44 protein-coding genes (1 of these 44 cut by a window edge) are annotated in these 57,671 nt (G+C 69.4%); 21 read left to right on the forward strand and 23 right to left on the reverse strand.

Features of this window, described 5'->3' with window-relative positions:
- Positions 1–122: 122 nt before the first annotated feature.
- The 5 genes from ACX12L_RS04730 (at position 123) to bamE (ending at position 15,477) form a co-directional block, all read left to right on the forward strand.
- Positions 123–10,052, forward strand: coding sequence for an Ig-like domain-containing protein (locus ACX12L_RS04730; RefSeq protein WP_459261534.1), 9,930 nt, complete (start codon positions 123–125; stop codon positions 10,050–10,052).
- A gap of 82 nt (positions 10,053–10,134) precedes the next feature.
- Positions 10,135–11,502 (forward strand): TolC family protein, encoded by a 1,368-nt coding sequence (locus ACX12L_RS04735; RefSeq protein WP_459261535.1) that lies wholly within the window; start codon positions 10,135–10,137, stop codon positions 11,500–11,502.
- A 77-nt stretch (positions 11,503–11,579) separates the two neighbouring features.
- A complete protein-coding gene (locus ACX12L_RS04740) occupies positions 11,580–13,781 on the forward strand; it encodes a type I secretion system permease/ATPase (protein WP_459261703.1) in 2,202 nt (733 codons plus the stop codon).
- Between the two features lie 8 nt (positions 13,782–13,789).
- Entirely contained in the window at positions 13,790–14,989 is a 1,200-nt protein-coding gene (locus tag ACX12L_RS04745; RefSeq protein ID WP_459261536.1) for an HlyD family efflux transporter periplasmic adaptor subunit, read from the forward strand.
- Positions 14,990–15,033: 44 nt separating this feature from the next.
- Positions 15,034–15,477 carry an outer membrane protein assembly factor BamE domain-containing protein gene (gene bamE / locus ACX12L_RS04750; protein ID WP_459261537.1) on the forward strand — a complete coding sequence of 148 codons (444 nt, stop codon included), beginning with the start codon at positions 15,034–15,036 and terminating at the stop codon, positions 15,475–15,477.
- Positions 15,478–15,480: 3 nt separating this feature from the next.
- Here the strand turns inward: bamE and mltA are convergent, their stop codons facing one another.
- Positions 15,481–16,629: a murein transglycosylase A gene (gene mltA / locus ACX12L_RS04755; protein ID WP_459261538.1), complete on the reverse strand. Its 1,149-nt coding sequence runs from the start codon at positions 16,627–16,629 to the stop codon at positions 15,481–15,483.
- Between mltA and ACX12L_RS04760 the strand changes: the two genes are divergently transcribed.
- Positions 16,628–16,750, forward strand: a complete 123-nt coding sequence (locus tag ACX12L_RS04760) for a hypothetical protein (RefSeq protein ID WP_013520980.1) — start codon at positions 16,628–16,630, stop codon at positions 16,748–16,750. The two genes, mltA and ACX12L_RS04760, sit on opposite strands and share 2 nt — an antisense overlap.
- A 127-nt stretch (positions 16,751–16,877) precedes the next feature.
- On the forward strand, positions 16,878–17,522 hold the full coding sequence (locus ACX12L_RS04765) for an OmpA family protein (RefSeq protein WP_459261539.1): 645 nt from the start codon (positions 16,878–16,880) through the stop codon (positions 17,520–17,522).
- Positions 17,523–17,535: 13 nt separating this feature from the next.
- Here the strand turns inward: ACX12L_RS04765 and ACX12L_RS04770 are convergent, their stop codons facing one another.
- From ACX12L_RS04770 to ACX12L_RS04785, 4 genes are read right to left on the reverse strand one after another with little or no spacing between them, the layout of a single operon-like run.
- A complete protein-coding gene (locus ACX12L_RS04770) occupies positions 17,536–18,171 on the reverse strand; it encodes a response regulator transcription factor (RefSeq protein ID WP_459261541.1) in 636 nt (211 codons plus the stop codon).
- On the reverse strand, positions 18,171–20,264 hold the full coding sequence (locus tag ACX12L_RS04775; protein ID WP_459261542.1) for a two-component system sensor histidine kinase NtrB: 2,094 nt from the start codon (positions 20,262–20,264) through the stop codon (positions 18,171–18,173). Before ACX12L_RS04775 ends, ACX12L_RS04770 begins: the two co-directional genes overlap by 1 nt.
- Positions 20,265–20,287: 23 nt before the next feature.
- Complete coding sequence (locus tag ACX12L_RS04780; protein WP_459261543.1) at positions 20,288–21,103, reverse strand: carbon-nitrogen hydrolase family protein; 816 nt, start codon at positions 21,101–21,103, stop codon at positions 20,288–20,290.
- Entirely contained in the window at positions 21,100–25,182 is a 4,083-nt protein-coding gene (locus tag ACX12L_RS04785) for a YhdP family protein (RefSeq protein WP_459261544.1), read from the reverse strand. The genes ACX12L_RS04780 and ACX12L_RS04785 overlap by 4 nt, the downstream gene beginning before the upstream one ends.
- 93 nt (positions 25,183–25,275) lie before the next feature.
- Between ACX12L_RS04785 and glnE the strand changes: the two genes are divergently transcribed.
- The 3 genes from glnE (at position 25,276) to ACX12L_RS04800 (ending at position 32,477) form a co-directional block, all read left to right on the forward strand.
- Entirely contained in the window at positions 25,276–28,029 is a 2,754-nt protein-coding gene (glnE, locus tag ACX12L_RS04790; protein ID WP_459261545.1) for a bifunctional [glutamate--ammonia ligase]-adenylyl-L-tyrosine phosphorylase/[glutamate--ammonia-ligase] adenylyltransferase, read from the forward strand.
- Positions 28,030–28,259: 230 nt separating this feature from the next.
- Positions 28,260–29,402, forward strand: a complete 1,143-nt coding sequence (locus ACX12L_RS04795; RefSeq protein ID WP_459261546.1) for an efflux RND transporter periplasmic adaptor subunit — start codon at positions 28,260–28,262, stop codon at positions 29,400–29,402.
- 12 nt (positions 29,403–29,414) lie between these two features.
- Positions 29,415–32,477: an efflux RND transporter permease subunit gene (locus ACX12L_RS04800; RefSeq protein ID WP_459261547.1), complete on the forward strand. Its 3,063-nt coding sequence runs from the start codon at positions 29,415–29,417 to the stop codon at positions 32,475–32,477.
- Between the two features lie 394 nt (positions 32,478–32,871).
- On the opposite strand, the gene ACX12L_RS04805 is transcribed toward ACX12L_RS04800, so the two are convergent.
- Positions 32,872–33,486 (reverse strand): glutathione S-transferase N-terminal domain-containing protein, encoded by a 615-nt coding sequence (locus tag ACX12L_RS04805; RefSeq protein ID WP_013520989.1) that lies wholly within the window; start codon positions 33,484–33,486, stop codon positions 32,872–32,874.
- 111 nt (positions 33,487–33,597) lie between these two features.
- On the opposite strand from ACX12L_RS04805, the gene purB reads away from it, so the two are divergent.
- Positions 33,598–34,977, forward strand: a complete 1,380-nt coding sequence (purB, locus tag ACX12L_RS04810; protein WP_459261548.1) for an adenylosuccinate lyase — start codon at positions 33,598–33,600, stop codon at positions 34,975–34,977.
- Between the two features lie 68 nt (positions 34,978–35,045).
- Positions 35,046–35,606, forward strand: coding sequence for a YaeQ family protein (locus ACX12L_RS04815; RefSeq protein WP_459261549.1), 561 nt, complete (start codon positions 35,046–35,048; stop codon positions 35,604–35,606).
- A gap of 5 nt (positions 35,607–35,611) precedes the next feature.
- Here the strand turns inward: ACX12L_RS04815 and ACX12L_RS04820 are convergent, their stop codons facing one another.
- Positions 35,612–35,917: a putative signal transducing protein gene (locus ACX12L_RS04820; protein WP_459261550.1), complete on the reverse strand. Its 306-nt coding sequence runs from the start codon at positions 35,915–35,917 to the stop codon at positions 35,612–35,614.
- 51 nt (positions 35,918–35,968) lie between these two features.
- On the reverse strand, positions 35,969–36,373 hold the full coding sequence (locus ACX12L_RS04825) for a DUF3717 domain-containing protein (protein ID WP_459261551.1): 405 nt from the start codon (positions 36,371–36,373) through the stop codon (positions 35,969–35,971).
- A gap of 407 nt (positions 36,374–36,780) precedes the next feature.
- Here ACX12L_RS04825 and ACX12L_RS04830 point away from each other — a divergent pair, with 407 nt between their 5' ends.
- Positions 36,781–37,518 (forward strand): TerC family protein, encoded by a 738-nt coding sequence (locus ACX12L_RS04830; RefSeq protein ID WP_459261552.1) that lies wholly within the window; start codon positions 36,781–36,783, stop codon positions 37,516–37,518.
- 34 nt (positions 37,519–37,552) lie between these two features.
- Positions 37,553–38,023, forward strand: coding sequence for a hypothetical protein (locus ACX12L_RS04835; RefSeq protein ID WP_459261553.1), 471 nt, complete (start codon positions 37,553–37,555; stop codon positions 38,021–38,023).
- A 1-nt stretch (position 38,024) separates the two neighbouring features.
- Here ACX12L_RS04835 and ACX12L_RS04840 read toward each other — a convergent pair whose 3' ends face one another.
- Genes ACX12L_RS04840 through ACX12L_RS04855 form a run of 4 tightly spaced genes read right to left on the reverse strand, consistent with a single transcriptional unit; the run spans position 38,025 to position 41,660 of the window.
- Positions 38,025–38,945: a LysR family transcriptional regulator gene (locus ACX12L_RS04840; protein WP_459261554.1), complete on the reverse strand. Its 921-nt coding sequence runs from the start codon at positions 38,943–38,945 to the stop codon at positions 38,025–38,027.
- 39 nt (positions 38,946–38,984) lie between these two features.
- Positions 38,985–39,953: a Bug family tripartite tricarboxylate transporter substrate binding protein gene (locus ACX12L_RS04845; protein WP_459261704.1), complete on the reverse strand. Its 969-nt coding sequence runs from the start codon at positions 39,951–39,953 to the stop codon at positions 38,985–38,987.
- 37 nt (positions 39,954–39,990) lie between these two features.
- Positions 39,991–40,452, reverse strand: coding sequence for a MaoC family dehydratase (locus ACX12L_RS04850; protein ID WP_459261555.1), 462 nt, complete (start codon positions 40,450–40,452; stop codon positions 39,991–39,993).
- Between the two features lie 29 nt (positions 40,453–40,481).
- Positions 40,482–41,660 (reverse strand): CaiB/BaiF CoA transferase family protein, encoded by a 1,179-nt coding sequence (locus tag ACX12L_RS04855; RefSeq protein ID WP_459261705.1) that lies wholly within the window; start codon positions 41,658–41,660, stop codon positions 40,482–40,484.
- A 158-nt stretch (positions 41,661–41,818) separates the two neighbouring features.
- Between ACX12L_RS04855 and ACX12L_RS04860 the strand changes: the two genes are divergently transcribed.
- Positions 41,819–42,175 (forward strand): phage holin family protein, encoded by a 357-nt coding sequence (locus ACX12L_RS04860; protein ID WP_459261556.1) that lies wholly within the window; start codon positions 41,819–41,821, stop codon positions 42,173–42,175.
- On the opposite strand, the gene ACX12L_RS04865 is transcribed toward ACX12L_RS04860, so the two are convergent.
- Entirely contained in the window at positions 42,143–43,669 is a 1,527-nt protein-coding gene (locus ACX12L_RS04865) for a M48 family metalloprotease (RefSeq protein ID WP_459261557.1), read from the reverse strand. The two genes, ACX12L_RS04860 and ACX12L_RS04865, sit on opposite strands and share 33 nt — an antisense overlap.
- A gap of 149 nt (positions 43,670–43,818) precedes the next feature.
- Here ACX12L_RS04865 and moaC point away from each other — a divergent pair, with 149 nt between their 5' ends.
- Entirely contained in the window at positions 43,819–44,304 is a 486-nt protein-coding gene (gene moaC, locus ACX12L_RS04870; protein WP_459261558.1) for a cyclic pyranopterin monophosphate synthase MoaC, read from the forward strand.
- A gap of 147 nt (positions 44,305–44,451) precedes the next feature.
- Here the strand turns inward: moaC and ACX12L_RS04875 are convergent, their stop codons facing one another.
- From ACX12L_RS04875 to sucC, 8 genes are all read right to left on the reverse strand, one after another.
- The gene (locus ACX12L_RS04875; protein WP_459261559.1) at positions 44,452–45,246 is read right to left on the reverse strand and encodes a pilus assembly protein; all 795 of its coding nucleotides are present in this window, start codon (positions 45,244–45,246) and stop codon (positions 44,452–44,454) included.
- Between the two features lie 81 nt (positions 45,247–45,327).
- A complete protein-coding gene (locus ACX12L_RS04880; protein ID WP_459261560.1) occupies positions 45,328–45,864 on the reverse strand; it encodes a pilin in 537 nt (178 codons plus the stop codon).
- A gap of 300 nt (positions 45,865–46,164) precedes the next feature.
- Positions 46,165–46,953 carry an MBL fold metallo-hydrolase gene (locus ACX12L_RS04885; RefSeq protein WP_459261561.1) on the reverse strand — a complete coding sequence of 263 codons (789 nt, stop codon included), beginning with the start codon at positions 46,951–46,953 and terminating at the stop codon, positions 46,165–46,167.
- Between the two features lie 67 nt (positions 46,954–47,020).
- Positions 47,021–47,647, reverse strand: a complete 627-nt coding sequence (locus ACX12L_RS04890; protein ID WP_459261562.1) for an FHA domain-containing protein — start codon at positions 47,645–47,647, stop codon at positions 47,021–47,023.
- A 65-nt stretch (positions 47,648–47,712) separates the two neighbouring features.
- A complete protein-coding gene (locus tag ACX12L_RS04895; RefSeq protein ID WP_459261563.1) occupies positions 47,713–48,519 on the reverse strand; it encodes a Stp1/IreP family PP2C-type Ser/Thr phosphatase in 807 nt (268 codons plus the stop codon).
- A 229-nt stretch (positions 48,520–48,748) separates the two neighbouring features.
- Complete coding sequence (locus tag ACX12L_RS04900; protein WP_459261564.1) at positions 48,749–49,432, reverse strand: TerC family protein; 684 nt, start codon at positions 49,430–49,432, stop codon at positions 48,749–48,751.
- Positions 49,433–49,573: 141 nt separating this feature from the next.
- A complete protein-coding gene (sucD, locus tag ACX12L_RS04905) occupies positions 49,574–50,467 on the reverse strand; it encodes a succinate--CoA ligase subunit alpha (protein ID WP_459261565.1) in 894 nt (297 codons plus the stop codon).
- 19 nt (positions 50,468–50,486) lie between these two features.
- Positions 50,487–51,647 carry an ADP-forming succinate--CoA ligase subunit beta gene (sucC, locus tag ACX12L_RS04910; RefSeq protein WP_459261566.1) on the reverse strand — a complete coding sequence of 387 codons (1,161 nt, stop codon included), beginning with the start codon at positions 51,645–51,647 and terminating at the stop codon, positions 50,487–50,489.
- A 174-nt stretch (positions 51,648–51,821) separates the two neighbouring features.
- Here sucC and argC point away from each other — a divergent pair, with 174 nt between their 5' ends.
- A complete protein-coding gene (argC, locus tag ACX12L_RS04915) occupies positions 51,822–52,754 on the forward strand; it encodes an N-acetyl-gamma-glutamyl-phosphate reductase (RefSeq protein ID WP_459261567.1) in 933 nt (310 codons plus the stop codon).
- 106 nt (positions 52,755–52,860) lie between these two features.
- Here argC and dprA read toward each other — a convergent pair whose 3' ends face one another.
- Entirely contained in the window at positions 52,861–54,000 is a 1,140-nt protein-coding gene (gene dprA / locus ACX12L_RS04920) for a DNA-processing protein DprA (RefSeq protein WP_459261568.1), read from the reverse strand.
- Positions 54,001–54,024: 24 nt separating this feature from the next.
- Entirely contained in the window at positions 54,025–55,245 is a 1,221-nt protein-coding gene (locus tag ACX12L_RS04925; protein ID WP_459261569.1) for a LysM peptidoglycan-binding domain-containing protein, read from the reverse strand.
- 200 nt (positions 55,246–55,445) lie between these two features.
- Here ACX12L_RS04925 and def point away from each other — a divergent pair, with 200 nt between their 5' ends.
- The 4 genes from def to ACX12L_RS04945 form a co-directional block, all read left to right on the forward strand.
- The gene (gene def, locus ACX12L_RS04930; protein ID WP_459261570.1) at positions 55,446–55,961 is read left to right on the forward strand and encodes a peptide deformylase; all 516 of its coding nucleotides are present in this window, start codon (positions 55,446–55,448) and stop codon (positions 55,959–55,961) included.
- Complete coding sequence (locus tag ACX12L_RS04935; protein ID WP_459261571.1) at positions 55,958–56,443, forward strand: hypothetical protein; 486 nt, start codon at positions 55,958–55,960, stop codon at positions 56,441–56,443. Before def ends, ACX12L_RS04935 begins: the two co-directional genes overlap by 4 nt.
- 11 nt (positions 56,444–56,454) lie before the next feature.
- Positions 56,455–57,417: a methionyl-tRNA formyltransferase gene (fmt, locus tag ACX12L_RS04940; protein ID WP_459261572.1), complete on the forward strand. Its 963-nt coding sequence runs from the start codon at positions 56,455–56,457 to the stop codon at positions 57,415–57,417.
- 171 nt (positions 57,418–57,588) lie between these two features.
- A protein-coding gene (locus tag ACX12L_RS04945) for an AzlC family ABC transporter permease (RefSeq protein WP_459261573.1) crosses the window boundary here: on the forward strand, positions 57,589–57,671 show its 5' end (the start). It continues 667 nt past the right edge of the window; the window shows 83 of its 750 coding nt (coding positions 1–83); it begins with the start codon at positions 57,589–57,591; its stop codon lies beyond the right edge, outside the window.

Consider the following 57,671-nt stretch of genomic DNA (forward strand, 5'->3'; position numbering starts at 1 on the left):
CGCCGCAGGCAAATGCCGCGCGCTGTTGTGGCGTGCGCACATCGTGTCCAGGTCGCACTGGCTATATCTCTCTTTCCACCTACTTCCCGGAAACTTGAACCATGGATCAAAGGCAACAGCGCATGGAAGCAGTCTACAAGTCAGGCGGCATCGCACGCAGCGCCGATGGCAACGAAACCCTCGCCCTCGACCGCCCGTCCATCATTTCCCTGAAGATCGCGCCCGAGAAAATAGCCAGGTTCGAGCGCCGCGGGGACGACCTGGTCCTCGTGCTGCACGACGGACAGGAGATGGTCGTGCGCCACTTCTTCACCTCCTACCCCGATGACGGCCGCAACGACCTGGTGCTCGAGGACGACGCAGGGGTTCTCTGGTGGGGACAGTACCATGGTCCGTGGACCGAGTTTCACTTCACTGAGGTCGAATGGAACGACGAGATGCCGATGCCGTTCTGGCTGCTGGCTGGATTGAGTGCCCTGGGACTGGGGGCTGCCGCAGGCGGTGGTGGCGATGGCGGCAGCGGCAGCGGTGGTGGCAACAGCGGTGGTGGCAACAGCGGTGGTGGCAACAGCGGTGGTGGCAACAGCGGTGGTGGTGGCGATGATGGCGGCGGCGGTGGCAACGGTGGTGGTAGCAGTGGCAACCAGCCGCCAGAAGCACCGTCCTACAGGCACACCGTCGACGAAGACCACTCCGTCAATGGCCGGGTCGTCGGTAGCGACCCCGATGGCGATGCCCTGACCTACACCGCCGGCTCTCCGCCCAGCCATGGCTCGGTGGTGGTCAACCCCGACGGCACCTACACCTATACCCCGAACCCCGACTACCACGGCGACGACAGCTTCACCGTCATCGTGGACGATGGCCATGGCGGTACCACCACGAGCACCGTGACCATCACGGTCACGCCGGCCAACGATCCGGTGGTGGCCGGAGACGACAGCTACACGGTGCCGGAAGACACGCCCCTGGCGCTGAACCTGCTCGGCAACGACAGCGCCCCCGATGGCGGCCTGCACGTCACCCACATCAACGGCACGCCGCTCACGCCCGGCACGGCGCAAAGCATCGACATCACCGACGACGGCACGCCCACGGGCACCGTCATCGGCAAGGTCGAGATCGACGCCGGCGGCAAGATCACCTTCGTGCCCGCGCCCAACTACAACGGCCCCGTCAGCTTCGACTACGAAGTCGAGGACGGCGACGGCGATACCGACAAGGCGACGGTCAACATCACGGTCATGCCCGACGCCCCGCCCGTCATCGCCCCGGCCGACGGCAACGGCGGCGGCGCCACACTCATCGAGCAGGGCCACGCCACGGTCTACGAATCGGGCCTGGCCGGCGGCAGCGGCAGTGGCGGCGGCTCGCCCACGGCCACCGGCACCATCACCATCGCGGCCGGCGACGGCGTGAAGTCCATCACCATCGGGGGCACGACCATCCCGCTGGCCGACCTGCAAAACGCGGGCACCACGCCCGTGGTCATCACGACCCCGCACGGCGAACTCACCATCACCGGCTACACGCCGAACGGCACCGACTTCAACGGCGTGTCCACGGGCGGCACGGTCCACTACGAATACAAGCTGACCACGCCCCCGGCCAACACGCCAGGCAACCCGGACAACTTCATCGATGAGGTCCCGGTCTCCATCGAGGACGAGGGCGGCGGAACCACTACCGGCGGCCTGCTGCAGATCAACATCATCGACGACGCGCCCCTCGCGGTGGACGATGCCGTCACCGCCACGACAGGCGGTTCGGCCGCCGGCAACGTCATCGCCGGCAGCATCGCCACGGGCACTGGCACGGGCGGCGCCGACACCGCCGGCGCCGATGGCGGCGCCACGGTCACGGGCATCAGCAGCGTCAACGTGCCGGGCAACGCGCCCAGCGGCACCGGCACGCTGACCATCCAGGGCCAGTACGGCACGCTGGAGATCCATGACGATGGCGGCTACACCTACACCCGCGCGCCCGGCTCGCCGGGCGGCGTGAGCGACGTCTTCGAATACACCCTCACCGATGCCGACGGCGACAAGTCCACGGCCAGGCTGACCGTCGGCATCCCGGACGGCACCCCGGGCATCACGGTGACGCCGGCCGATCCAGCCGATCACCCCGGCGTCGATCTCAGCCCCGATCCCGCGCTCGGCAGCGTCGGCGCCGTCGTGTACGAGAAGGCGCTGGGCGACGCCACCAACCCCGTCGGCAGCGATGCGGCCTCGGCGGCCGAAAGCACCACGGGCCGCTTCACCTTCAGTTCGCCCGACGGCGTGCAGAGCCTGCTCGTGGGCGGCACCGACATCGTGGGCGCCACGCTGCCGGTGACCGTCACCACGCCGCTGGGCAACACGCTGACCATTACCAGCTACACCTACGACCCGGCCACGGGCCAGGGCACGGTCGACTACAGCTACTCCCTGCTGGCGGACGAAACGCACACACAGGCCGGCGCCGATGGCCTGGACGACGCCATAGCGATCCTCCTGACCGACATGGACGGCGACCCGTCCAGCGGCAACATCGTCGTGCGCATCGTCGACGACACCCCCGCCGCCGGGAACGACGGCGGCAGCGTGACCGAGGGCGGCACCCTGAGCGTTACCGATATGGCCAACGGTGTATTGGGCAACGACAAGGCAGGCGCCGATGGCTGGGCCAGCGGCGGCGGCGTGGTCGGCGCGGTCAAGGGCAGCGGCGGCGGCGCGACCGAGAACGTGAGCAGTGGCTCTGTCGTCATCGTGGGTGACTACGGCACGCTGACATTGCACGCCAACGGCACCTATGAATATGTGGCACGGCCTGACAGCACAAGCGCCAATGCGCAGGACGTCTTCACCTATACCGTCAAGGACGGCGACGGCGACCTGATCACCGCCACGCTGGCCATCGACGTGGCCGACGTGACCGGCCCCACGGGCCTGACGGCCACCGGCACGGTGGACGAAAAAGGCCTGACCAACGGCAACGACCCCGGAAACGGCAACGAAGTCACCGGAAACCTGAACCTGCCTGCGGGCTGGACTCCCAGCGGCACGCTCTCGGGCACCACGCCCAATGGCAGCTGGACGATCTTCGACGACGGCGGCACGTGGAAATACACCTTCACGCTGACCTCACCCACCACCGACGGGCCAGGCGCCGAAACCAACAGCTTCACCTTCACCACCGAGGACGGCAACGGCAACACGACGGCCGGCAACACCGTCACCGTCACCATCTTCGATGACACACCCCAGGTGACGGTCGCCGTTGATCCTTCGGTCGCCCGCAACCTCATGGTGTACGACCACCAGACCATCGGCACCGGCACCAGCACGGCCACGGCCGACTTCTCGGGCGCGTTCACTCAGACGAACAAACCCGGCGCCGATGGCCTTGCGGCGGCGAACGGCTTGGTCTGGGGGTACGAACTGCTCGTCAGCAACGCCAACTCCGGCCTCACGAGCGGTGGCCAGCCTGTCACACTGACCCTGGCCGGCGGCCAGGTGGTCGGCACGGCCGGCGGCGAGACGGTCTTCGCGCTGAGCGTGAACACGGACGGCGTGTTGACGCTGGTGCAGAGCAAGCCCATCGACCACCCGAGTACGGCCAGCGCCAGCGAAACCCTGGACCTGCTGGCGGACCGGATCACCTTGCGCGGCACGGCCACCGTCACCGACGGCGATGGCGACAGCGCCTCCCAATCCAAGGACCTGGACCTGGGCGGCAGAATCGTCTTCACCGACGACGGCCCCAGCATCGACTTGCCGGACGGCGTGCAGTTGCGGGAGTCGAATCTGTCCAACGGCAGCGCCCCGGATGCCGGCGCACTGGCCCAGACCGGCTCGCTGGCCATCCACCTCAACGGCGATGCCGGCGGCGCGGGCACGGATTCCGACGTCCGCTTCGACGCCGCGCAGACGGCGCTGGACGCCCTGGGCCTGAAGTCCTTCGGTACGCCGCTGAGCTACGCCATCAGCCCTGACGGCAAGACGCTGACGGCCACGGCCGGCGGCGCCATGGTCTTCACCGCCACCATCAACGCCGCCGGCACAGACTACACCTTCACACTGGGCAGGGCACTCGACCATGGCACCGCGGACAAGCTGGACCTGCCCATCGGCTTCACCGTCACCGACGGCGACGGCGACACGGCCGGCAAGACCCTCACCGCGACCGTATGGGACGACGCCCTGCCGACCGGCAACCAGCCCCTGACGGTAGCCGAGGACAGCACGGCGGCCCACGCCAGCAACAGCTTCAACACCACGGCGGACGCCAACGTCACCATAGGCACGCTCGCGCAGCACGGCACCGCTTCGGTGGATGCGGACGGCCGGGTCACCTACATTCCCGACCCCGACTACAGCGGCTCCGACAGCTTCACTTACTCCATCACGAACGACGACGGCACGATCACGACCCGCACGGTCGACGTCACCGTGACGCCGGTGGCGGATGCACCGGACCTGGGCGGCAACCGGACCGTGGGCACGGACGAAGACACGCCCGTGCCGCTGGGCCTGACCAAGCCCGTCATCACAGACGGCAACGACCAGAACGGCAGCACCACCCCTGGCGACCACGGCGAGCGCCTGGGCGTGATCACGCTCACGGTGGAGGGCGCCAGTGGCGGCAACCCGCCGGGCACCGTCGAGTTGAGCACGGGCAGCACGGCGCTGGTGCCCACGGCGACGGGCGGCAACACCTATCAGATCGTCATCGTGACGGGCGGCACCACGCCCGACACCGGTCTGCATGCGAGCAACATCGGCAGCCTCGCGACCGGCCAGATCAACTACCTGACGCAGGCGCAGTACGAGGCCATCATGGCCACGCCGGGCACGAACCGCCACGAGAACTTCCGCGTGGGCGTGCAGGCCGACAGCCACGAGGTGGACGACAGCGGCAACACCCTGTCGGCTCCGGTCAGCGCGTCCACCACCAGCTACGTCGGCGTATCCGTCCGGGCCGTGACGGACGACGCCGAGCTGAAGTTCGACACCTCGGTGACAAGCGGTGTGGCCTACCTCGATGGCGTGCTCTACGCCGGCGACACGGCGGCCACGCTCACGCTCGAGGAAGACACGGCCGTCAACATCAAGGGCCTGCTGCAGGCGGCCTACGCGGACATGGACGGCTCCGAGCGGCACTGGATCACCATCACCAACAACTCGGGCGAGGCGATCCAGGTCAACGGCGTCACGGTGGCTGCCGGCGCGACCAGCGCGGCCATCAATTTCCCCAACGGTGGCTACGGGAACGCCTTGCCGGATGTCCAGATCGGCGGCGCCAGGGATTTCAGCGGCGACCTGAACGGCATCATCGTCACGATCCACGCACAGGACCGTGATGGCGATGGGTGGACCAGCGCCTCGACCGGAACCCCGACCGGCGGCAACAACGCGAGCGGCGTGGCCGAGGCCGACACGACGAACAACGCGGTCACGCTGAGCCTGCGCGTCACCCCCGTCGCAGGCGACGTGGCGGCCAACCCCGTCATCGCGGACGAGGACACGGAAGTGCACTTCCTGGCGGGTGTGCGGGTGACCGATACGGGCACAGGCTCGGAAGTCATCGACTCCGTATCGTTCACGGTGCCGGCTGGCTGGGTCTTCACCGCGCCGGCGGCGAGCGCAGGCTGGAGCATCGCGGGCGACGGCGCCAGCGGCACCTACACCATCAGCTTCGACAGCACGCTGAACGAGGCGGCGCGCGAAGCCGTGCTCGATGGCTTCACCATCCGGCCGCCCGCGCACAGCAGTCAGGATGCGTCCATCCCCCTGACGGTCGTGACCACCGACACCGACACGGCAGGCGTGGTGTCTTCCCACACCAGCACGCCGACCCTGCAGATCACCGTCAGGCCAGTAGCCGAGCGCACGGACAGCGACACGGACGGGGCTTCCGGCAACGACGTGACCATGAACGACGGCCATGTCTACACCGGCCAGCTGGGCAAGGAAGACCAATGGTTCGCTCTGGGCACCGACTTCACGGATGCCACGAACACTGGCGGCGGCTTTGCGGAACTGAACTCGCACTGGAGCAACGAGGACGCCGACGAGTTCACCTACGCGGCGCTGACGCCAGCATTGGACGGCGCAAGCCCGGGCGACTCGGTCATCGGCACCGTGTTCCGCTACAACGACGGCAGCGGCTGGAAGGAAGTTGTCTTCCATGGCGATCCGGTCTTGGTGCCACCACAGTACCTCGGCACACTGCAGATCAAGGCGCCGCCGGACGTCGCGGGCACCCTCACCGTGACGGTGCAGGCCGCCACGGTGGACTATGACGACGATGCGGAAACGGGTAGCCTGGCGAACCCGCCGGGCGCCAGCGTTGCGGGCGTGGTCGACGTTCAGTTCTCCGGCAACGCCCTGCTGACCATCATCCAGATCGACCCGGTCGTCGATGACGTGACCCTGGCGCTCAACGGCCATCCCAGCGGCCTGGAAGATACGCAGATCCCGCTGGCCATCAAGGCCACCAGCTCCGATCCGTCGGAGAGGATCGACCTCACCATTACGGGCATTCCTGCTGGCGCGGTGCTCACCTACGACGGCGCACCCGTGACCGTCACGGGCGGCGTGGCAACGATCATGGGCTTCGACAACACCAAGCCGCTGACGATCACACCCCCGCCGGACAGCAACACCGACTTCACGCTGCATGTCTCCGCCGTCTCGGTGGATGGCAGCGATGTGTCGACGTCCACCCCGACACGCGATATCGAAGTGAGCGTGAAGGGCGTTGCGGACACGCCGGTGGTGACGCTCGCGGCGGCGCAAACCTACTCCGAGGCGTCGCTGGATAGCACCACGACAGCCGTCAAGCTCTCGGACCTCGTGGCCAGCGTCACTTCGCCCGACAACAGCGATGGCTCCGAAACCGTGAGCGTGCGCATCACTGGGCTGGCCGAGGGCTTCACGCTCACCGGCGCCACGCTGGTAGCCAGCGGCGCGGGCACGGAACGCGTCTGGACCGTGCCGGTGAGCCAGATGGCCAACGTGGAGGTCAAGGTGCCCGCGAACTACAGCGGCACGGCGGTTTTCCAGGCGGCGGGCGTCACGACGGAGAACGACGGCGACTCCCACACGGGCACCATGACGCCGGTGGGCTTCACGGTGACGCCTTCGGCCGAGGGCCAGGCCAACACGTCCGCCGCGCTGGTGGAAGACATCCGCGCCCCGCTGGGCCTGGGCGTGGTGCATGCGAACGGCGACACCGACGAGCGCCTGGGCAAGGTCTGGATCCAGGCCGACCAGGTGAGCACCGCGGACTACACGCTCTACCTGAACGCGACCGCGCTGAGCAGCCTGCCGACGACGACCATCGGTGGCGTCGCATATGTCGAAATCGCCGCGGCAGACGTGCCCAGCCTGCAGGTCCAGGGCAGTGCAAACCTGGACGGCGACCTTGGCAGCTTCAACTTCCGCTACGAGGTCATCGACGACCACCGTGGCAGCACGCCGACGGGACCAGCCGACGTGGTGATCGGGAGCGGTACCTTCGATATCGCGGCCACGGCAGTGACCGATCCGGTCGATCTGCACATCACCGCCATCAGCGGCACGAATTCGACTGTGACCGGCAACGGGCACACGGGCGATGACGCCGACCCCGACACGGCGACCGTGACAGTGCCGGGCGCGGTGGTCACCGTGAACCTGCACGTCGATTCGGCCGACACCGACGGCAGCGAACATGTCATCCGCGTGCTGATCGATGGCGTGCCAGCAGGCGTGACGGTGGTGAACGGCGCGCAGACAGACGCCAACACCTGGGTGCTGGTGTACGACGGGGCCGGTGCGAAGGCTATTGGAGCGGCCGGCCTCGATCTGCCGGTCGAATTCATCGTCGGATCGAACGCGGGGACGGGCAGCCTGGTCGACCATCCGATCACGATGACGGTCCAGGCACAGGACAACGGCAACCAGGCCGACCCGGGCACCGCCGTCGAGACGGATTCGGTCACCTGGCACCTGACGATCGACCTGGCGCAGGGCCCCGGCTTCAACCCGCCCACCATCGACGAATGGGTCTACAACAATGCGAAGGGGACCGAGGACACGCCTTTCCATCTGTCGGACGTGCTCGATGGCAGGGTCACGATCCAGGAGCCCGGCCAGCCCAACACCCTGACGGTCACGCTGACCGACCTGCCCCCGGGCACGGGCGTCAGCGGCATGGTGCTGACCTCGGTCAATGGCGTGCCCACCTGGACTGCCAGCGTGACGGTGATGGACGGAAACGGGCAAGCCGCACTGGACAGTCTTCTGTCCGGCATCACGATCACGCCACCGGCAGACTACAACGACAACACGGGAGGCTTCAACTTCAACGCCAGCCTGCACACCTCGGCCGCTGGCGGACGAAGCGAGGCGGCAACGACGGCCATGCCCGTGCCGGTGACGCCTGTCACCGATGAGGCCGTGATCACCGTGAGCGCTACCGACGTGGGCGAAGGTACCGCGAGCATTCCGGTAACCATCACGGTCAGCGACCCCAAGGACGGGACGCATGGCCAGATCGTGGACGGCAAGCTGTACGTGCAGGTGGATGCTCCAGGCAACGCGGGCGGCACCTTGTCACAGGGCGGCACAGCACTGGCGCTGACGGCAGTCACAGGCGTGACGGGTGTTCCAGACGGCGACTACTACGTTGTCAACGTGGGGCCGAGCGGCGGCAGCGTCAACCTGGTCTACACCCCCCCGGCGGGCAGCCTCCAACCCGGCGACGCCTCCTTCACGGCCTACGCGCAAACCCGGGAAGCCAACGCGGCCAACACAGTGACCGGCCACAGCAGCGATGAGGCGACGGTCTCGATCATCAACAACGGCGCGACCGTGGACGGCAATGCGGCCTGGACCGGCAGCGAAGTGGACAAGCCCGATCCGGCGCTGGCCATCCCCCTGACCGGCCTGAGCGTGGCGCTGAACGACAACGATGGCTCTGAAACGGTCAACGCCATCCTGCTCTCGGGCGTGCCCGTGGGCTTCCTGGTCTATGTGGACGGTGCGCTGGCCGGCAACGCGGGGGGCGACGCCAGCAGCAACACCTGGGTGCTGTCCTCCAACGGCACGCTACCCACGGTGTCCATCCTACCGCCGGCCCACTGGAGCGGCACGCTGACGGGGCTGCAGCTCGTGGTGGAGTCGGGCGAAACCTCGCTGGCGAACAAGCTGCTCGAGGCCACCCCGCTGGCACCCGTGGTCGTGGCCCCGGTGGTCGATGGCCTGGGCATCGCGCCCACCAACTCCTTCGGCAAGGAGGGCACCGTCATCGACCTGAACCTGAACGCCAAGATGGAGGACCCGGTCGCTGCCGTGTCCGCCGTGGCGGACGGGAGCCTGGAGACGACGACGCTGCAATTCAAGGGGCTGGGCGAGTACGCGGCGTTCTACGTAGGCAACAGCCTGCTGGAGATCGGCGCAGGCTCGGGCCACACCCTGAGCTACGACAAGGCTGCCGACGTCCATACCCTGACTGGCCTGACCCAGGCCGAGCTGGACAAGCTGGGCTTCGTGCAGGCCGAGTCGGCGCTTGTCGACCAGGATGCGGCGAAGCCCGGCGTTCAGATCGACGTGACCGCGTGGACCGTGGAGAGCAGCAGCGGCGCACAGTCGCCGCACGTGACCGACACCCTGGACCTGCAGGTCTCGAAGGTTGCGGGCACGAGTGGGGCCGACCAGATCATCTGGGGCGGCGCCGGCAAGCCGGTGATCGATGGCCGGGGCGGCGAGGACACGGTGGCGCTGCGCCTGGGCGAGAGCGCGAGCGGGGAGGACCTGGGCCTCGGCCTGAAGAACATCGAGAAGCTCGACCTGTCGATCGCGGGCGGCAACAGTGTCACGAACCTGACGTGGCAGGACGTATTCAACATGACGAGCGCCGACCGCACGCTGACCATTCTGGGCGATGACCAGGACAGCGTGTCCCTGGGCAGCGGTTGGGCGGTGGGCTCATCCAGCGGCGGCTACACGGAATACACCAGCGGCACGGGAGCCAGCTTGGTGAAGGTACTGATCGATGAACACATCGCCGTTTCCCACTACTAGTCCACACCCGGTCGGCCAGGGCTCCTTCCGGCTTCGCGGCATGCGCGGCCGAAAAGGCGCCTCTCTCTCTTGCCTCGACCCTTTGACCGCCGACCCCCATCGCCACATGGGCCGGCCGCGCCGCCACCAGGCTGCGGTAGCCATCTGTCTCGGCCTGATGCTGTGGGCGGGCACGGCGCAGGCGCAGCCGGCCGCCACCGGCCCCTTGGGCCTGGACGAAGCCGTGCGCGCGGCCGCCCGCTGGCACCCCAGCGTACGCAATACCGCGCAGCAGCTTCTGCAGGCGAATGAGGGCATCGCCGTGGCGCGCTCGGGCTATCTGCCGCAGGTGCGGACCGGCATCGGCGCTCAGTTCGGCAACAACAACATCGCTTCCTACGACTCCAGGCGCGTGCAGACGGGTACGCTGGGCGTTTCGCAGGTGCTGTACGACTTCGGCAAGGTGGCCAGCCTGGTGGACGAGGCCGAGGCGGCCACGCGCGCCACGCGGGCGCAGGCCCAGCAGTCGATCGACGACATTGCGCGCGACACCGCGCAGAGCTGGGTGGAGGTGCACCGCCAGGAAGCGCTGAGCCGGATCGCGCGCGACCAGCTCGACGGCGTGCAGGCGCTGACAGAGCTGGTGATGGAGCGCGAGCGCAAGGGCGCCGGCACGCGCTCCGACGTGGCGCAGGCGCAGGCCCGGGTGGAGGCCGCGCGGGTGCAGGTGCTGGGAGCCGATGCGCTGGCCTCGCGCGCGCGCCTCAACCTGAAGAACCTGGTCGGCAGCCCGGGCGCCGACGGCATCGCGGGCGACCCGCCGGCCTGGCTGGCCCAGGCCTGCAGCCCCGGCGCCGCCGCGCCCGCCACGCCAGCCGTGCGGCTGGCCGATGCCCGGCGCGAAGAAGCCGACGCCCAGGTGCGCGGAGCACGCGCACGGCGGCTGCCCACACTGTCGCTCGACGGGACGGCCAGCCGTGCGCTGTCCGGCCGCTCTCATCTGGCGAACGGCAGCGGCACCAATACGGTCGTGGCGCTGAATTTCTCGATGCCGCTGTACGAGGGCGGCGGGGGCGACGCGCGCGAACGCGCGGCCGGCTATGCGCTAGGCGCCGCCGACGCTGCGCTGGAGCAGGCCCGGCAGGCCGCGCGCCAGAGCCTGGACGATGCGCAGTCCCTGGCGCACAGCTATACGCGGCGCGACCCGGCGCTGGCCGCGCGGGTGGAGAGCATCCACACCACGCGGGACCTGTACCTGCAGCAGTATCTGCAACTGGGTACGCGCTCGCTGCTCGATCTGCTCAACTCCGAGCAGGAATACCACGCGGCCCGGTTCGAGCAGGCCGAGAGCCTGCACGAGCAATACCGGCTGGGCACTCTTTGTCTCTACAACACCGACCGGCTGCGCAGCGCCTTCGGGCTGGAGGAGGCACAGGACGCCTCCGCCACCACCGGCTGGAGCGCACGATGACGCAGGCACCTTCCGGATCCACCGGATTCACCGCGGCCAAGGCCGCGCCCGCGCGCACCGCCAGGGCCGACGAAGCCATGCGCACCCTACTGGCCGGCTGGCGCGAAGCCGTGCTGGCCGTGGCGGCCCACTACCACCTGGATGCATCGCCCGAGCACATCCGCGTGGCCGCCCAATGGAACGAGCGCATGCCCATCGAGGATCAGGCACGCCTGATGGCCCGGCAGGCAGGCCTCACGCTGCACATGGTGCGGCCGCGGCTCGATGGGCTGAGCCCCTGGCGCCTTCCGGTCGCGGTGCAGCTCGAAGGCGGCCAGGTGGCGGTCATCACGGCCCTGACTACGGACGGGCTGCGCCTGCTCCTGTGCGGCGACGGCGGCGCCGAGACCCCGTGCAGCGCCGATGCGCTGCAGCCCCGGGTGCAGGCCATGGCGGTGCTCCGCCCCATCCAGTCGGCGCCCGACTCGCGGGTGGACGATTACATCCGCCCGGTGGAAAAGCACTGGCTGCGCCGCCTGGTGCTGGCCGATCCGCGGCCCTACTGGCACATCCTGGCAGCGTCCTTCGTCACCAACCTGATGGCGCTCGCGGGCGTGCTGTTCTCCATGCAGGTGTACGACCGCGTGGTGCCCGCGCAATCCATGCCCACGCTGTACGTGCTGTTCGGCGGCGTGCTGCTGTCCGTCGCGTTCGCCTGGGTGATGCGCGACGCGCGCATGCGCATCACCGACCTGCTGGGAAAGCGGGCGGACCTGCGCGTCTCCGACCGCGTGTTCGGCCACGCGCTGCGGGTGCGCAACAGCGCGCGGCCGCGCTCGACCGGCAGCTTCATCTCGCAGGTGCGCGAGCTCGAGCCGGTGCGCGAGATGCTCACCTCCACCACCATCACGGCGGCGGCGGACGTGCCCTTCTTCCTGCTGTTTTGCGTGGTGTTCTGGCTCATCGCCGGCCCGCTGGTGTGGGTGCCGCTGACGGCCTTCGCGCTGCTGCTGCTGCCCAGCCTGGCGGCGCAGCCCCGGCTGCGCGCGCTGGCCCAGGAGAACATGCGCGAGGCCTCGCTGCGCAACGCCATGCTCGTGGAGGCCGTGCAGGGCGTCGAGGACATCAAGCTGCTGCAAGCCGAGCCGCGCTTTCAGAACCAATGGAACCACTACAACGCCGTGAGCGCCGAGTCGGGGCTGAAGATGCGTGCCCTTCTCAACAACCTGAACAACTGGACGCAGACCGTGCAAGGCGCGGCGTTCGCGGTCGTCATCTTCGCCGGCGTGCCGCAAGTGATCACGGGCGAGATGAGCACCGGCGTGCTGGTGGCCGCCAGCATCCTCATCAGCCGCATGCTGGCGCCGCTTGCGGGCGTGACGCAGGTACTCAACCGCTGGCAACAGGCCAAAGTGGCCGGCCAGGCGCTGGACCAGCTCATGCACCTGCCGGTGGACCACGCACCGGATGACGTACGCGTGCATCGCCCGGCGCTGCAGGGCGAGTACGAGCTGCGCGATACGATGTTCAGCCATGACGGCCAGACCGCGGCGCTGAAGGTGCCGGCGCTGAAAATCAGTACCGGCGAGCGCATCGCCGTGCTAGGACGCAACGGCGCGGGCAAGTCCACGCTGCTGCAGGCACTCTCCGGCCTGATGGAGCCGCGCGCGGGCACGGTGCTGCTCGATGGCGTGTCGCTCGCGCACATAGATCCGGCCGACGTGCGCCGCGACGTGGGCCTGCTGACGCAGAACGCGCGCCTCTTCCATGGCTCGCTGCGCGAAAACCTGATGCTGGGCGCCCCGCACGCCAGCGACGAGCAGCTGCTGGCTGCGCTGCATGCTGCCGGCGCCTGGGCTTACGTGCGCCGCCTGCCCTTGGGACTGGATCATCCAGTACTCGAAGGCGGGCTTGGCCTGTCCGGCGGACAGCGCCAGAGCCTGCTGCTGGCGCGCCTGTTGCTGCGCGAACCGCGCGTGCTGTTGCTGGACGAACCCACGGCCGCGTTGGACGAGGTGGCCGAGCGCGAGGTGATCGACCGCCTGCGGCAGCTGGCCATGGGCCGCACCCTGGTGGTGGCGACGCACCGGCCGGCAGTGCTGGACGCCGTGGAGCGCGTCATCGTGGTCGATGGCAGCAGCATCGTGATGGACGGCCCGCGCGACGAAGTGCTGGCCCGGCTGCGCTCAGGACCGGGCAGTCCCGCGGCGGCGCAGCCCGTGCCCGGCCTGCAGCGGGTGCAGGTGCACCACCCGCGCAAGGACGCGCCCGAACTGCAGGGCGCGGGAGAACAGCCATGAGCGGCAGCATGGCATTTCCCCAAGCGACGGCCGGCGCATCCCTGCAGAACCTGGACGACATCGACGAAGTGCACGCCACCCGTTCCGGCCGCGTCGTATGGTGGATCACCGCTTTCCTGCTGGCCTTCCTGGCCTGGGCCTGGTTCTTCGAGATCGACGAAGTGTCCAGTGGCACGGGCAAGGTGATCCCCAGCTCGCGCGAGCAGCACATCCAGTCGCTCGAAGGCGGCATCCTGGCCGAACTGCGCGTGCGCGAAGGCCAGATCGTCGAGAAGGGCCAGGTGCTGGCCCAGCTCGACCCGACGCGCAGCCAGTCCAACGTGGAGGAAACCGCTGCGCGCTACCGCGCTGCCCTGGCCAGCAGCGCGCGCCTGCGCGCCGAAGTCGATGGGCAAAGCGCCATCGCCTTTCCCAGCGAGCTCGACGGCTGGTCTCAGCTCAGGCAGTCGGAGCAGGCGCTGTTCCGCTCCAGGCGCGCGAGTCTGAACGAGACCCTGAGCGGCCTGAACCAGGCGCTGGGGCTCGTGCGGCGCGAGCTGGAGATCACCCGCTCGCTGGTGGCCAGCGGCGCAGCCAGTAACGTGGAGCTGATTCGTTTGCAGCGCCAGGGAGCAGACCTCGAACTCAAGATCGGCGAGGCGCGTGCCAGCTACATGGTGCGCAGCCGCGAAGAGTTGGCCAAGGCCGATGCGGAGGTCAAGTCCCTGTCGTCCGTGGTGCGCGGCCGCACGGACAGCCTGGAGCGCCTGACGCTGCAGTCGCCCGTGCGCGGCATCGTCAAAAAGGTGGACGTCACAACCCTCGGCGGCGTGGTGCCGCCCAACGGCTCGGTGATGACGCTGGTGCCGCTGGACGACCAGCTCGTCGTGGAAACGCGCATCTCGCCGCGCGACATTGCCTTCATCCATCCAGGCCAGAAGGCGCTGGTGAAGGTGACCGCCTATGACTACGCCATCTACGGCGGGCTGGAGGGCGAAGTGCTGACCATCGCGCCGGACACCCTGCGCGACGAAGTCAAGCCCGAGATCGTCTACTACCCCGTATTCGTACGCACGACCGCCGACGCCCTGGTGAACAAGGCGGGCACGCGCTTTCCCATCGTACCGGGCATGATCACCACGGCCGACATCCGCACCGGCCGCAAGAGCGTGTGGGATTACCTGACCAAGCCGCTCAACCGCGCTCGCGAAGCCCTGCGCGAACGCTGAAACACACACACACGCTTTCACATCCCTCCACGAGGACAAATGCCATGAAAACGATCCGTCCCCTTCCCTTCCCTGCCCTGGTCGCGGCAGCCCTTCTGCTGGCCGGCTGCGTCAATACCGGACACCACAACCCTGTCGACCAGGCCAGCAATCCGAACGGACTGGACTTCAACGACGTCTCGGCACGCCGCCCCGATTTCAAGGAACCGTTCCTGCGCGACGGCGTGGTGACCCAGCCCGCGGGTTTTCGCCAGGTCACCGCCGGCCTGACGCCCAAGCAGGTGCGGGAGGCACTGGGCCAGCCGCTGCAGGAGCAGGCCGGCCCGCGCGGCAAGGAGTGGGATTACAACTTCAAGTTCCTGATGCCGCAGTCGACCAACTACCTGGTGTGCCAGTACAAGGTGGTGTTCGACACCGCAGGCACGGCCGTGCGCGACACGGTCTGGCGCCGCAGACAATGCCAGGACCTGGTGGCATCGGCCCGCTGAAGCTCAGGGGGTTGTCCCATATTTCGGCCACAGCGCCCACAGGCGCAGGCTTTGCTTCAGGCGCCCGGCCATGTCGCCCGCCTCCTGGCCCCAGCCCGTGAAATAGTCGGCGCGCACCGCGCCCAGGATGGCGCTGCCCGTGTCCTGCGCCAGCACCAGGCGCGACAGCTGGGCCGTGGGGCCGCTGGAGGACAGCCACACGGGCGTGCCGTAGGGAATGCTCTGGCGGTCCACGGCGATCGAGCGCCCCGGCGTGAGCGGAACGCCCTGCGCGCCCTTGGGGCCGAAGGCGGCGTCCAGGGCGTCGAGCGGCTCCTCGCGGAAGAACACGTAGCGCGGGTTGGACCACAGCATCTCGTTGACGCGCTGGGGGTTCTGCGTCACCCAGGCGCTGATGCCGGGCCAGGTGGCGTCGCGCACCAGGCCCTGGTCCAGCAGCCACTTGCCCACGCTCCTGTAGGGCTGGTCGTTGGTGCCGGCGAACGCCAGGCGCACCAGGCGCTGGCTGCCGTCGGCCTCCTGCAGGCGCAGCCGGCCCGAGCCCTGGATGTGCAGCACCATGGCCTGCACGGGGTCGCGCACCCAGGCAATGGCGCGGCCGGCCAGGGCGGCCTGCGCCTGCGGCAGGGTCTCGATCTGCTGGCGCGTGTACCAGGGCCTGCGCGCCGCCAGATCCGCCGGAGGCGCGTACAGGGGCACGACGAACCCGTTGCCCGGCTGGCGCGCGGCGTCCAGGTAGGGCTCGAAATAGCCCGTGAGCAGGCCGTCGGCACCGCCGTCGAGCGACTCGATGCGGTAGGGCTGCAAGCGCTGCATCATCCATTCGCGCTGCTCCTCGGGCGAGGCGATGGTCAGGCGGCGCACGTCGCCGCACAGCGGCGCAAAGGCCGGCGCAGGGCGCTCGCAGCTGCGCAGCCAGGCGTTCCAGGCCTCGTGCAGCGCGTCGCCCTCGAAGCCCGGCAGTTCGTTCCAGGCCACTGGCACCCAGCGGCTCTTGGACTGGCTGAGCGTGCCGGGCACGGCCACCGGCCCGGTGGGCCCGGGCCGCGCCGTGGGCGCCGTGGACGGCGCCATGGGCACCGGCGTGGAGCAGGCCGCCAGCATTCCTACAATCAGCGCCATCCAGACCAGGCGCGGGAGACGAACATTCATGGTGCTGATTTTGCTTGAGGCGCTGGTGGCGCTGCTGATCTTTGTGGGAATTCTCTGGTGGACCATGTTCTCGGGCCGCAAGCGCGGCGAGCTGCCGCCGCCCGCCGACAAGGACGAATGAGCGCCTGGCGCCTATCGACAGTTGTTCACGATGCCCGCTTCCGGCTGGGACCGCGTCCTACAGACCACGCCCGCGGCGCTGGCTACGCTGTGCGGAGTACCCATCCACTGAACACAAGGAGCGACCCATGCGCAAACCCCTTCTCATCGGCACCGTCGCGGTCGCCATGCTGGCCACCGGCTGCGCCGACATGAGCGACACCCAGCGCCGTACGGCCATTGGCGCGGGCGCGGGCGCCCTGGGCGGCGCCGCCATCGGCGCCATGACCGGAGGCCGCGCGGGCACGGGCGCCGTGATCGGCGCGGGCGTGGGCGCCCTGGGTACCTACATCTGGTCGCAGCACATGGAAAAGCAGAAGCAGGAGATGCAGGCCGCCACGCAGGGCACGGGCGTCACGGTGACGCAGACGGCGGACAACCAGCTCAAGCTCGACATCCCCAGCGACATCTCGTTCGCCACCAACCGCTCGGACATCCAGCCCAGCTTCCGCCCCATCCTGGATCGCTTTGCCGAAGGCCTGCGCAACAACCCCAATGCCGACGTGCGCATCATCGGCCACACGGACTCCACGGGCAGCGACGCCATCAACGACCCGCTGTCGCTCGATCGCGCCACGAGCACGCGCAACTACCTCACGGCGCGTGGCGTGAGCGGCGCGCGCATCCACGTGGAAGGCCGCGGATCGCGCGAACCCATCGCCGGCAACGACACGGCCGAGGGCCGTGCGCGCAACCGCCGCGTGGAGATCTTCATGGGCGAGCGCCAGGGCTGAAGCAAGGCCCCCTCTACGAGCGCAGCAGGTTGGCCAGTTCCACCGCCGACTTGACCTGCATCTTGTCGAACACGCGCGCGCGGTGCACCTCCACCGTGCGCACGCTGATGTCGAGTTGGTCTGCGATCAGCTTGTTGGGCAGGCCCTCGACCACCAGGCGCATCACGTCGCGTTCGCGCTCGGTGAGCTCGGCCAGCCTGTCCTGCAGCTCGTGGCGCGCGCGGCAGGCCTGCAGGTGCCGCGCCGACGAGGCCAGCGCCTCCTGCACGCGGTCCACGAGCTGGTTGTCCGAGAAGGGTTTTTCGCAGAAGTCGAACGCGCCGCGCTTGACCGTGGCCACGGCCGTGGGCACGTCGGCGTGGCCGGTGAGGAAGATCACCGGGATGGCGGCGGTGTCGCCGCGCTCGACCATCTTGTCGAACAGGGCCAGGCCGCTCATGCCGGGCATGCGCACGTCCAGCAGCAGGCAGCAGGGCTGGCGCTGGGACAGGCCGCTGGCGGCGCGCTCGGCCAGCATGAGTTCGAAGGCCTCGGCGCTGGCGAAGGCCTCGCTGAACACACGGCGCGAGCGCAGCAGCCAGGCCAGTGCCTCGCGCACCTCGGCGTCGTCGTCCACGATGTACACGGTGGCGTTGGAGGTGGGTTCCATCAGAGCTCGGTTTCCTGAAGTGCGGGCAGGGTGAAGGTGAATACCGTACCACGGGGCGTGCGCGCCGCATGGCCGAGGAAGCCGCCGTGCTGCTCCACCACCGTGCGGCACAGGCTCAGGCCCAGCCCCATGCCCTCGGCGCGCGTGGTGTAGAACGGCGTGAACAGGCGCTCGGCCACCTCCGGCGCGATGCCCACCCCCATGTCGGCGACGGAGAATTCGAGCCAGCCCTTGGCGGCGTTGCACGCGGCGCGGCGCACCCGCAGCTCCAGGATCCGCGGGTGGATGTCCGGACTGTCCATGGCCTGCATGGCGTTGCGCGCCAGGTTGAGCAGCACCTGCTCGACCATGGTGGTATCGCACAGCACCCGGGGCAGGCCCGGCCTGATGTCCAGCAGCACGCGCACCCCCACCTTGTTCGCCTGCAGCCGTATCAGCGGCAGCACGGCATCGAACAGATCCTGCGCCGTGACCGGCTCGCGCGACTGGTCGCGCCGGCGCACGAAGTCGTGCACGCTCTTGATCACGCGGCCCGCGCGCTCGGCCTGGGCCGCGATGCGCTGCACGGCCACGCGCACGTCGGCAAGGTCCTGCGGCGCCGGCTGTGCGCAGCCGGCCGGGCATTCCAGCAGGTTCAGCGAGCCCGTGGCGTAGCTGGAGATGGCGGCCAGCGGCTGGTTCAACTCGTGGCTCAGGAGCGAGGCCATCTCGCCCACGGTGGCCAGGCGCGCCGTGGCCTGCAGGCGCTCGTGCGAGGCGCGCGAGAGCTCCTCCACGCGGCGCTGCTCGCTCACGTCCAGGAACGAGCCCATCCAGCCCGTGTGCAGGCCATGGGCGTTGATCAGCGGCGCCTCGTAGATCATCACGGGAAAGCGCGTTCCGTCCTTGCGCATGAAGATGGTTTCGTAGCCCTCGCGCGGCGGGTCGAACCGGCCCGCCATCCGCACGGACTGGCGCTCGGCGTATTCGTGCGCATGCTCGGGCGGCCAGTACGGCGGCAATGCCTGGCCCACGAGCTCCGCGGCCGTATAGCCCACCATGTCGCAGAAGGCCGGGTTCACGTAGGTGATGCGGCCGCTCAGGTCGCGCGCGCGCAGGCCCGTGAGCAGCGAGTCCTCCATGGTCTTGCGAAACGCCAGCGCGTCGCCCAGGTCGCGCTCGGCGCGCAGGCGCCGCCGGTTGTCGCGCACCAGCACCACCAGCACCGTCACCAGGGCGATCGACATGGCCGTGACCAGCGCCGTGAGCACGTTGGGGAACACGCTGGGCGCGGCATGCCAGCCGTCCATGCGCAGCACCAGCGTGTTGCCCGGCAGGTCGAACAGCTGCTGCGCCGTGAACATGCGCGAGCCGCGGCGCATGGCGCCGATGAGCGCCAGGCGCGTACCGTCGGCCTCGGTGAACGACACCTCCTGGGTGCGCTGCAGGCCAGGCGCGACGAGGTCCTGCAGCACGGTCTGCAGCGCATAGGTGGCCACGACGAAGCCGCGCACGCGCCTGTCCTGGATCTGCGGCAGGCAGACCTCCATCATCTCCGCGCCCGCGCCATCGGGCAGGGGCTGGAAGTAGCTGCTGGAGTACGACGGACCGTTGATGCGCTGCGCGTTGGTGCAGGCCAGCGTGGCCTCCGAATGCAGGCTGCTGCGCTTGTTCGGGTCCCAGTGCTGCGGGCGGTAGGGCGATTCGGCGTGCGCGCGCAGCTGCAGCTGCGCATCGCGCCATTCGATGCGCACCAGCTCGCGCCGCGTGGCGAGCAGCTCGGCCGCGCGCGCCTCCCACGAGGCCAGGTCGGGATCGCCCGCCTGCAGCGCCTGCAGGTTCTGCAGGTTGTGCGCGAAGGCGTTGCGTATGTCGACCACGGCGTCCGCCGTGTCGCGCTCCAGGCGGGCCTGCACCTGACTGGCCTCGTAGCGGCCGGCCAGCCACACCAGCGTGACCAGCATGCTGGCCACCAGCAGCACCAGCAGCGCCCACAGCGACCAGCGGCGCCACGCCCCCACCCAGCGGCGCAAGCGCCGCTGCACCACGCCCTGCGGCGGCGGCTCAGGCGCATCGGCCGGCGCGGCCTCCTCCACGCCCTCCCCCCGCTCCATGCCCTGCTCCACGGCAACCATCCTCACAGCACGCGGTGCGCGAGCGCCGGCAGCTGGCCGCGCACCTGGCTCAGATGGCCCGCATCGAGCTCGCCCAACACCACGCCGGCCCCTTCGTCCTGCTGCGCCAGCACCTGGCCCCAGGGGTCCACCAGCATGCTGTGGCCCCAGGTGCGCCGGCCGTTCTCGTGCGTGCCGCCCTGGGCCGGCGCCAGCACGTAGGCCAGGTTTTCCACCGCGCGGGCGCGCAGCAGCAGCTCCCAGTGCGCGCGCCCCGTGGTGTAGGTGAAGGCGCTGGGCACCAGCAGCAGGTCGGCGCCGGCGCGGGCATGTGTGCGGTACAGCTCGGGAAAGCGCAGGTCGTAGCACACCGACAGGCCCACGCGCCAGAGCCTGCCATCGCGCGCCGGCAGGTCGAAGTGGACGCAGCGCGTTCCGGCCTCGATCACGCGCGCCTCGTCGAAATGCTCGCGGCCGTTGTCGAAGCGGAACAGGTGGACCTTGTCGTAGCGCGCCACGCACGCGCCCTCGGGCGAGAACACCAGCGAGCTGTTGTGCACGCGCTCCCGGCTGCCCGTGGCCAGCGGCAGCGTGCCGCCCACGATCCACAGGCCGAGCGCGCGCGCGGCGTCGGCCAGGAAGCGCTGCACGGGGCCGTCGCCCGGGGTCTCGCCGAGCGCGAGCTTGTCCTCGTCGCGCAGGCCCATGGCGCTGAAATACTCGGGCAGCACGGCCAGCTCGGCGCCGGCCCGGGCGGCCTGCTCCAGCAGCCGGCGCGCCTGGTCCAGATTGGCCTGCAGGGCCACGCCCGAGACCATTTGCAGAGCAGCGACTTTCATGGTTTTCCTCCTGGTTCAGGGACTGCGGCGGCGCCGGCCGGCGCGCTCTTGCGGCCCCGGATGCGCTCCACGTGCGGCTCGGCCCAGGTGCCGTCGATGCGGAATTCCTGCGTGGCCGCCTGGATCAGCGGCCCGCGCAGGAAGACCTGTGCCAGGAAGCTGCCCAGGCCCACGACCGGGTTGATGGCCGTGGCCACGAGCGAGGCCGTCATGGCGTTGATCTCGGGCACCACGACCACGTGCAGGTCCTGCGTCTCGTGCGCGATGTCGGCGCTGCCCTCCATGAGCACGGCCGCGTTCACGCCCTTCATCTGCAGGTTGTTGGTGGTGGCCACGCCCTTGGCGATGTGCACGTCGCCACGCACGAAGTCGAAGGCGAAGCCCTCGCTGAACACGTCGCGGAAATCCAGGGCGAAGCGCCGCGGCAGCGACTGCAGGCTGAGCACGGAGAGCAGCTTGGCCAGGCCCGGTTCGGCCTTGAGGAACTGCCCCGCCTGCATGTCCACGCGCATCTGCCCCGTCATGCTGCGGTAGTCGGGCGACAGGGGAGAACCCAGCCAGCTCACCTGGCCCGCCATGCGCCCCTGGCCCCGGCGCAGCACGCCCGGCATGCCAAAGCGCGCCAGCAGCTCGCCCGAGTCGCGGATGTCGAGCTCGAAGTCCATCGCCGTGCGCCGCTGCGCCTCGCCGCCCGCGCCGCCGATCAGGGCCCAGCTGCCGCTGGAGGTGAGCGTGGCCTCGGGCGCCGCCAGGTTGAAGCGGGACAGCCGCCATTCGCGCTGGCCGTCGGCGGCGGCGCGGTTGCGGGCCTCGATGTCCAGGCGGCCCAGGCGCCTGCCGCGCAGCTCGAAGTCCTGCACCACGATGTCCAGCGCCGGCAGCCTGCCCGGCTGCTGCGCGTCGAGCAGTTCGTTCACCTGCGTGTCCGCGGCCTGGGGAATGGCCAGGCGCGCCAGGCGCGCATGCAGCCGGTCCTGCGGCGCCTGCCCGTCCGCGGCCGGCACGCCGCCGGGCAGGTATTCCAGATAGCCTTCGAGCTCGCGGGCGCTCACGTTGGCGCGCCAGGCCGTGCCGGCGCGCGTGGCGCCGGCCACCACGTCGTGCAGCGTGCGCCCCTGCGCGGTGAGCGTGGCCGCGCGCAGGGCCAGGCGGGTGGGAAGGTAGTCCGGCGCCGGGCCCTCGCCGGCCGGCTGCGCGGCCGGGGCCGCGCCCGGCGCCGGCACGGGCTCGTCGAGCAGCGCGCGCCAGGCATCGGCGTCGAGGTCGGCCAGCACCGCATGGGCGACAACGCCCTGCTCCGGCAGCGGCAGCCCCTCCTTCGCGGCCTCGCCCACGGCAATGGCGCCGCGCAGCACGCGCGGCTGCCCGCCATCGAGCGCGCGCACATAGGCGAGCCGCGCCACGCCGCCCAGCTCCAGCGTCAGCTGGTCCTGCAGCGGCGCGTCGTCCGAGGCCGCGGCCTCGCGCGTGAGCTGGTTGTCGAAGCGCACGGCCAGCGGCGCCTGCGCCGCCTTGCCCAGCGGGGCCGGCGCCGCGAGGGCCATGCCCACCAGGTCGGTGCTCACCTGTATCTCGGGCTCGCCGCGGCGCACGCCCAGGTTCAGGGTATAGGCGGCGCTGCCGCTGGCGTGGCGCGCCAGCCGCGACAGCAGGCCCAGCTGCGGCGCCGCGCGCAGCCCCTCGGCCGTGGCCGTGCCGCGCGCGCGCACGCGCACCGCGGAATCCTGCGCGCCCATGCCGCCCTCCAGGCGCACCTCACCGCCCAGCGCCTGGCCCTGCACGCCGGCCAGGGTGAAGCCGCGGTCGCTGAACTGCACCGCGCCGCGCGCACCGCTCACGGTGGGCGCCTCGGGCACGAAGCGCACCTCGTTGCCCGTCAACAGAACGCTGCCACGCACGCTGGAGCGCTCCATGGCGTCGATGGGCAGATTCAGGCCCAGCTGCAGCTCGGCCGCCCCGCTGGCCGTGGCGCGGTCCAGCGCGCCGTGCGTGAGCTGCGCGATCTGCGAGCCGCCGACCAGCGCCAGCATGTCCTGCAGCGGGCCGCGCACCTGGGCATCGACCTCGACGACGCTGTGCTCCAGGTCGGCGATCCTGGCGCCGACCTTCTGCACGCGCACGGCGGGCCGGCCCGCGAAGCTGGCCGTGGCGTTGCGCACGGCCATGCCCGCGCGGTCGAAGACCAGTTCGCCGCCCAGGCCCGCCAGGGCGGGCCAGGGGCGGTCGCCCGGCTCCAGCAGCGCCGGCGGCACGTAGTCGTAGCGCACGTCCTTGACCTGGGCGGCCACGCGGAATTCGCCCCTGTGCGGCACCTGGCCGTAGGGAAAGTCGTGCAGGTCGCCCTTGACGCGGAATTGCACCTGGCTGGCACTGCCCGCCCGGATGGCGTCGCGCACGTAGTGGCGCGCCTGCGCGGGCACGGCCAGTGGCAGGTAGCGGTGCACGCGCGTGGCATCGGCCCGCGGCAAGGTGCCCGCGAGGTCCAGCACGCCCGGCAGGCGCGCGCGCGCGGGCGACGTGGCCGGGTCCGCCGTCTGCCAGGCCAGGCGCGCCTCGCCCTGGGCGTCGGCATTGGCAAAGCGCAGGTCGCTGGCCTGCACGGCGATGCGCTCGCCCTCGATCTGCCAGCGCACGGTGGCGGAGAGCTGCTGCACGGGCACCACGGGGTCCTCGAAGACGCCGGGCAGCAGCAGCCTGCCGCCGGCCATGGCCAGCGCCGCGCGGCCGCCCGCCTGCGTGAGCTCGAACTCCACGTCCGCGCCCGCCAGGCCGGCCACGGCGGGCACGCCGTCCTGCGCGGCGAGGGACAGCCCCGTCACCTTGCCGCGCAGCTGGTACTGCCGCGGCTCTTGCAGCGGCCCGCGCCAGCCGGCCTGCAGCTGCTCCACCACGCCCTGCGGGGCATAGGTCTGCAGCGCGCCGTGCACGGCCTCATCCAGGGGCAGGCGGCCGGCGATCTGCGAGACCGCGGCCAGGTCCAGCCGGTCGGCGCGCAGCTCGCCCTGCTCCCAGCCCGCCCGGCCCTGGCCGGTGTGGCGCAGGAAGAGGTTGCCGCCGGTCCAGCGCAGGCCGTCGTCGGCCAGGAACTGCAGGTCCCGGGTGGTCAGCTCGAAGCCATCGTCCAGCCAGCGGCCGCCGACCCGCCCCGTCACGGTGCGCAGCAGCAGGGGGCGCAGGTCCGGGCGCAGCGTGGCATCGACCGCGCCCAGCGCCATGTCGGCCGCGCCGCCCACGACCCGGCCCTGCTGCACGTCCACCCAGGCGCGCAGCGCGCCCCGGCCCTGGCGCACCTGCAGGGTTCCCAGGTCCGCGTGGCGGTTGAGCCGCGAGGCGTCCACCTGTACGAAATAGGCGTACAGCTGACCGCTCCAGCGCTGCCAGTTGCCGCCGTGCGTGGTGAGCAGCGGCTGGCGGAACTGCCCGCGCAGCGTGAAACGCCCGCCCCAATCGAGCGGCGGCGTCGCATCCAGGCGCATGCCGTGGCGCAGGGCACCGTTGCGCAGCACCAGGTCCACCTGGGTCAGCGCCAGCGGCTCGGCCCCGCGCAGCGCGTCGCTCCAGCGCAGGGTGCCGCCGCGGATCGCCACCTCGGGCTGCGCGAACAGCCAGTCGGCGGCGGCGCTGTCGGCCTCGCCGGTGTCGCGAAAACTCAGGCCGGCGATGAAGATGCGGCCGTCCTGCTCGCGGCGTATGTCCAGCTCGGGCCCCTCTATATAGATCTGCTCGAACCCCAGGCGCAGCAGCGAGCGCGGCGACAGCGCCACGACCACGCGCGGCAGGCGCAGCGCCTCGCGGCCCTGCGGGTCGAGCAGGGCCACGCCGGACAGCTCCACGGTGGGAAAGAACCCCTCGCTGCGCGCCGAGACGGCGGCAATGCGCACAGGCACCCCCAGCGCCCGCTGGGCCTGGGCTTCCAGCTGAGGGCGGAAATCGCCGATACGCGGCACAATCCAGCCGTGCAGCGCCCCCCAGGCAGCCGCCAGCAGCAGCCACAAGGCCAGCAGCAGCCACAGCCCCCATCGCGCACAGCCCGCCACGAACCGGAGAAGGCGGGAAGGATGGGACGAAGGCTCTGTCATGGCGGGTGGAAACGGCGTCAGGAATTATGACCCGCCCACCCCCCGTAGGTTCTGCCCCGGCGCCGCGGCGATGCACGCCACCCAGCCCTTGCCATGCCCATGCCTTGCACCGAATCCGTAGCCGACAGCGGCCCGCTCTCGCACCATTCGCGCTTTCACCAGCGCCTCGGGCGCCGCTATGGCGCCGAGCTGGCGCTGCTGGCGCCCGGCGTGCCCGACCGCGCCGCCATGGACCAGGCCTGCGAGGCCCTGCTGGCGCGCGGCCACGACCTGGGCGCAGCCCTGCGCATCCTGCGCCAGCTGGTGATGCACCGGCTCATCACCCTGGACTGCGACCAGGGCGCGGGGCTTTCCGACATCACCCGGCCCGTGACCGCGCTGGCCGAACTGGCGCTGGACCGCGCCTGCCGCGCGGCCCGCGCCGAGCTGGACGCGCGCCACGGCGCGCCGCTCGGGCCCCAGGACCAGCCGGTGCAGCTGTGGGTCATCGGCATGGGCAAGCTGGGCGCGCGCGAGCTCAACGTATCGAGCGACGTCGACCTGATCTACGTCTACGAGCACGACGGCGAGACCGCCGGCTTGGAGGGCGGGCGCGGCAGGCTCTCCAACCACGAATACTTCGCGCGCGCCGTCAAGGCCATCTACGCCCTGGTGGGCGAGACCACCGAGCACGGCTTCGTGTTCCGCGTGGACTTGGCGCTGCGGCCCCACGGCAACTCGGGGCCAGCCGCGCTGTCGCTCTCGGCGCTGGAGGACTACCTGCAGGTGCATGGCCGCGAGTGGGAGCGCTTCGCCTGGCTCAAGAGCCGGGTGGTGGCGCCGCTGGACTGCATCGCCACGCCCAATGTCCAGGCGCTGCGCGGCGTGGTGCTGCCCTTCGTGTTCCGCCGCTACCTGGACTACGCCGTGTTCGACGCGCTGCGCGCGCTGCACCACCAGATCCGCGACCACGCCGTGCAGCGCAGCGCCGGCCGCCCCGAGCGCGCCAACGACGTGAAGCTCTCGCGCGGCGGCATCCGCGAGATCGAGTTCACCGTGCAGCTGCTGCAGGTGGTGCGCGGCGGCCAGTTCCCCGAGCTGCGCTGCCGCCCCACGCTGGAGGCGCTCGAACGCCTGGAGCGCGCCGGCCTCATGTCGCAGGAGACGGCCGCGCAGCTGGCCGCCGCCTACACCTTCCTGCGCCGCGTGGAGCACCGCATCCAGTACCTGGACGACCAGCAGACCCACGTGCTGCCCACGCGCGACGAAGACCTGGCCTGGATCGCCCGCACCATGGGCCTTTCGTGCTGCGATTTCCTGCGCGAGCTCGATGCCCACCGCGAGCTCGTGGCGCAGGAGTTCGACACCCTGCTCGGCGGCGCGCAGCACAAGCGCTGCGGCAACGGCGGCTGCGGCAAGCCGCGCACCGCCGAGGCGCCCGCTCCCGAGCTGGAGGCGCTGCTGGAGCAGCTGCCGCCCGCCCTGCGCGAGCGCGTGGCCGAATGGCGCACGCACCCGCGCGTGCAGGGCCTGCGCGACGAGGCGCGCGCGCGGCTGCTGCGCATCGTGCAGCGCACGGCCCGCTGGCTGGCCGAGGGCCGGGTCAACGAGGTCGCCGCCGTGCGCCTGGTGGGCTGGCTCGAACCCCTGCTGCGCCGCGAAAGCTACCTGGCGCTGCTGCTGGAGCGCCCGCTGGTGCACGAGCGCCTGCTGCACCTGCTGGGCGCGGCCAAGTGGCCGGCGCGCTACATGCTGCAGCACCCGGGCGTGATCGACGAGCTCGCGAGCGAGGCCCTGCTGTCCGAACGCTTCGTGGCGGCGGACTTCGAGCATGAGCTCGGCCTGCGCCTGGCCGCGCTGCAGTCCACGGGCGAGGACGACGACGAGAACCTGCTCGACCTGCTGCGCCGCGCCCACCACGCCGAGATCTTCCGCACGCTGGCGCGCGACGTGGAGGGGCGCATCACCGTGGAGCAGGTGGCGGACGACCTCTCGGCGCTGGCCGACAGCGTGCTGCGCGTCACGGCCCAGTGGTGCTGGGGCCGGCTCAGGAACCGCCACCGCACGGATGATGGTCAGCCGCAGTTCGCCATCATTGGCTACGGCAAGCTCGGCGGCAAGGAGCTGGGCTACGGCAGCGACCTGGACATCGTCTTTGTCTTCGACGACGACGACGAACGCGCCCCCGAGGTCTACGCCGCCTTCGTGCGCAAGCTCATCAACTGGCTCACCGTGAAGACCGGCGAGGGCGACCTGTTCGAGATCGACACCGCCCTGCGCCCCAACGGCAACTCGGGCCTGCTGGTCACGAGCTTCAAGGCCTATGCCGACTACCAGCAGCAGCGCGGCAGCAACACCGCCTGGACCTGGGAGCACCAGGCCATGACGCGCGCACGCTTCGTGCTCGGCAGCGAGCATCTGCGCGCGCGCTTCGACGCCGTGCGCGAGGCCGTCATCACCGCCCCGCGCGACCGGGCCGCGCTGCGCCAGGAGATCATCTCCATGCGCGAGCGCATGCGCGCCGCCCACCCGGCGCCGGCCGGCCTGTTCGACGTCAAGCACAGCGCGGGCGGCATGGTCGATGCCGAATTCGCCGTGCAGTACCTAGTGCTGTCGCAGTCCGCGGACCACCCCGCCCTGCAGGGCAACCTGGGCAACATCGCCCTGCTGCTGCACGCCGAGGGCGCCGGCCTGCTGCCCGCCGGCGTGGGCCGCGCCGCCGCCGACGCTTACCGCACGCTGCGCCAGGTGCAGCACCGCGCGCGCCTGAACGAGGAGCCCACGCGCGTGCCGCCCGAGACCCTGGCCGCCGAGCACGACGCCATCCTGGCGCTGTGGCGCGCGGTGTTCGGCCAGGAACACTCCTGAAGGAATAGCTCGTAGCGCTTGCCGCACAAGCGCTACAGCCACTTTCCATCCAAACGGATCGACCACTGGGTCGGGCATGGTGTAATCCGCCACCATGAGCCAGCCAGCCCCGGTCTTCCACCCCCGGGGCCTGCCCGCCAATGGGTGCGCCCGCCCATCCGCGGGATGCCGGAGCCCTCAGAACGCCGCCGCATCCGCTCCTTGAAATCTCCCATTGCAATGGATTCCCCATGCAGTCCCTGAAACCGTTCACCCCCCTGATCGCCGCGGCCGTGCTGGCCACCGGCGGCACGCTGCTGGCCAGGGCCGCCCAGGAGGCGCCCGCCCCGGCCCCGCGCCCGGCGCTGACCGTGGCGGCGGCGCAGCCCGAGCGCACCGCCATGCACAAGCGCCTGGCGGCCAACGGCAACGTGGCCGCGTGGCAGGAGGCGAGCATCGGCGCCGAGGTCTCGGGCCTGCGCCTGGCCGAGGTGCGCGTGAACGTGGGCGACGTGGTGCGCGCGGGGCAGGTGCTGGCCGTGTTCGCCGACGACACGGTGCGCGCCGACGCGGCCCAGGCCCGCGCGGGCCTGCTGGAGGCGCAGGCCGCCGCCGCCGAGGCGCAGGCCAACGCCGGCCGCGCGGCGGCCCTCTCCGCCACGGGCGCCATGAGCCAGCAGCAGATCCAGCAGTACGCCACGGCCGCGCAGACGGCGCAGGCGCGCGTGGCGGCGGCGCAGGCGGCGCTCGACGCGCAGGCGCTGCGCCTGAAGCACACGCGCGTGCTCGCGCCCGACGCCGGTGTGATCTCCGCGCGCACGGCCACCGTGGGCGCGGTGATGGGCGCGGGCACGGAGCTGTTCCGCATGGTGCGCCGCGCCCGGCTGGAGTGGCGCGCCGAGGTCACCTCCGGCGACCTGCCGCGCCTGCGCGCGGGCGGCAAGGCGCTGGTCACGGCCGCCAGCGGCGCGCAGGTGGAGGGCCGGGTGCGCATGCTCGCGCCCACCGTCGACCCGCAGACGCGCAACGCGCTGGTCTACGTGGATCTGCCCGCGCACCCCGACCTCCGCGCCGGCATGTTCGCGCGCGGCGAGTTCCTGCTGGGCGCGCACGAAGCGCTCTCGGTGCCGCTGTCGGCCGTGGTGGTGCGCGACGGGTTCAGCTACGTGTTCGAGGTAGGCGCCCAGGGCCGCGTGGCCATGCGCCGCGTGCAGACCGGCCAGCGCAGCGAGGGCCGCGTGGAGATCACCGAGGGCCTGTCGCTTGAGGCGCGCATCGTGCAGCAGGGCGGCGCCTTCCTGAACGACGGCGACCTGGTGCGCACGGCGGCCGATGGCCCTGAGCAAAAACAGGCTCCAGCGCAATCCAGTCAAGCGCTACCAGCTACCAAATAAGGAGCGGCAGCCATGAACCTCTCCGCCTGGTCGATCAGGAACCCCGTGCCGGCGGCCATGCTGTTCGTGCTGCTCACGCTGGCCGGGCTGCTGTCCTTCAGCGCCATGAAAGTGCAGAACTTCCCCGACATGGACCTGCCCGTGGTCATGGTCACGGCCGCGCTGCCGGGCGCCGCGCCGGGGCAGCTCGAATCGGACGTGGCGCGCAAGATCGAGAACGCCATCGCCACCACGCAGCGGCTCAAGCACATCACCACCACGCTGGTGGACGGCACGGCCACCATCGCCGCCGAGTACCAGCTCGAAAAACCCGTGCAGGAGGCGGTGGACGACGTGCGTTCGGCCGTCTCGCGCGTGCGCGCCGACCTGCCGGCGGACCTGCGCGACCCCGTGGTCACCAAGCTGGAGCTCTCCAGCCAGCCCATCCTGGCGTTCGCCATCGCGTCGAGCAAGCTCGACGAGCAGGAGCTGTCCTGGTTCGTGGACGACCAGCTCACGCGCCGCCTGCTGGCCGTGCCCGGCGTGGGCGCGGTCAGCCGCGTGGGCGGGGCCACGCGCGAGGTGCGCGTGGCGCTCGACCCGCTCAGGCTCCAGGCCCTGGGCGTGACGGCGGCCGAGGTTTCGCGCCAGCTGCGCCAGGTGCAGCTGGAGAGCGCGGGCGGGCGCGCCGAGCTGGGCGGCGCCGAGCAGCCCCTGCGCACGCTGGCCACGATGCAGACGGCCGGGCAGATCGCGGCGCTGGAGATACCGGTCTCGGGCGGACGCCGCATCCGCCTGGACCGGCTGGCCCAGGTGAGCGACACCGTGGCCGAGCCGCGCACGGCGGCGCTGCTGGGCGGGCAGCCGGTGATCGGCTTCGAGGTCTCGCGCGCGCGCGGCGCGAGCGAGGTGGAGGTGGGCGCGGGCGTGCAGCGCGCGCTCGACGCGCTGCAGGCCGAGCACCCGCACCTGCAGCTCACGCGCACGGTGGACTTCGTGGAGATCGCGCAGGACGAGTACGACAGCTCCATGCACCTGCTGTACGAGGGCGCCATCCTCGCCGTGGTGGTGGTGTGGCTGTTCCTGCGCAACTGGCGCGCCACGATCGTCTCGGCCGTGGCGCTGCCGCTGTCGGTGATACCGGCCTTCATCGGCATGTACCTGCTGGGCTTCTCGATCAACATCATCACGCTGCTGGCGCTGTCGCTGGTCGTCGGCATCCTGGTGGACGACGCCATCGTCGAGGTCGAGAACATCGTGCGCCACCTGCGCATGGGCAAGACGCCCTACCAGGCGGCCATGGAGGCGGCCGACGAGATCGGCCTGGCCGTGATCGCCACCACGTTCACGCTGATCGCGGTGTTCCTGCCCACGGCGTTCATGAGCGGCATCGCCGGGCGCTTCTTCAAGCAGTTCGGCTGGACGGCGGCGCTGGCGGTGTTCGCCTCGCTCGTCGTGGCGCGCCTGCTCACGCCCATGATGGCGGCCTACCTGCTCAAGCCCCTGGTGACGCAGGAGCGCGAGCCGCGCTGGCTCGCCGCCTACATGCGCGCCAGCGGCTGGTGCCTGCGCCACCGGGTGCTGACCCTGGCGGGCGCGCTGCTGTTCTTCGCGGGCTCGCTGGCGCTGATCCCGCTGCTGCCCTCGGGCTTCATACCGGCCGACGACAACGCCCAGACCCAGGTCACGCTGGAGCTGCCGCCCGGCACCAAGCTGGCCGACACGCAGGCAATGGCCCTGCGCGCCGGCGCGCTGGCCCTGGGCGTGGGCCACGTGCAGCGCATCTACACCACCATAGGCGGCGGCTCGGCCGGCACCGACCCGTTCGCCGGGGCCGGCACGGGCGACCCGCGCAAGGCCACGCTCACGCTGACCATGGACCCGCGCCGCGAGCGCCCGCGCAAGCAGGAGATAGAACAACGCCTGCGCGACGCCATGGGAGAGCTGCCCGGCGTGCGCGTGAAGGTGGGCCTGGGCGGCTCCAACGACAAATACATCCTGGCCCTGGCCAGCGAGGACCCGCAGGCGCTGGCGACGGCCGCGCGCGCCGTGGAGCGCGACCTGCGCACCATCGCCGGCATCGGCGGCGTCAGCTCCACGGCCAGCCTGGTGCGCCCCGAGATCGCCGTGCACCCCGACTTCGCGCGCGCCGCCGACCTGGGCGTGACCTCGCAGGCCATCGCCGAGACGCTGCGCGTGGCCACCGTGGGCGACTACGAGCAGTACCTGCCCAAGCTCAACCTGGCGCAGCGCCAGGTGCCCATCGTCGTGCGCCTGCAGGATGCGGCGCGCGAAGACCTGTCGGTGCTGGAGCGCCTCGCGGTGCCGGGCAGCCGCGGCCCGGTGCGGCTGGGCGAGGTGGCGCGGCTGGAGGTGGCCGGCGGCCCGGCCGTGATCAACCGCTACGACCGCTCGCGCAACGTCAACCTCGAGATCGAGCTGGGCAGCCGGGGCCTGGGCGAGGTGACCGAGGCCGTGCGCCAGCTGCCCGCCGTGCAGGGCCTGCCCGCCAGCGTGCGCCTGATCGACGTGGGCGACGCCGAGATGATGGGCGAGCTGTTCGCGAGCTTCGGCCTGGCCATGCTCACGGGCGTGGTCTGCATCTACGTCGTGCTCGTGCTGCTGTTCAAGGACCTGCTGCAGCCCGTCACCATCCTGGCCGCGCTGCCGCTGTCGCTGGGCGGGGCCTTCGTGGCGCTGCTGATCGCGGGCAAGAGCTTTTCCATGCCATCCCTCATCGGGCTCATCATGCTCATGGGCATCGCCACCAAGAACTCCATCCTGCTCGTGGAATACGCCATCGTCGCGCGCCGCCAGGGCATGGACCGCATCCACGCGCTGCTGGACGCCTGCCACAAGCGCGCGCGCCCCATCATCATGACCACGCTGGCCATGGGCGCGGGCATGATGCCCATCGCGCTGGCGCTGGGCGGCGCGGACATGAGCTTCCGCTCCCCCATGGCCGTGGCCGTGATCGGCGGGCTCATCACCTCCACCGTGCTCAGCCTGCTGGTGGTGCCCGCAGTCTTCACCTACGTGGACGACTTCGAGCAATGGCTGCGCCGGCGGCTACAGCGTCAGAACGCAACAAGGTGAAACCCGGCCGCCCCGCGGCGCGGCTTCCCTCGCAACGGCCTTGCACAAGAAACAGGCAGTAACGCGCGGCCCGCCGCGTTCTGCGAAAACATGCGCGTAGCTGCATTGCCGGTGTTTGCCGCAGCATTTTTTTGCAAATTCATGGGAAGGGGGCTGGAACTTTCGGCGCACGCCCCCACTCTAGAGCCCATAGAAGGTCGTGAAGCTCGATGCCCGGCCCTCGAACCGTTTTGATCGTTGCGAAGTCTTCCAGGCCCTGCCTGGCTGCAACCCTGGGGCGCTTCTCCTCCCTCCCTCTCTTCTTTCGTTTCGGGGCGCTTCGCAACATTTTTTATTCCGCGGCAAAAAGCGCGCACTTCCCCACGGGAAGGCGCGCTTTTCTTGCGTGGGGGGGTCAGCGCGGCTGGGTGTCGATGAAGCTCTGGCGCTGCATCAGCTTGTCCATCAGCCGGCCCAGGTTGGGGTGGTCGGCGCGCCAGGCGATCTGGGGGAAGCGGAACTCCAGCCAGCCCAAGGCGCAGCCCACGGCGATGTCCGACAGGCTCAGGTGGATGCCGCTGCAATAGGCCTTCTCGCCCAGGCCCTGGCTCATGGCCGAGAGGCCCGTGCGCACCTTGCCCAGCTGGCGGTCTATCCAGGCCTGGCAGCGCTCGCCGTCCTGGCGGCCGGCCCAGGTGGCCTCCAGCCGCGCCAGCACGCCGGCGTCCAGCACGCCGTCGGCCAGCGCCTCCCAGGTCTTGACCTCGGCGCGCTCGCGGCCCGAGGCGGGGATGAGCTTGCCCACGGGGGACAGGGTGTCCAGGTATTCCACGATGACGCGCGAGTCGAACATGGCCTCGCCCCCCTCCATGACCAGGCAGGGCACCTTGCCCAGCGGGTTGGAGGCGTTGATGGCCGTGTCATCGGACCACACGTTGTCCTCCTGGAAGCGGTAGTCGAGCTTTTTCTCGGCCATCACCACGCGCACCTTGCGCACATAGGGGCTCGCCATTGATCCGATCAGCTTCATGGTGGTCTCTGCCTGTCTTCGCGCCGCATGCGGCTTGGGGTGGGTGGGCGGCTGATTCTAGCGAGGCCCCGGGCCGGCGCCCGCAGGGGCGCACACCTACAATCCCTACCCATGAGCCTGTCCACCATCACCGCCCTTTCGCCCCTCGACGGCCGCTACGCCGCCAAACTCTCCGCCCTGCGCCCCATCATGAGCGAACACGGCTACATGCACCGGCGCGTGCAGGTGGAAGTGGCCTGGTTCATCGCGCTGTCGGACGCGGGCTTCGACGAATTCAAGCCCCTGTCCACCGGCGCGCGCGCCTACCTGCTGGGCCTGGTGAAGAACTTCAGCGAGGCCGACTGCGCCGCCATCAAGGACATCGAGAAGACCACCAACCACGACGTGAAGGCCGTGGAGTACTGGATCAAGTCCAAGTTCGAGGCCCGCCCCGAACTCGAGAAGGCCGCCGAGTTCGTGCACTTCGCCTGCACCAGCGAGGACATCAACAACACCAGCCACGCACTGCAGATCCGCGCGGGCCGCGACCAGGTCATCCTGCCGGGCCTGGACCGCATCGTGCTGAAGCTGCGCGAGATGGCCCGCGCCTTCGCAGACGTGCCCATGCTCAGCCGCACCCACGGCCAGACCGCCAGCCCCACCACGGTGGGCAAGGAGCTGGCCAACGTGGTCGTGCGCCTGCAGGGCGCCGTGGAGCACATCGCGGCCGTGAAGATCCTGGCCAAGATGAACGGCGCCGTGGGCAACTACAACGCCCACTTGGCGGCCTGGCCCGACTTCGACTGGGAGGCGTTCAGCAAGAAGGTCGTCGAGACGCACGAGCCGCAGGGCCTGGGCCTCACGTTCCAGCCCTACAGCATCCAGATCGAGCCGCACGACTACATGGCCGAGCTGTTCGACGCCATCGCGCGTGCCAACACCATCCTGGTGGACCTGTCGCGCGACATCTGGGGCTACGTGAGCCTGGGCTACTTCAAGCAGAAGCTCAAGGCGGGCGAGATCGGCTCGTCCACCATGCCGCACAAGGTCAACCCCATCGACTTCGAGAACGCCGAGGGCAACCTGGGCCTGGCCAACGCCCTGTTGCGGCACCTGGCGGAGAAGCTCCCTGTCTCCCGCTGGCAGCGCGACCTGACCGACTCCACCGTGCTGCGCAACATCGGCGTGGCCATGGGCTACACGGCGCTGGCCCACAGCTCGCTGATGACGGGCCTGGACAAGCTCGAACTCAACGAGCAGGCCCTGGCCGCCGACCTTCATGCCAGCTGGGAAGTGCTGGCCGAGCCCATCCAGACCGTCATGCGCCGCTACGGCGTCGCAGGCGCGTACGAAAAGCTCAAGGAAGTCACGCGCGGCCAGACCGTCACGCCCGAGGCGCTGCACGGCCTGATCCGGAGCCTGGACATTCCCCAGGCCGACAAGGACCGCCTGCTGGCCATGACGCCCGCAAGCTACACCGGCAAGGCCGCCGAACTCGCGCGCAGGGTCTGAGAGTTACAAGCCTTTTCAGCCTCCAGCGCTTGCCCAGCAAGCGCCAGCAGCTACAAGAATAGAGAGCAATGGCGCTCAAATCCACCATCTTCAAGGCGAACCTCGCGATCGCCGACATCGACCACGGCTACTACGCCGACCATGCGCTGACCCTGGCACGCCACCCGAGCGAGACCGACGAGCGCATGATGGTGCGCTTGGCCGCGCTGGCGCTGCAGGCGCACGAGCTGCAGGACACCTGCCGCGGCGACGGCCAACTGGCCTTCGGCGCGGGCCTGTCGGACCCCGACGACCCCGACGTATCCCTGACCGACTTCACGGGCCGCAAGCGCCTGTGGATCGAGGTCGGCCAGCCCGAGGACAAGCCCCTCTCCAAGGCCGCGAGCCGCGCCGACGCAGTGGTGGTCTACGCGTTCCACCACGCGGCCGAGGTGTGGTGGAAAGGCATCGAATCCAAGCTGTCGCGCCTGGACAGGCTGCAGGTCTGGCGCCTGCCCACCGATGCGGTGCAGCAGCTCGCCCAGCTGGCCGAACGCAGCATGCAGCTGCAGGCCACGATCCAGGAAGGCACGCTGACCCTCAGCAGCCAGCGCGGCAGCGTGCACGTGGAGCCGCTGCGCTGGAAATAGGCGCATCAGCGCGGCATTGGGGCGCCGCAGTTCCAGCACTGCTCGAAGCCGCCCTCTATGCACTCGCCGCAGGCGCGGCAGCGCCACTGGCGCTGGGGCAGGCGCGCGAATTCGCGCAGCAGGGCGCGGGCCCGCTCGGCATGCTCCGCATGCGCCAGCCAGATCTCGGGCAGGCATTCGCCGGGCGGCAACTGGCCCGCGGCCGCGCCCAGGTGCTGGCGCTGCACGCTGGCGGGCATGCCGGCCTCGCACAGCAGGTCGCGCCACAGCATGGCCATGGCGATGTCGGGGGCCTGGGTCAGACGCAGCATGGCGACACCATAACCGCGGCGCGGCTGCCCGTAAACACGTTCTAAAGCGCGTCAGCGCGCGCGCTCGGCATAGCGCGTGAAGCGCAGGGCCTGGCCTTCGCGCGTGATGCGGCGCCACACGGCGCGCTTGTCCGCGGGGCCCATCGCCGGCCAATGCTGCACCTCCGCGAAGCTGCGCCCGCAGCCCTTGCACCAGTCGTCGCCCTGGCTCGTGGAGCAGATGGCGATGCAGGGCGTGTCGGGCGTGGTCTCGTACCAGGCCAGCCAGGCAGCCCGCGCCCGGGGCGTGAGCTGCTCCTCGCCCACCTCATCGGCGCGCATGAACGCCATGCGCCCGTAGACCTCGGCCAGGGCCACGAGCTCGGGCGCCAGCGCCACGCCATCGGACGAGGGCGCGCGGGCGCGCCAGTGGTTGATGGCGGCCTCGATGTCGGTGATGTGGATGGCGGACGGCATGCGCGGACGGCGGGCGCGGGAAGCAAGACGGGGCGGCCATGATAGTCCGGCCATGGCTACGCGGGAAAACCACCCTTTGCAAGGACCGGGAAACATGCTTAAATCGCGCCCTTCAAAGGGGAGTAGCTCCCCGTTTGCACCAGGCCTTGCGTCAGCGCCGCGTGCAAACGGATGACAGGTCGTCAATACGAAGCCTTGCGCTTCCGGCCTGCCAGGCGCGGCCACGGCCGCCGCTGAGCAAGACCTTTGAGCCACAGCCACTCCATGGTCGGTTCAAAGCGCGCCCCTTTTCCTGCAGGCAAGTCCCCCTTGTTCGCAGGCAGTCGCTCAACACCCTCCATGGTGTCCGGTATTCAGACGCCGCCGGATTCCCCCGAACCGGCAATCGACTTCGAGGTACGCACACTATGGATTTGGACTTTCTCACCCACACGCCGTTCTGGATCGCGCTGGGACAGATCATCATCATCGACATCCTGCTCGGCGGCGACAACGCGGTCGTGATCGCCCTGGCCTGCCGCAAGCTGCCGGCTGCGCAGCGCACCAAGGGCATCATCTACGGCACTGCGGGCGCCATCATCCTGCGCGTGATCCTCATCGTCTTCGCGATGACCTTGCTGAACCTGCCGTTCCTCAAGGTGGTGGGCGCGCTGCTGCTGGTGTGGATCGGCGTGAAGCTCATCGCCCCCGACGAGGAAGGCCATGGCGACGTGGCGGGCAGCGACAAGCTGCTCGCGGCCATCAAGACCATCATCGTGGCCGACCTGGTGATGAGCGTGGACAACGTGATTGCCATCGCCGGCGCGGCGCAGAATTCGGGCGAACACCAGATCCTGCTGGTGGTGCTGGGCCTGCTCATCTCCATCCCCATCATCGTCTGGGGCAGCCAGCTGGTCATCAAGCTCATGGAGCGCTTCCCCCTGATCATCACGGCCGGCGGCATGCTGCTGGGCTGGATCGCCGGCGGCATGCTGGTTTCCGACCCCGCCCTGGCCAACCCCGACAGGTGGCAGTGGATGTTCAAGCTGCCGCAGAGCGGCACGGTGCACTACGCCGCCTGCGTGGCGGGCGCCCTGCTGGTGCTGGCCATCGGCAAGGCCATCGCCAGCCAGCGCGGCAAGGCCGCTCCCGTCGAGCAAGGCTGACCTGGCAGGCAGCCAGGCCCACAGGAGCGCAGCCATGGACAAGGTCATCGTATACGTGGACGACGCCGACTACGCGCGGCAGAAGCTGGAATCCATGGCCGCGCGCTCCGAGGCCGCCAAGACCCACTGGGTGCTGGTGGCCTGCGCGCCGCGCATGACCCACCGCATCAGCAAATGGGTGAGCCACAGCGCGCGCGAGAACTGGCGCGCCAAATGGGCCGACAAGCTGTTCGCGCAGCTGCAGCCCTGGCTGGGCGGCGCCGGCGGCCGGGTGAGCACGGTGCTGGCCAAGGGGCCGCTGCCCGAACTGCTGGCCCAGCTGCAGGCCGAGCATGGCGCCCACACCCCGGTGCTGGACGCGCGCCGGCCCAAGCTGGAACCGCAGGAGACGCCGCCGCCACCCGCCGCAGACGCCGCGCCCGTCGTCACCCACAAGCCGGCACGCCGCTGGTCCGTGCCCGGCTCGCTGACCAGCCTGGGGCTGCTGTTCCTGTTCGCAGATTAATTCACACGGGGGCGGGGCCGTCCTGCTCCGCCAGCTCCGACAGCGTCTGGACGAATCTTCGGCCCACGGGTGAAAGGCTGCCGGCGTCGTAGACCAGCGCCAGCCCCGTCGCACAGGCCGGCGTCTGTTTCGCCAGCTCGAAAAAGGAGGCGTTGGCAGGCTTGTGCTGCGCGCACACCGAGGGGACGAGCCCCACGCCCAGGCCGCTTTCCACCAATGTCACGACGGTCTGCACCTGTATCGCCTCCTGCACGATGTTCGGCGTGAACCCGGCTTCCCGGCATACGCTCACCACGGCCAGGTGGAGCATGGGCGATTCGTCGCGCGAAAAGGTGATGAAGGGTGCATTGGCCAGGTCCTGCAGCCTCACCTTCTTCGTATTTCTCGCAGGCTCCCACTCGCTGCCGCGCGGGATGACCACCATGAAGCGCTGGGTCTGGAGCGTATGGATGGTCAAGCCGCGGTTGTTGACGGCAGGCGTACGGATGAGACCGACGTCCATCTGGCCCTTGTCGATCAGGTCCACGATGCGGCTTCCCGTGGATTCCTGCAGGCCCAGGACCACATCGGGGAACCTGGTCCGGAAGGCCCTGATGCCCGCGGGCAGCAAGGCCATGCTCGCGGAGCCCACGAATCCGACCTTCAGCGTGCCCCATTCCCCGGTCTGGGTGGCCTTGGCATTGCGCCGGGCCCGATCCATCTGTTGAAGGGCCCTTTTGACTTCGGGCAGCGCGGCGCGGCCCGCCGCCGACAGCTTCACGTCCCGCGTGGTTCGCTCGAACAGGTCGACGCCGAACTCGCCTTCAAGCCGGCGGATGGATGCCGTCAGCGCCGGCTGGACGATATGGAGCTTGTCCGCCGCCTTGCGGAAATTCAGGACCTCTCCAAGGACGACGAAGTGTTGCAGCTGCCGAAGGTTCATACGCGCTCGATGGAACGCCGCGGGCTTTCTCCAGACGAACTAATCGGCTGAGATGCCGGCGGCCTGGACGACACTCTGCCATTTCTGCGCCTCTGTCTGCACGTAGGCACTGAAAGCCGCCGGACTGTTGACTTCCGGCACCATGCTCAAACCCTGCGCCGCGAGCCTGGCCTGCACGTCCTTGTCCTTGAGCACCGTTTCCATGGCATCGGCCAGCCGCCGCACGACGTCCTGGGGCACTCCGGCGGGGGCGAACAAGCCATACCACGTGCTGGCGCTGTACCCGGGCAGCCCGGCCTCGGCGACGGTGGGAATGTCCGGGGCGATCTCTGCACGCTTGAGGCTGGTCACCGCCAGCGGCCGCACGCGGCCGGCGCTCACCTGGGGCATCAACGTGAGTATGCTCGATACCATGACATGCACCTCGCCGGACAGCAGGGCGGGCATGGCCTGCCCGGCGCCCTTGTACGGGATCTTCGTCATCCTGATGCCGGCGGTCCTGTTCAGCAGCTCCGTCGCCAGCTCGGTCACGCTGGACGTCGAAGCGTAGTTCAGCCTGGAATCACCGCGTTTTGCATACGACACGAATTCTTCGAGATTCCTGGCAGGCACCGAGGGGTGGACCGCAATGATGTTCGGCGAATCCCCGATCAGCGCGATCGACGCGAAACCCTTGATCGGATCGTAGGGGAGCTTCTTGTAAAGCGACGCATTGATGGCATGCGTGCTGGGAGCCAGCAGCAGGGCGTAGCCGTCCGCCTGGGCCCTTGCGACCTGCGCTGCGGCAATGGTGCCATCGGCCCCCGGCCGGTTCTCGATGACGATCGCCGTCCCCAAGGCAGCGCCAAGGGCCGGGGCGACGGTTCTGGCCACCACGTCCGCTGGGCCTCCGGCCGAAAAGCCCACTACGACGCTGACGGGCCGGGTCGGATAGGCGGCCGCCGCATGCTGCGCGAGCAGGCCTGCAAAGCACAGAAATGCAACGATGGAACGCACGAATTTCTTCATCACGGTGTTGTCTCCTTGATCTGCCTTCTTGCGGCCATCAAACGGCTGCGCGCCCGGCAAGCAGCCGTTTGGCGTCGTAGGTCATCACTGTCACTCCGTCCTGGTTGAGGACTGACACGGTGGAATGGACCACGGCTCTGCCATGCCTGGACGTGGGAACGATCTCGTTGATGCGGACCAGGGCGTGGACCGTGTCCCCGACCCTCACGGGCGCCAGCAATTTCTGGGAAATCTCCAGCAGGGCAAGCCCCGTCCCCTGGAGCATGCCCTGGACAAGCAACCCCTCCATCAGGGTGTAGGTCAGCGCCCCGGGCACGACGCGGCCTTGCATCGCCCCCTGGTGCGTCTGGTCGGTGAAGATGACTTCCGTCATGCCTGTCGCAGTGATGAAGTTCATCAGGTCGTACTCGGTCATGGTGCGCCCATGCGTGACGAGCTCCTGCCCTGCGGCAAGGTCCTGCCAATGCCATCCCGGGCTGAGTAATTGCGGAACACTCATGAAAATCTCCCTTCGCTGAGTTTTGGAGGTCATGGAGAAACTGCCATGCAGGCAGGCGAATTGGCTGCGTTCTCCCCCAGAACTTCCCGGGTGTGCTGCCCCAGGCGCGGCGGGGGCGCCAACTGGGGCCGCACGCCGTCAAAAAGCAGGGGCACGCCGGGAAAGCACAGGGCGCCCATCCCCGCATCCTGGACATGCTGGAAGAAGCCGACGGCCTGCAGATGGGGGTCGTGCGGCAGGTCCTCCGGCTTGACGACGGGAGTCGCCGGAATTTCGAGCTCCGCCAAGATGGCCAGGATGGCGCTGGTGGCGTGACTGGCGAGCAGCGAGCCCAGCGTCTGATACACGTCATCGGAATGCAGGCTGCGCTGCGCGATATTGCAAAAGCGCGGATCCGCGGCCAGTTCGGGGCTGCCGAGGCGATGGAGCAGGCCCTGCCAATGGCGGTCGGTGTAGGGCATCACGCAGACGTAGCCGTCCCGCGTGGAAAATGGCCTCCTCCACGGCGCCAGCGCCCTCGGATAACCCATCGGCCCATCGCCGCCGTGAAAATGCGCGCCATGCATGTGCTCCACGAGGCTGTAGGCCACCATGGACTCGAACATGGGGACTTCCACCACGCTGCCCACGCCTTCGCGCTGCTGCTTCATCAATGCCGCGAGAATGGCGCTTGCTGCCAATATGCCCACCGTCTTGTCCGCGGCAATGGTGGGCATGTAGCGTGGCGGCCCACCGCAATGGCGGGCGCTCAGCTCCGCCAGACCCGACATCCCCTGGATGACATCGTCATACGCCGGCCGGCCGCCATAGGGTCCCGATTGCCCAAAGCCGGTCAGCATCGCGTAGACGATGCGGGGGTTCGTCCGCATCACGCTTTCAGGGTCGATGCCCAGCGCATTCAGTTTCTGCGGCCGGATGTTGTGAACGAGGACGTCCGCATCGCGGACCAGAGACTCCAGATGGGATCTGGCATGCGGGCTCTTCAGGTCAAGGACCACACTGCGCTTGCCCCGATTGACGCTCAGAAACAGCGAGGCCATGTTCGGCTCGTGCAGGGCGCCGGTACGCCGCGCATCGTCCCCTTCCGGGGGCTCGACCTTGACGACGTCTGCGCCGTACTGGGCAAGTATCTGCGTGGCATAGGGTCCCATCACCACGTTGCACATATCCACGATCCGTATCCCTGCCAGGGGTAGCGCTCGACTCATTCGAATCCCAAGTAGTTGCGTCGTGCGGGCATCGTAGGAATGCCAATGCTGCAAGGCCAATACTTTTGGCTCGCCGACTGATCACATCCGCTGATCAATCCCGCAAGGGCGCGGGCACGCATCCCGTCCGGGCGGGGCTGGTGCTATGCTGGCCGCCTATGCGACTACTGCTCAAATGGCTGCTGAGCGCGGCCGCCCTGCTTTGCGTGGCATACCTCTACAGCGGCGTGGAGGTGCGCAGCTTCGGCTCCGCGCTGCTGGCCGCCTTCGTCATCGGGCTGTTCAACGTGGTGCTGCGGCCGGTGCTGGTGATCCTCACGCTGCCGGTCACCATCGTCACCATCGGGCTGTTCCTGTTCGTCATCAACGCCCTCATGTTCTGGGCCGCCGCCTCGGTGTTGGGCGAAGGCTTCCAGGTGCATGGCTTCACGGCGGCGCTGATCGGCTCGCTGATCTATTCGCTGCTGGGCCTGGTGATCGAGTCAGCGCTCGGCGGCCTGTTCCTTCAGAAGTGACTGCACGGCGCGCAGCCGCGTGTCGATGATCGAAGCCTCGATGTGGTCGGCCGCCGCGCCGCCGCGCCGCGCCAGGTCCTGCCCCGCCTTGAAGCGGTCCACCGCCGCGGCATAGTCGTAGCGCGCCACCTGGGCCTCGGCCTCGGCGCGCACGGCGCGCAGCGGCTGCTTCTGCTGCTGCCACACCTGCGCCAGCAGCTGCCACGCCGCCGCGTCGCCCGGGTGGGTGGTCACCCAGGTCTGCAGCGGCCCCGCCATCTCGGCCGCGGCGCCCGTGTGCAGCAGCGCCTGCGTGCGCAGCAGCATCTCGGGCCGGCCCATGGGGGCGCCCGTCTTCTTCTCCGCATCCACCACCACGCTGTCGTGCAGGTAGGTCAGGGCCGCCGGCGCGTCGCCCGCGGCCAGCTCCAGTTCCGCGCCCAGCAGCCGCGCCTGGCGCGCCGCGGCCGCGTCGCCGCGCACGTCCGCCTGCAGGCCGCGCAGGGACTGGCGCGCGGCCGCCATGTCGCCCAGCTGCACGGCGCTGAGCGTGGCCGCGTACCGGGCCGGCACGCGCTGCGCGAGGGGCCGCGCGGCGAAACCCGCGTCCTGCGGCTCGGCCGCCCATTGGCGCCAAGTGTCCACGCCGGGGCGCGCCAGCACGCGCGCACGCGCGGCCATCACCAGGTGCTCCAGCGTCGCGGGAGCGGGCGCCGCCGCGCTCTGCGGGATGCGGCTGTGCATGTCGGCGATGCGCTGCGTGGTCAGCGGGTGGCTGCGCAGATAGGGCCAGCTGCCGTTGTCGTTGATGCGGTTGGCCTGCTGCAGCTTGTCGAACATGCTGACGAAGCCCTGGGGTGCAAAGCCCGCGGGCTGCATCAGGCCGAAGCCCACGCGGTCGGCCTCGCGCTCCATGTCGCGCGAAAAGTTGAGCTGGCTCTGCACCGCCAGCGCCTGGCCGCCCACCATCATCGCCTGGGCCGCGGCCGGGTTCTTGGCTGCAGCCAGCGCGCCCAGGATCATCGCACCCAGCATCAGCGGCGTCTGCCGGCCCTGCTGCGCCATCAGGCGCGCGATGTGGCGCTGGGTCACGTGGCTCAATTCATGCGCCAGCACCGAGGCGAGCTCGTCGCGCGTGCTCACCACGCCGATCAGCCCCAGGTGCACGCCGAAGTAGCCGCCGGGCAGCGCGAACGCGTTCACCGTGCGGTCGCGGCCCAGCAGGATCTGCCAGGCAAAGCGCTCCTGCAGCTCGGGCGAGAGCTCGCCGCGCTCCCGGGCCGCCTGCACCAGCGCCTGGAACAGGTCCTGCACGTATTCCTGCAGCACCGCGTCGTCGATGTAGTCCGGGTCGCGGTACAGCTCGCGGATGATGCGGTCGCCCAGCTGGCGCTCGGCGCTGGTCGTCATCTCGGCTCCGTCGCCCATCATGGGCAGCTGGGATTGCGCCAGGGCCACGGGCGCCTGCGCCGCGCCAAAGACTATCAAAAGAGAAGCTGCCAGCGCCCGACCCATAAGCGCTAGAGGCCGATTTAGCTTGAAACCCTGCACGAAACTCCTCCGCCCGATCCACCGGGCAGGCCGCACGCGGCGGCTGGTGATACATGGCCGTATGATGCCCCGGCCAGGTAAATGTTTCGCACCCGGTTGCAAGCCCACCCGCCATGACCACACCCACCTCCCCGCTGACCCACTTCGACGCCCAGGGCCAAGCCCACATGGTGGACGTGGGCGCCAAGAGCGCCACGCACCGCACCGCCATCGCCACCGGCCGCATCGAGATGCAGCCCGCCACCCTGGCACTGGTCGAATCAGGCACGGCCAAGAAGGGCGACGTGCTGGGCGTAGCCCGCATCGCCGGCATCATGGCCGCCAAGAAGACCAGCGAACTGATTCCCCTGTGCCACCCGCTGGCGCTCACGCGGGTGGCGGTGGAATTCGAACTACTCGAAGCCGAGAACGCCGTTCAGTGCACCGCGACCGTGGAAACCGTAGGCCCCACCGGCGTGGAGATGGAAGCCCTGGCCGCCGTGCAGGTGGCGCTGCTCACCGTCTACGACATGTGCAAGGCCGCGGACAAGCGCATGGTGATGACGGGGGTGCGGGTGCTGGAGAAGCATGGGGGGAAGTCGGGGAGCTTCATGGCGTAATGCCGGGAAAATTGGAATCCAACCCCAATTTTCCGACCGTCCGGTATGGACGCCACGCGGCGAGGTACATCGCCTCATCACAGGATGTGGAAATCGCCGCTGATCAAATGCTTGGATTTACAGCGGCGACCTTGAAAGGAGTGGATTTCACTCCCGCACCTCGAACCCGTCCCCCGGCAAAAAACCCAGGATGCGCGCGGACTTGTCCAGCACCGCCACCCAATCCTGCCGGTGCAGCACTGGCAAGAACAGCGCGTCATCCGTCACCGCGCCATGCTTGCCCAGCAAAGCGGCGGCATCGCTCGCCGTGGCGGGATATTGGGAGATGAACGCCTGCAAGGGCTTGGCCCGGGCCAGGGCCTTGGACTGATAGGCCGCGTCATAGGGTACATAGAACTCGGGGCGCTGGGAAAAATCGCGCCCGCCGACCACCGACTCTACTAGCACGGTTTTACGCTCCCCGGTATCGCGCGGATCGCGGATACCCACCGTCACCGGCCCCTGGAACCAATGCGGGCGCAGAGGCATATCCAGCGCAGCGATGACTCCGCCCACGTCCACATCGCCATAGTCGCCTGCCGTAATGACGCGAAAGCGGTCCACCTCATGCACCAGGAACAAAGGCCGCGCCGCATACGCCGTATGCAGGCCATACAGCAGCGCCGAAAGCTGCACCAGCACCACCAATGCCATATCGGTGAACAGTTCGCGACGCGGCTTCGCGGGGTTGAACAGCACCAGCGTGAGCAAGGGGCCACACACCACATCGACCCCCACCAAGATCAGAAACAGGTCGCGCCCACCCGAAAGCAAGTGATAAGGATTTGGAAACCACACCCACAGCACCAGCGCCGCAGCCAGGGTAGCCATCAACAGCGAGCCGAGGAAATGGAAAAGCGCCGCACGGATGGCCGAGCTTGTGCGCTCTGTATTTGTCAACATCAGCAAAAATATTGGATATCTACCAAACGAAAAAAGGGGGCAAGCCCCCTTTTTATGCCTTGTTGAGATACCTGCCAGGCATTAACGGCATTCGGCCGGAGCGAATTTTTGCAACAGCGTTGCACCGTTGGTGGCCCCATTTATTGCTGTTTTACCTGCGGTGTAGCAGGTCCAAACCAGAGTCGATGTAGGGATTGTTCCTGCGGCCAGAACGGCACCGCCCGCCGAAGGCCACAGTTGGATGGTGTTACCTGTGGCGTTGGCTTGGTAAGTGACAGTGATCAGTCCATTAACGGTCGTCCCGACGATGGTATTCACGCTCTTGGCACCGACGCCCCCATTGAGCGAGCAAGTACCTGCAGCGCTACAGAAGGCAGTTCCTGCGGTATTGGTGGGCATGCCCTTGAACAGGCCACCTTCCGCTGCCGCCGTGCCATTGGAAGCGTTGTCCGCGACCAAAGTCTTCAGGCCACTGGCGAGTACCAAACCTTCAGAAACGCGAGCGCGCACCGTGTAATCTTGATAAGCCGGCAACGCCACAGCCGCCAAAATACCAATGATCGCCACCACGATCATCAGTTCGATCAGGGTGAAACCTTTTTGCAGGGTACGCTTCATAAATTCCTCCTCGGAGTAGGTAGTCAAACCCCCGCAGAGGAATCCTGCGGGTTACCGGAGTTGCAGCAGCTTTCATGCCAGGCCATTCCGGCAACCCAGCGGCCTTGTAAACGACAGTTTTGGCTGCAAACGTCAGCACTTTGTTACCTTCGACCCTGAAAAAGAAACGCAATGACACATTTGTCACGCAAAATTGTCCGGATGGGATCCTGGAAGGCTGGCCGGCGTGCGGGTCAGGCCCAGGCAGGTACGGGCTGGGTAGGGGCCGGCGTTCTCCCCATCGGCGCATACCTCCCTGCTTCACACGCTCAGTACATCCACCGTCTGCAGGTCGATGAGGCGCAGCGCGCCGTGTTCCAGGGCCTGCACCTCGCGCATGATGAGGCTGCTTTCCTGCGGCTTGGCGTGGGTGATGTAGATGGGCAGGTCGGCACCGGGGGGCAGTGACGCCAGTTCGCGCGCCAGGGCTGCGGGTGACAGGTGCTGGCTTTTGCGCGCCAGGGCGGCCTCGGCGTTGCTGAAGGCGGTTTCCATGCACAGGGCGGCCACGCCGCCGGGGCTCTGGCGCAGGGCATTCACGCGGCGCCAGAAGGCGGGCTCCTGGCCTTCGGTGTCGCCGCTGTACACCCACCAGCCCCGCTGGCCGCGCGCGGCGTAGCCCACGGCGGGTACGCTGTGGCGCGCGGGCAGCACCTCCAGCGGGGTGCCCGCGACGACGAAGACGTCGCCCACGCCCAGGGGCAGCAGCCGCACGAAGGGCGCCTGCTGCGTGGGGACGCGGGTGAAGTCGGGCCAGATCACGCCGTTGAAGACATGGGCGCGCAGCGCGTCCAGGGTGGCCGGCAGAGCGTGCACCTGCAGGGGCCGGGCGCGGCGCGCGCCCACGGCGTCGAGCAGCAGGGGCAGCGCGGCGATGTGGTCCAGGTGCGAGTGGGTGAGGAAGACATGGTCCACGCGCTGCATTTCCTCGAGCGTGAGCTCGCCCACGCCGGTGCCGGCATCCACCAGGATGCGCTCGCCCAGCAGGAAGGAAGTGGTGCGGCAGCCCTTGGCCAGGGTTCCGCTGCAGCCGAGGATGCGTATTTTCATGCGCTGCGGGCGTTCCGGCGGCACCCTTCGCCGCCTTTTCCCGGAAGGTGATGGAGCGAAGACCGGGTCATCCGAGCACGAATTCCATCTCGGCGCCGGCCAGGGCGATGCGGTCGCCGCTCTTCAGGGCCACGGGCTCGGCCTCGATGGGAGTGCCGTTGAGCCGGGGCCGGTCGGCCCCTTCCACGTGGGCCAGCACGAAGCTGTGGTGCCGCCGGGTGATGGAGGCCACGGCCACGCCGGGCTTGCCGATGGTGGTGACCACCTTGGTCAGCACGACCTCACGGCCGGCGGCGGGACCGGTCACCACGCGCACGGTGCCGCGGGTGTTCGCAGGCGGGGCCACGGGGGCGGCCTGCGGCCCGCCGGGCCCGATCAGCATGGTTTTCTCATAGTCCTGCCGCGGCGCCTCGTGCAGGAAGCGGATCTTGTACTTGCCCATCTCCACGGTGTCGCCATTGCGCAGCGATTGCTGCTTGATGGCCTTGCCGTTCACGTAGGTGCCGTTGGTGCTGCCCAGGTCGTGCACCTGCACGTCGTCGCCGGCCATGACGAGCACGGCGTGCTCGCCGCTCACGGCCAGGTTGTCGATGACCACGTCGTTGTATGGCCTGCGGCCCACCGTCGTGCGCTCCTGGGTCAGCGGAACGTCCTTGATGACCACTCCGTCGATGGATACGACTATTCTGGGCATGCTTGTTTTCCTTCTGCGTGCAATTGGCTGGGGAGGGGCTGGCAATTATCGCGGCCAGGCATGCATCAAGGCATTCGCAGCAGGCGCGAAACCAGGCCGCGCCGCGTGTCCTGCGCGCCGGCCTGGGCCAGCAGCACGCTGATGTTGTCGCGCCCGCCCCGGGCGTTGGCCATGGCCACCATGCGCTCTGCCTTGTCCGCCAGCGCAATGGGCAGCCGTGCGAGGGCGGCCAGGTCGTCGTCGCTCATCATGTCGGTCAGGCCGTCGGAGCACAGGATGAACAGGTCTTGCGGCTCGACGGTGAATTCGTTGATCTCAGCGTGCATGGATGCATCCACGCCGAGCGCGCGCGTGACCAGGTTGCGCAGGCCCGATGCGGCGGCCTGCGCCGGCGTGAACAGGCCCATGTCCACCTGCTCCTGCAGCCAGGAATGGTCGCGCGTGATCTGGCGCAGTTCGCCCGCGCGCAGCCGGTAGCAGCGCGAGTCGCCGATGTGGGCCAGGACGAGCCGGTCGCCGCGGAACACGCCCACGACCAGCGTGGTGCCCATGCCCAGGTATTGCGGGTTGGTGAGCGAGGCGCCGAGGATGGCGTGGTTGGCGTTGTCCACGCAGGCCTCGAGTGCGTGCCGCACCTCGGCCACCGGGGTGTCGGCGGGGGCGTCTTCGAGCCACTGCGCGAACTCGGTGCCGATGTAGTTGATGGCCATGCCGCTGGCCACCTCGCCGGCGCTGTAGCCGCCCATGCCGTCGGCCAGCATCACCAGCTGGGCGGACTCATGGACGGCGACGGCGTCTTCGTTGTTGGAGCGCACGCGCCCCGTGTCGGTCAGCGCGCAGAACTCGTAACTCAGCTTTGGCAGAGGCTTCATAGAACACCCGAGGACCCTCTGCGTGCGGGGGCGCCGGGCAATGCCTGTCTTTTCATGACCGTCTGCCGAAAAGCCACCACGTCACCGTCTGATGCAATATGTTACACGCAAGGTGTCGCATCATAGACGAGCCGCCGCCAGTCTGGGGGCCGCCCGTGCAGAAATCGGGCCGGCTGCAGCAGTTTTTTTCACATCCCCCGCGCAAGCAGCAGGAGGGATGGGGCCGGGGTCAGGCCTGCTGGGGGGCGCTGCGGGACTGTATCAGCTTGCCCACCATCACCACGAGCACGGCGCCCGCCGCGGCCGCCACGTAGTGCAGCCAGGGGTGGCCCACGGCGTAGTCGTGCAGCAGGTTGTCGTTGACGATGGTCTCGCCGCCCACCCAGCCGATCAGGGCCGCGCCCAGGGTGACGATGACGGGGAAGCGCTCCATGAGCTTGATCATCAGCGTGGAGCCGAAGACCACCAGCGGAATGCTGATGGCCAGGCCCAGGACCAGCAGCACCATGTTGCCCTGTGCGGTGGCGGCCACCGCGATCACGTTGTCCAGGCTCATCACCAGGTCGGCGATCAGAATGGTGCGGATGGCGGCCATCATGCCGCCGCCGGCCTTGGCGTCGCCCTCTTCTTCTTCCTCGCCGGTGAGCAGCTGGTAGCCGATCCACAGCAGCAGGCAGCCGCCCACGATCTGCAGGAAGGACAGCTCCAGCAGCTTGGCCGCCACCACCGTGAGCACGATGCGCAGCACCACGGCGGCGCCGGAGCCGAACACGATGGCCTTCTTTTGTTGCGCGGGGGGCAGCGAGCGCGCCGCCAGTGCGATGACGACGGCGTTGTCGCCGGACAGGATGATGTTGATCCAGACGATCTTCACCAGGCCGATCCAGAAATCGGCATTGTTCAGGAACTCCATTGTTGACTCCGCTGTTATGAATCAAAAACGCCAGCCTGATGCCAAGCTGGCGTTTTCTTTTTGGTCGGAGTCCCAGTGTAGGACTTTGGAAATCCTGGCGCGTGCGTAATAGCGCGTATGTGGCGCGCCACGCGCGCAGGATTACAGCAGGCCCTTGAGGATGCGGCCCATCTCGGAGGGGTTGCGCGTGATCCTGAAGCCGCACTCCTCCATGATGGCGAGCTTGGCGTCGGCCGTGTCGGCGCCGCCGGAGATCAGCGCGCCCGCGTGGCCCATGCGCTTGCCCGGAGGGGCGGTGACGCCGGCGATGAAGCCGACGATGGGCTTCTTCATGTTGTCCTTGCACCAGCGCGCGGCCTCGGCCTCGTCGGGGCCGCCGATCTCGCCGATCATGATGACGGCGTCGGTGTCGGGGTCGTCGTTGAACGCCTTCATCACGTCGATGTGCTTGAGGCCGTTGATCGGGTCGCCGCCGATGCCCACGGCGCTCGACTGGCCGATGCCCAGCTCGGTCAGCTGCGCCACGGCCTCATAGGTCAGCGTGCCGGAGCGGCTCACCACGCCCACGCGGCCCTTCATGTGGATGTGGCCGGGCATGATGCCGATCTTGATCTCGTCGGGCGTGATCAGGCCGGGGCAGTTGGGGCCCAGCAGCAGCGTGCGCTTGCCGCCGGCGGCTTCCTTGGCCTTCATCTTGTTGCGTACTTCGAGCATGTCGCGCACCGGGATGCCCTCGGTGATGCAGATCGCCAGGTCCAGGTCGGCCTCGACGGCTTCCCAGATGGCGGCGGCCGCACCTGCGGGCGGCACGTAGATCACGGAGACGGTGGCGCCGGTCTGCTGCGCGGCGTCCTTGACGGAGCCGTAGATCGGGATGTCAAAGATCTTCTCGCCGGCCTTCTTGGGGTTCACGCCCGCCACGAAGCAGTTCTTGCCGTTGGCGTATTCCTGGCACTTCTCGGTGTGGAACTGACCGGTCTTGCCGGTGATGCCCTGGGTGATGACGCGGGTGTCTTTATTGATGTAGATCGACATGTTTTATCTCCGGGCCTGCTTAACGGACGGCTTCGACAATCTTCGTGGCCGCTTCGGCCATGGTGTCGGCGCTGATGATGGGCAGGCCGGATTCGGCCAGCATCTTCTTGCCCAGTTCTTCGTTCGTGCCCTTCATGCGCACGACCAGCGGCACCTGCAGGTTCACGGCCTTGCAGGCGGTGATCACGCCGGTGGCGATGGTGTCGCACTTCATGATGCCGCCGAAGATGTTGACCAGGATGCCCTTGACCTTGGGGTTCTTGAGCATGATCTTGAAGGCCTCGGTGACCTTCTCGGGGGTGGCGCCGCCGCCCACGTCCAGGAAGTTGGCGGGCTCGCCGCCGAACAGCTTGATGGTGTCCATGGTGGCCATGGCCAGGCCCGCGCCGTTGACCAGGCAGCCGATGTTGCCGTCCAGGCTGATGTAGGCCAGGTCGAACTTGGAGGCCTCGATCTCGGCGGGGTCTTCCTCGTCCAGGTCGCGCAGCGCGACGATGTCGGGGTGGCGGAACAGCGCGTTGGCGTCGAAGTTGAACTTGGCGTCCAGGGCGATCAGATTGCCCTTGGAGTCGCAGTTGAGCGGGTTGATCTCGACCAGCGACGCGTCCGTGTCCATGTAGCACTTGTAGAGCTTGGCGAACAGGTCCACGGCCTGGTCCACCGATGCGCCGCTCAATCCGATGGCGGCCGCCACCTTGCGCGACTGCTCGGGCGTGATGCCGGTCAGGGGGTCGATCATCTCGGTGATGATCTTCTCGGGCGTGGAATGGGCCACTTCCTCGATGTCCATGCCGCCTTCGCTGGAGGCGATCAGGGCCACCTTCTGCGTGGCGCGGTCGGTGACCAGCGAGACGTAGAGTTCCTTCTTGATGTCGGCGCCGTCCTCGATGTACAGGCGGCGCACCTTCTGGCCCTCGGGGCCGGTCTGGTGCGTGACCAGCTGCATGCCCAGGATCTGGCCGGCCAGGGCCTTCACGTCGTCGATGGTCTTGGCGACCTTCACGCCGCCGCCCTTGCCACGGCCGCCGGCGTGGATCTGGGCCTTCACGACCCACACGGGGCCGCCGAGCTTTTGTGCGGCTTCCACGGCTTCTTGCACCGTGAAAGCGGGAATGCCACGCGGGACTGGCACGCCGAAACTGCGCAAGATTTCCTTGCCTTGGTATTCGTGAATCTTCATGAGGTCTCTCTCAGGGGAAGGATGGTGTTTGTACCCGTTCTACCGAAGAGCGGATATTTTCCGCTTGCCCGGGAATGGCCGGCGGCGATTGTATTATGTTGCGATGCACCATTATTGTGGTGATAACTTACACCCGTGCCGCACCTCCCGGGCGGCCGCCGCAGGAGCTCTTCGATGCCCAAGGTCTTTATTGATGGCGAGGCAGGCACCACCGGCCTGCAGATTCGCGAACGCCTGCAGGCCATGCCTGCGGTCGAACTGGTCAGCATCGCGCCCGAGCGGCGCAAGAACGCCGCCGCCAAGCGCGACCTGATCGCCGGCGTGGACCTGGTGGTGTTGTGCCTGCACGACGATGCCGCGCGCGAGACCGCGGCGCTGGTGGACGCCATCACCGCCGAGACCGGCCGCGCGATCAAGATCATCGACGCCTCCACCGCCCACCGCACGGCGCCGGGCTGGGTGTTCGGCTTTCCCGAGCTGGCCGCGGGCCAGTTGGAGGCCGTGCGCGCCGCCACGCGCGTGGCCAACCCCGGCTGCTATGCCACGGGCGCCATCGCGCTCCTGCGCCCGCTGGTCGATGCCGGCCTGGTGCCGGCCGACCATCCGCTGGCCCTGCCCTCGGTGAGCGGCTACTCGGGCGGCGGGCGCACCATGATCGAGGCCTATGAAAGCGGCCAGGCGGCGCCGTTCGAGCTGTACGCGCTGGGCCTGTCGCACAAGCACTTGCCCGAGATCATGTGCTACACGGGGCTCACGCGCCGGCCCATCTTCATCCCCTCGGTGGGCAACTTCCGCCAGGGCATGCTGGTGCAGCTGCCGCTGCACCTGGACCTGCTGCCGGGCCGGCCGAAGGCCGCCGACCTGCACGACGCGCTGGCCGCGCACTACGCCCGCAGCAACACGCCCGAGCAGTGGGTGAAGGTGCTGCCCGCCACCGAGGACGGCAAGCTCGACGCACAGGCGCTGAACGACACCAACCAGCTGGAGCTGCGCGTGTACGCCAACGAGGCCTACCGCCACGCCGTGCTGGTGGCGCGCCTGGACAACCTGGGCAAGGGCGCCAGCGGCGCCGCGGTGCAGAACCTCAAGCTGATGCTGGGGCTGTAGCCTCAAAAACAATAGCTGCCAGCGCTTGGTACACGGTGATTCCAGGCTATGAAAAGCCTGAATTCCTTTATAGGCAAGCGCCAGCAGCTCATTTTTTCATAGTCGATCAGGCGCTGCCCACGCGCTGGAACAGGCCGCCGGGCAGCCGTGCCACCTGGCCGTCGAGTTCCAGTTCCAGCAACCGCACCTGCAGCGTCGCGGCAGGGAGCCCCGTGCGCGCCACGAGCGCGTCCAGCCCCAGCGGGTCGAAGCCCAGCGCATCGAGCACCTCCTGGTGCGCGGGCGCGGCGGGGGGCGGCGCGTCGCTCGCCGGGGCCTGCCCCGCGGCGGGCAGGCGCAGTTCCTCCAGCACGTCCTGTGCCGTCTCCACGAGCTTGGCGCCCTGGCGCAGCAGCGCATGGCAGCCGCGCGACTGCGGCGCGTGGATGGAGCCGGGTATGGCGAACACCTCGCGCCCCTGCTCGGCCGCCAGGCGCGCGGTGATCAGCGAGCCCGAGGCCAGCGCCGCCTCCACCACCAGCGTGCCCTGCGACAGGCCGGAGATGATGCGGTTGCGCTTGGGGAAGTTGGCGGCCAGGGGCGGCGTGCCCAGCGGGTATTCGCTGACCAGCAGGCCCTGGCGCGCGATACGGTGCGCCAGCTCCTGGTTGGCGCGCGGATAGACCCGGTCCAGCCCCGTGCCGACGACGGCTATCGTGGCGGGCGCGGCCGGGTCTGGCGGGCCCTGCAGCGCACCCTCGTGCGCCGCGGCGTCTATCCCCAATGCCAGGCCCGAGACGATGGTCAGCCCCGCGGCGCGCAGCGTGCGCGCGAACTGCCGCGCATGGTCGGCGCCCTGGGCCGTGGGGTTGCGGCTGCCCACCATGGCCAGGCAGCGCGGTGGCGCGAACGGCCGGACGCGGACGAACCGCGGTGCGCCCAGCAGGTACAGCAGCAGCGGCGGGTCCTCGGTGGCCAGCAGGGCCGGGGGGTAGGCGGCGTCGCCCAGCGTGACGATGGCGCGCGCGGGCTCGTCATCGGCCTGCAGCCACTGCCAGGTCTGCTCCAGCAGCACATCCAGCCCCTCGGGCACGGCAGCCAGCGCGCGCGCCTGGGCCGCCGTCACGCAGGACTGCCAGGCGGCCTCGGCCTGCGCGAAGACGGCTTGCGGCAGGCCGAAGGCGGCCAGCAGGCGCCGCGCCGCGCCATTGCCCACGCCGGGCGTGAGGCCGAGGCGCAGCCAGGCGGCCAGTTCGTCGCGGTCCATGCCCGGAACGCGCCCGTTGGGCGGTTATTCGGGGTTGACCAGGCGGTCGCCCACGCGCACGCCGCGGTCCGCCTGCAGGACCAGCGCGTAGGACACGCGATCGAAGGCGAGGAACACCATCGCCAGGCCGTTGGCCTCGCTGGGCAGGCGGATCACGGTGCGCGCCTCGTCGGTCTTGTCCTTGATGCGCTCGCCCCTGGTGCGCAGCTGCAGCACCAGGCCGGCCTCCATGCCGTCCTGCGCGCCGCGGTTGATGGAAATCACCTGGTTCTGCCCGGCGTTGGCCACGGCATCGCTGCCGTAGATGGACACCACGCTGGCCTGCACCGGCGCCTGCGGCGCATGCGGGGCAAAGCTCAGATAGCTGCGCTGGGGCGCAGGCAGCAGGCGGTCGCCCGCGCGGATGGCCTCCTTGGTGCCGGACAGGTCCAGGGTGGCGGGCACGATGTCCGCCTCGCCGTCCTTGGCGCCCGGCACGGGCTCGACGGACTCGCCGCGCACCAGTTCCGCGCGGCCCAGGTATTGCGCCTCGTGGCCGAGCACCTCGCCCGTTTCGGGGTCCTTGAGCGCCACGGCATTGCGGAACACCCGGTACTGGCGCGGCACGCCCGGCTCCAGCTCCAGCGGGCTGCCCTGCGGGCCGCGCGCATAGACGCGGTCGCCGCTGGCCATGATCACGCGCTCGTCGCGCGTGGCCACGATGCGCGGCGCCTGCTCCAGCGTCAGTTCGTCCACCACCAGGGGCTCGACGAGGAAAGGCTCGATCAGGTGCATCTTCAGCGTGGGCAGGGCCGAGGCGGCCAGGCTGTCGTAGCGCGTGCGCGGCGACACGCGCACGGTCTCGGTCCCGGCCGTACCGGCAGGGCTGGTGCGCAGGCGCGCATAGCCGTCGGCCTTCTCCAGGTACAGCGCCTGGCCCGGATAGATCAGGTGCGGATTGGCGATCTGCTGCAGGTTCATGCCCCACAGCTCGGGCCAGCGCCAGGGGCGCTGCAGATACATGCCGGAGATGCCCCAGAGCGTGTCGCCGCGCTTGACCACATAGGTGTCGGGCGCGTTGGCCGCCAGTTCGGACAAGGGAACGCCGCGCGAGGCCACCTGCTGCGCCGTGGCGCGCTGCCCCGGGGTGATGGGGTAGTGCTGTGCCTGCGCCGCGGATGCCAGCATGGCGCCCAGGGCCAGTGCGGCGAGCGCGGCCGCGCGCACCCGGCGCGGCGCCGTCATATCGTTGCTCTTGTCATGCATGGGATAAGCGACCCTCTCTCGCTGACGGTGCAGTGGTTCCCGGAGCACGAACACGCCCTTACAAAAGAAACCACTCCAGATACTGAAAAAACTGTTTGAGATTCTGTGCCCAAGCCCTTGAATGGGCAACGATTATTGACGGCTGCGCCTGCATCCCACGGCAAAAGTGGCGAAAATAGCGACATATAGACCCCTGCGCCATGGCAATTCTTCCGATTCTCTGTTACCCCGATCCCCGCCTGCACAAGGTGGCCAAGCCGGTCGCCACGGTGGATGAGCGCGTGCGCGCCATCGTGGACGACATGCTCGCCACCATGTACGACGCCAACGGCATAGGCCTGGCGGCCACGCAGGTGGACGTGCACGAGCGCATCGTGGTGATCGACGTCTCGGAGGAGCGCGACCAGCCCCTGGTGCTGATCAACCCCGAGATCGTCTGGGCCAGCCCCGAGACGCGCGTGGGCGACGAGGGCTGCCTGTCCGTGCCCGGCATCTACGACGGCGTGGAGCGCTCGCTGGCCGTGCATGCGCGCGCGCTGGGCCGCGACGGCCAGCCGCGCACCCTCGAGGCCGAGGGCCTGCTGGCCGTGTGCATACAGCACGAGATGGACCACCTGCTGGGCAAGGTGTTCGTGGAATACCTCTCGCCCTTGAAGCGCAACCGCATCAAGACCAAGCTGCTCAAGCAGCAGAAGCAGCAGACGGTGCGCGCATGACCTCCCGGCGCGCGGCCGCCCTGCTGCTGGCCGCGGCCCTGGCGGGTTGCGCCGTGCCCGAATGGCAGAAGCCCGGCACGCCGCAGCCCGAGATCGAGCGCGCCATGGGCCGCCCCACGCAGGCCGAGCCGCTTCCCGGCGGCGGCGAGCGGCTGCTCTACAGCCGCCAGCCCGCGGGCCAGCAGGTCTACCACATGGATTTCGACGCCCAGCGGCGCCTGGTGCGCGTCACCCAGGTGCTGACGCTGGAGAACTTCCAGGCGCTGCGCAACGGCGTGGACACGCGGGACAGCGTGCGGCGCATGTTCGGCCCGCCCGCCCTGGTGGAGAAGGTGGCGCGCTTTCACGGCGACATCTGGACCTACCGCATCCTGGACAACGGCGAGCCGCGCCAGGCCCATGTGCACATCGACCCCGCGGGCGTGGTGCGGCGCGTGATGTTCACGGACGAACGCCTGGGAGACCCGGACCCCCACCGCTGAATGGCCCCCGCATGAAAATCATCTTCGCCGGCACGCCCGAATTCGCGCGCGTGGCCCTGGAACACCTGCTGGCCGCCGGCTTCGCCGTGCCCCTGGTGCTGACCCAGCCCGACCGCCCCGCCGGCCGCGGCATGAAGCTGCAGGCCTCGCCCGTCAAGCAATGCGCGCTGGAACGCGGCATCGCCGTGGCCCAGCCGCGCAGCCTGCGCCTGGACGGCAAGTACCCCGATGACGCCGCCGCAGCCCGTGCCGCCATCGAGGCCGCCCAGGCGGACGCGATGGTGGTCGCGGCCTATGGGCTGATCCTGCCGCAGTGGGTGCTGGACGCGCCGCGCCTGGGCTGCCTGAACATCCACGCCAGCCTGCTGCCGCGCTGGCGCGGCGCGGCGCCCATCCACCGCGCCATCGAGGCCGGCGACGCCGAGACCGGCGTGACCATCATGCAGATGGACGCCGGCCTGGACACGGGCGGCATGCTGCTCGTCGAGAAGACCGCCATCGCGCCCCAGGACACCACGGCCACGCTGCACGACCGGCTCGCGCAGATCGGCGGCCGCCTGATCGTGCAGGCGCTGGAACTGGCCGGGCGCGGCGGCCTCAGTGCCACGCCCCAGCCGGCCGAGGGCGTGAGCTATGCGCACAAGATAGAGAAGGCCGAGAGCCAGATCGACTGGCGCCTGCCCGCCGAGGCGATCGCGCGGCGCGTGCGCGCCTTCGACCCCTTCCCCGGCGCCGCCACCCGGCTGGGCGCGGATGCCGTCAAGGTCTGGAGCTGCGAAATCGATAGCTCTCAGCGCTTGCCAGACAAGCCCTGCGGCCAGATTTTGCATGTGGACGATGACGGCATCGCCGTCGCCTGCGGCGCGGGCAGCGTGCTGCGCCTGACCGTGCTGCAGCGCGCCGGCGGCAAGCGCCTGCCGGCCGCGGACTTCCTGCGCGGCTTCGCCCTCGCGCCAGGCATGATGCTGGGATGAAGCAACACCCCCCTGAGGCCCTGCGGGCCTTCCCCCCGCTCTCGCATCGCTGCGCGCTGCGGGCAGGGGGACGCCGCCCGTGCGGCGGGGCGGCCCTTGCACGGCGGCCCTCGCATGGTGCGCGCCAGTTGCATGCAATGCGGGTAGCGCCCAGCGCCATGGACCACTGAAATGAACACCCACGCCTGGCGCGCGCGCCTGCGCGACCCGTCCTTCCGCCAGGGCGCCGGCGACATGCTGGGCACCGGCCTGGG

It is taken from the genome of Alicycliphilus sp. T452 (assembly GCF_054512775.1).

What these genes read in the sequence shown, in the direction of transcription:
- ACX12L_RS04730 (WP_459261534.1), top strand. Translation starts at nt 123, where the DNA reads ATGGAAGCAGTCTACAAGTCAGGCGGCATCGCACGCAGCGCCGATGGC.
- ACX12L_RS04740 (WP_459261703.1), top strand. Translation starts at nt 11,580, where the DNA reads ATGCGCACCCTACTGGCCGGCTGGCGCGAAGCCGTGCTGGCCGTGGCG.
- ACX12L_RS04745 (WP_459261536.1), top strand. Translation starts at nt 13,790, where the DNA reads ATGGCATTTCCCCAAGCGACGGCCGGCGCATCCCTGCAGAACCTGGAC.
- bamE (WP_459261537.1), top strand. Translation starts at nt 15,034, where the DNA reads ATGAAAACGATCCGTCCCCTTCCCTTCCCTGCCCTGGTCGCGGCAGCC.
- ACX12L_RS04760 (WP_013520980.1), top strand. Translation starts at nt 16,628, where the DNA reads ATGGTGCTGATTTTGCTTGAGGCGCTGGTGGCGCTGCTGATCTTTGTG.
- mltA (WP_459261538.1), bottom strand. Translation starts at nt 16,629, where the DNA reads ATGAATGTTCGTCTCCCGCGCCTGGTCTGGATGGCGCTGATTGTAGGA.
- ACX12L_RS04765 (WP_459261539.1), top strand. Translation starts at nt 16,878, where the DNA reads ATGCGCAAACCCCTTCTCATCGGCACCGTCGCGGTCGCCATGCTGGCC.
- ACX12L_RS04770 (WP_459261541.1), bottom strand. Translation starts at nt 18,171, where the DNA reads ATGGAACCCACCTCCAACGCCACCGTGTACATCGTGGACGACGACGCC.
- ACX12L_RS04775 (WP_459261542.1), bottom strand. Translation starts at nt 20,264, where the DNA reads ATGGAGCGGGGGGAGGGCGTGGAGGAGGCCGCGCCGGCCGATGCGCCT.
- ACX12L_RS04780 (WP_459261543.1), bottom strand. Translation starts at nt 21,103, where the DNA reads ATGAAAGTCGCTGCTCTGCAAATGGTCTCGGGCGTGGCCCTGCAGGCC.
- ACX12L_RS04785 (WP_459261544.1), bottom strand. Translation starts at nt 25,182, where the DNA reads ATGACAGAGCCTTCGTCCCATCCTTCCCGCCTTCTCCGGTTCGTGGCG.
- glnE (WP_459261545.1), top strand. Translation starts at nt 25,276, where the DNA reads ATGCCCATGCCTTGCACCGAATCCGTAGCCGACAGCGGCCCGCTCTCG.
- ACX12L_RS04795 (WP_459261546.1), top strand. Translation starts at nt 28,260, where the DNA reads ATGCAGTCCCTGAAACCGTTCACCCCCCTGATCGCCGCGGCCGTGCTG.
- ACX12L_RS04800 (WP_459261547.1), top strand. Translation starts at nt 29,415, where the DNA reads ATGAACCTCTCCGCCTGGTCGATCAGGAACCCCGTGCCGGCGGCCATG.
- ACX12L_RS04805 (WP_013520989.1), bottom strand. Translation starts at nt 33,486, where the DNA reads ATGAAGCTGATCGGATCAATGGCGAGCCCCTATGTGCGCAAGGTGCGC.
- purB (WP_459261548.1), top strand. Translation starts at nt 33,598, where the DNA reads ATGAGCCTGTCCACCATCACCGCCCTTTCGCCCCTCGACGGCCGCTAC.
- ACX12L_RS04815 (WP_459261549.1), top strand. Translation starts at nt 35,046, where the DNA reads ATGGCGCTCAAATCCACCATCTTCAAGGCGAACCTCGCGATCGCCGAC.
- ACX12L_RS04820 (WP_459261550.1), bottom strand. Translation starts at nt 35,917, where the DNA reads ATGCTGCGTCTGACCCAGGCCCCCGACATCGCCATGGCCATGCTGTGG.
- ACX12L_RS04825 (WP_459261551.1), bottom strand. Translation starts at nt 36,373, where the DNA reads ATGCCGTCCGCCATCCACATCACCGACATCGAGGCCGCCATCAACCAC.
- ACX12L_RS04830 (WP_459261552.1), top strand. Translation starts at nt 36,781, where the DNA reads ATGGATTTGGACTTTCTCACCCACACGCCGTTCTGGATCGCGCTGGGA.
- ACX12L_RS04835 (WP_459261553.1), top strand. Translation starts at nt 37,553, where the DNA reads ATGGACAAGGTCATCGTATACGTGGACGACGCCGACTACGCGCGGCAG.
- ACX12L_RS04840 (WP_459261554.1), bottom strand. Translation starts at nt 38,945, where the DNA reads ATGAACCTTCGGCAGCTGCAACACTTCGTCGTCCTTGGAGAGGTCCTG.
- ACX12L_RS04845 (WP_459261704.1), bottom strand. Translation starts at nt 39,953, where the DNA reads ATGAAGAAATTCGTGCGTTCCATCGTTGCATTTCTGTGCTTTGCAGGC.
- ACX12L_RS04850 (WP_459261555.1), bottom strand. Translation starts at nt 40,452, where the DNA reads ATGAGTGTTCCGCAATTACTCAGCCCGGGATGGCATTGGCAGGACCTT.
- ACX12L_RS04855 (WP_459261705.1), bottom strand. Translation starts at nt 41,660, where the DNA reads ATGAGTCGAGCGCTACCCCTGGCAGGGATACGGATCGTGGATATGTGC.
- ACX12L_RS04860 (WP_459261556.1), top strand. Translation starts at nt 41,819, where the DNA reads ATGCGACTACTGCTCAAATGGCTGCTGAGCGCGGCCGCCCTGCTTTGC.
- ACX12L_RS04865 (WP_459261557.1), bottom strand. Translation starts at nt 43,669, where the DNA reads ATGGGTCGGGCGCTGGCAGCTTCTCTTTTGATAGTCTTTGGCGCGGCG.
- moaC (WP_459261558.1), top strand. Translation starts at nt 43,819, where the DNA reads ATGACCACACCCACCTCCCCGCTGACCCACTTCGACGCCCAGGGCCAA.
- ACX12L_RS04875 (WP_459261559.1), bottom strand. Translation starts at nt 45,246, where the DNA reads ATGTTGACAAATACAGAGCGCACAAGCTCGGCCATCCGTGCGGCGCTT.
- ACX12L_RS04880 (WP_459261560.1), bottom strand. Translation starts at nt 45,864, where the DNA reads ATGAAGCGTACCCTGCAAAAAGGTTTCACCCTGATCGAACTGATGATC.
- ACX12L_RS04885 (WP_459261561.1), bottom strand. Translation starts at nt 46,953, where the DNA reads ATGAAAATACGCATCCTCGGCTGCAGCGGAACCCTGGCCAAGGGCTGC.
- ACX12L_RS04890 (WP_459261562.1), bottom strand. Translation starts at nt 47,647, where the DNA reads ATGCCCAGAATAGTCGTATCCATCGACGGAGTGGTCATCAAGGACGTT.
- ACX12L_RS04895 (WP_459261563.1), bottom strand. Translation starts at nt 48,519, where the DNA reads ATGAAGCCTCTGCCAAAGCTGAGTTACGAGTTCTGCGCGCTGACCGAC.
- ACX12L_RS04900 (WP_459261564.1), bottom strand. Translation starts at nt 49,432, where the DNA reads ATGGAGTTCCTGAACAATGCCGATTTCTGGATCGGCCTGGTGAAGATC.
- sucD (WP_459261565.1), bottom strand. Translation starts at nt 50,467, where the DNA reads ATGTCGATCTACATCAATAAAGACACCCGCGTCATCACCCAGGGCATC.
- sucC (WP_459261566.1), bottom strand. Translation starts at nt 51,647, where the DNA reads ATGAAGATTCACGAATACCAAGGCAAGGAAATCTTGCGCAGTTTCGGC.
- argC (WP_459261567.1), top strand. Translation starts at nt 51,822, where the DNA reads ATGCCCAAGGTCTTTATTGATGGCGAGGCAGGCACCACCGGCCTGCAG.
- dprA (WP_459261568.1), bottom strand. Translation starts at nt 54,000, where the DNA reads ATGGACCGCGACGAACTGGCCGCCTGGCTGCGCCTCGGCCTCACGCCC.
- ACX12L_RS04925 (WP_459261569.1), bottom strand. Translation starts at nt 55,245, where the DNA reads ATGCATGACAAGAGCAACGATATGACGGCGCCGCGCCGGGTGCGCGCG.
- def (WP_459261570.1), top strand. Translation starts at nt 55,446, where the DNA reads ATGGCAATTCTTCCGATTCTCTGTTACCCCGATCCCCGCCTGCACAAG.
- ACX12L_RS04935 (WP_459261571.1), top strand. Translation starts at nt 55,958, where the DNA reads ATGACCTCCCGGCGCGCGGCCGCCCTGCTGCTGGCCGCGGCCCTGGCG.
- fmt (WP_459261572.1), top strand. Translation starts at nt 56,455, where the DNA reads ATGAAAATCATCTTCGCCGGCACGCCCGAATTCGCGCGCGTGGCCCTG.